The organism is Burkholderia sp. RF2-non_BP3 (assembly GCF_001522185.1).
GTDB classification, from domain to species: domain Bacteria; phylum Pseudomonadota; class Gammaproteobacteria; order Burkholderiales; family Burkholderiaceae; genus Burkholderia; species Burkholderia diffusa.
Genome location: NZ_LOSU01000043.1, coordinates 225915 through 282038, shown reverse-complemented (window position 1 = coordinate 282038; position 56124 = coordinate 225915). Strand labels below are relative to the sequence as shown.

54 protein-coding genes (2 of these 54 running past the window's edge) are annotated in these 56124 nt (G+C 67.7%); 30 read left to right on the top strand and 24 right to left on the bottom strand.

The window, feature by feature from the left end:
- On the bottom strand, positions 1 to 637 hold the 5' portion of the coding sequence (gene purN, locus WS45_RS23195) for a phosphoribosylglycinamide formyltransferase (protein ID WP_059701860.1). 26 nt of this gene lie to the left of the window's left edge; only the first 637 of its 663 coding nucleotides appear in the window; the start codon lies at positions 635 to 637; the stop codon falls past the left edge of the window.
- Between the two features lie 123 nt (positions 638 to 760).
- On the opposite strand from purN, the gene WS45_RS23190 reads away from it, so the two are divergent.
- The 5 genes from WS45_RS23190 (at position 761) to dut (ending at position 6977) form a co-directional block, all read left to right on the top strand.
- Entirely contained in the window at positions 761 to 1753 is a 993-nt protein-coding gene (locus WS45_RS23190) for a bifunctional riboflavin kinase/FAD synthetase (RefSeq protein WP_059527721.1), read from the top strand.
- A 102-nt stretch (positions 1754 to 1855) separates the two neighbouring features.
- Positions 1856 to 4693, top strand: coding sequence for an isoleucine--tRNA ligase (gene ileS / locus WS45_RS23185; RefSeq protein WP_059701858.1), 2838 nt, complete (start codon positions 1856 to 1858; stop codon positions 4691 to 4693).
- 2 nt (positions 4694 to 4695) lie between these two features.
- Positions 4696 to 5196, top strand: a complete 501-nt coding sequence (gene lspA, locus WS45_RS23180) for a signal peptidase II (protein ID WP_059527727.1) — start codon at positions 4696 to 4698, stop codon at positions 5194 to 5196.
- 67 nt (positions 5197 to 5263) lie between these two features.
- Positions 5264 to 6475, top strand: a complete 1212-nt coding sequence (coaBC, locus tag WS45_RS23175; protein ID WP_059527730.1) for a bifunctional phosphopantothenoylcysteine decarboxylase/phosphopantothenate--cysteine ligase CoaBC — start codon at positions 5264 to 5266, stop codon at positions 6473 to 6475.
- Positions 6476 to 6530: 55 nt separating this feature from the next.
- Positions 6531 to 6977 (top strand): dUTP diphosphatase, encoded by a 447-nt coding sequence (gene dut, locus WS45_RS23170; RefSeq protein WP_059468295.1) that lies wholly within the window; start codon positions 6531 to 6533, stop codon positions 6975 to 6977.
- 54 nt (positions 6978 to 7031) lie between these two features.
- Here the strand turns inward: dut and WS45_RS23165 are convergent, their stop codons facing one another.
- From WS45_RS23165 to clpS, 4 genes are all read right to left on the bottom strand, one after another.
- Positions 7032 to 7802: a COG4705 family protein gene (locus WS45_RS23165; RefSeq protein WP_059701856.1), complete on the bottom strand. Its 771-nt coding sequence runs from the start codon at positions 7800 to 7802 to the stop codon at positions 7032 to 7034.
- Between the two features lie 140 nt (positions 7803 to 7942).
- Positions 7943 to 9322 (bottom strand): amino acid permease, encoded by a 1380-nt coding sequence (locus tag WS45_RS23160; RefSeq protein ID WP_059701965.1) that lies wholly within the window; start codon positions 9320 to 9322, stop codon positions 7943 to 7945.
- A 103-nt stretch (positions 9323 to 9425) separates the two neighbouring features.
- Entirely contained in the window at positions 9426 to 11726 is a 2301-nt protein-coding gene (gene clpA / locus WS45_RS23155; RefSeq protein WP_059527738.1) for an ATP-dependent Clp protease ATP-binding subunit ClpA, read from the bottom strand.
- A complete protein-coding gene (gene clpS / locus WS45_RS23150) occupies positions 11723 to 12037 on the bottom strand; it encodes an ATP-dependent Clp protease adapter ClpS (protein ID WP_006398529.1) in 315 nt (104 codons plus the stop codon). The genes clpA and clpS overlap by 4 nt, the downstream gene beginning before the upstream one ends.
- 290 nt (positions 12038 to 12327) lie before the next feature.
- Between clpS and WS45_RS35190 the strand changes: the two genes are divergently transcribed.
- Together WS45_RS35190 and WS45_RS23145 are read left to right on the top strand one after the other, a co-directional pair.
- On the top strand, positions 12328 to 12528 hold the full coding sequence (locus tag WS45_RS35190; protein WP_156437253.1) for a hypothetical protein: 201 nt from the start codon (positions 12328 to 12330) through the stop codon (positions 12526 to 12528).
- Positions 12529 to 12585: 57 nt separating this feature from the next.
- The gene (locus WS45_RS23145) at positions 12586 to 12789 is read left to right on the top strand and encodes a cold-shock protein (RefSeq protein WP_004196460.1); all 204 of its coding nucleotides are present in this window, start codon (positions 12586 to 12588) and stop codon (positions 12787 to 12789) included.
- A 178-nt stretch (positions 12790 to 12967) separates the two neighbouring features.
- On the opposite strand, the gene WS45_RS23140 is transcribed toward WS45_RS23145, so the two are convergent.
- Entirely contained in the window at positions 12968 to 14575 is a 1608-nt protein-coding gene (locus WS45_RS23140; protein WP_059701963.1) for a multicopper oxidase family protein, read from the bottom strand.
- A gap of 203 nt (positions 14576 to 14778) precedes the next feature.
- Between WS45_RS23140 and WS45_RS35185 the strand changes: the two genes are divergently transcribed.
- Positions 14779 to 15135, top strand: coding sequence for a hypothetical protein (locus WS45_RS35185; RefSeq protein ID WP_156437252.1), 357 nt, complete (start codon positions 14779 to 14781; stop codon positions 15133 to 15135).
- A gap of 115 nt (positions 15136 to 15250) precedes the next feature.
- Positions 15251 to 15475 carry a hypothetical protein gene (locus WS45_RS23135; RefSeq protein ID WP_006490888.1) on the top strand — a complete coding sequence of 75 codons (225 nt, stop codon included), beginning with the start codon at positions 15251 to 15253 and terminating at the stop codon, positions 15473 to 15475.
- Between the two features lie 135 nt (positions 15476 to 15610).
- On the opposite strand, the gene WS45_RS23130 is transcribed toward WS45_RS23135, so the two are convergent.
- Positions 15611 to 17839 carry an NADP-dependent isocitrate dehydrogenase gene (locus WS45_RS23130; protein ID WP_059701854.1) on the bottom strand — a complete coding sequence of 743 codons (2229 nt, stop codon included), beginning with the start codon at positions 17837 to 17839 and terminating at the stop codon, positions 15611 to 15613.
- A gap of 281 nt (positions 17840 to 18120) precedes the next feature.
- Positions 18121 to 19377 (bottom strand): NADP-dependent isocitrate dehydrogenase, encoded by a 1257-nt coding sequence (gene icd, locus WS45_RS23125; RefSeq protein ID WP_044845581.1) that lies wholly within the window; start codon positions 19375 to 19377, stop codon positions 18121 to 18123.
- 273 nt (positions 19378 to 19650) lie between these two features.
- Here icd and WS45_RS23115 point away from each other — a divergent pair, with 273 nt between their 5' ends.
- From WS45_RS23115 to WS45_RS35890, 6 genes are all read left to right on the top strand, one after another.
- Positions 19651 to 20229: a pseudouridine synthase gene (locus tag WS45_RS23115; RefSeq protein WP_059527744.1), complete on the top strand. Its 579-nt coding sequence runs from the start codon at positions 19651 to 19653 to the stop codon at positions 20227 to 20229.
- A 281-nt stretch (positions 20230 to 20510) separates the two neighbouring features.
- Positions 20511 to 20729: a hypothetical protein gene (locus tag WS45_RS33920; protein WP_072444916.1), complete on the top strand. Its 219-nt coding sequence runs from the start codon at positions 20511 to 20513 to the stop codon at positions 20727 to 20729.
- 160 nt (positions 20730 to 20889) lie between these two features.
- The gene (locus WS45_RS23110; protein WP_059465624.1) at positions 20890 to 21390 is read left to right on the top strand and encodes a DUF192 domain-containing protein; all 501 of its coding nucleotides are present in this window, start codon (positions 20890 to 20892) and stop codon (positions 21388 to 21390) included.
- Positions 21391 to 21615: 225 nt separating this feature from the next.
- Complete coding sequence (gene fusA, locus WS45_RS23105; RefSeq protein ID WP_059692211.1) at positions 21616 to 23727, top strand: elongation factor G; 2112 nt, start codon at positions 21616 to 21618, stop codon at positions 23725 to 23727.
- A 185-nt stretch (positions 23728 to 23912) separates the two neighbouring features.
- Positions 23913 to 24923, top strand: coding sequence for a HoxN/HupN/NixA family nickel/cobalt transporter (locus WS45_RS23100; RefSeq protein ID WP_059701849.1), 1011 nt, complete (start codon positions 23913 to 23915; stop codon positions 24921 to 24923).
- A 446-nt stretch (positions 24924 to 25369) separates the two neighbouring features.
- A complete protein-coding gene (locus tag WS45_RS35890; protein ID WP_218921640.1) occupies positions 25370 to 26449 on the top strand; it encodes a hypothetical protein in 1080 nt (359 codons plus the stop codon).
- A gap of 26 nt (positions 26450 to 26475) precedes the next feature.
- Here WS45_RS35890 and WS45_RS23090 read toward each other — a convergent pair whose 3' ends face one another.
- Positions 26476 to 27321 (bottom strand): aldo/keto reductase, encoded by an 846-nt coding sequence (locus WS45_RS23090; protein ID WP_059701847.1) that lies wholly within the window; start codon positions 27319 to 27321, stop codon positions 26476 to 26478.
- A gap of 168 nt (positions 27322 to 27489) precedes the next feature.
- On the opposite strand from WS45_RS23090, the gene WS45_RS23085 reads away from it, so the two are divergent.
- Positions 27490 to 28236: a GntR family transcriptional regulator gene (locus WS45_RS23085; protein ID WP_059528318.1), complete on the top strand. Its 747-nt coding sequence runs from the start codon at positions 27490 to 27492 to the stop codon at positions 28234 to 28236.
- 21 nt (positions 28237 to 28257) lie between these two features.
- Here the strand turns inward: WS45_RS23085 and WS45_RS23080 are convergent, their stop codons facing one another.
- Positions 28258 to 29649: a CoA transferase gene (locus WS45_RS23080; protein ID WP_059701845.1), complete on the bottom strand. Its 1392-nt coding sequence runs from the start codon at positions 29647 to 29649 to the stop codon at positions 28258 to 28260.
- 139 nt (positions 29650 to 29788) lie between these two features.
- Between WS45_RS23080 and WS45_RS23075 the strand changes: the two genes are divergently transcribed.
- Positions 29789 to 31021 carry a citrate/2-methylcitrate synthase gene (locus WS45_RS23075; protein WP_059701843.1) on the top strand — a complete coding sequence of 411 codons (1233 nt, stop codon included), beginning with the start codon at positions 29789 to 29791 and terminating at the stop codon, positions 31019 to 31021.
- On the opposite strand, the gene WS45_RS23070 is transcribed toward WS45_RS23075, so the two are convergent.
- The gene (locus WS45_RS23070; protein ID WP_059701841.1) at positions 30994 to 31320 is read right to left on the bottom strand and encodes a DUF2917 domain-containing protein; all 327 of its coding nucleotides are present in this window, start codon (positions 31318 to 31320) and stop codon (positions 30994 to 30996) included. The genes WS45_RS23075 and WS45_RS23070 overlap by 28 nt on opposite strands.
- A gap of 201 nt (positions 31321 to 31521) precedes the next feature.
- On the opposite strand from WS45_RS23070, the gene mdtD reads away from it, so the two are divergent.
- Both mdtD and WS45_RS23060 read left to right on the top strand, forming a co-directional pair.
- A complete protein-coding gene (gene mdtD, locus WS45_RS23065; protein ID WP_059527770.1) occupies positions 31522 to 32961 on the top strand; it encodes a multidrug transporter subunit MdtD in 1440 nt (479 codons plus the stop codon).
- Between the two features lie 184 nt (positions 32962 to 33145).
- Positions 33146 to 34420, top strand: a complete 1275-nt coding sequence (locus WS45_RS23060) for an EAL domain-containing protein (RefSeq protein ID WP_059527773.1) — start codon at positions 33146 to 33148, stop codon at positions 34418 to 34420.
- Between the two features lie 15 nt (positions 34421 to 34435).
- Here WS45_RS23060 and WS45_RS23055 read toward each other — a convergent pair whose 3' ends face one another.
- A complete protein-coding gene (locus WS45_RS23055; RefSeq protein WP_059690566.1) occupies positions 34436 to 35050 on the bottom strand; it encodes a class I SAM-dependent methyltransferase in 615 nt (204 codons plus the stop codon).
- Between the two features lie 182 nt (positions 35051 to 35232).
- Positions 35233 to 35757 carry an Mpo1 family 2-hydroxy fatty acid dioxygenase gene (locus tag WS45_RS23050; RefSeq protein WP_059701839.1) on the bottom strand — a complete coding sequence of 175 codons (525 nt, stop codon included), beginning with the start codon at positions 35755 to 35757 and terminating at the stop codon, positions 35233 to 35235.
- 81 nt (positions 35758 to 35838) lie between these two features.
- On the opposite strand from WS45_RS23050, the gene WS45_RS23045 reads away from it, so the two are divergent.
- Together WS45_RS23045 and chrA are read left to right on the top strand one after the other, a co-directional pair.
- A complete protein-coding gene (locus tag WS45_RS23045) occupies positions 35839 to 36546 on the top strand; it encodes a Crp/Fnr family transcriptional regulator (protein ID WP_059701837.1) in 708 nt (235 codons plus the stop codon).
- Positions 36547 to 36646: 100 nt separating this feature from the next.
- Positions 36647 to 37858 (top strand): chromate efflux transporter, encoded by a 1212-nt coding sequence (chrA, locus tag WS45_RS23040; RefSeq protein WP_059701835.1) that lies wholly within the window; start codon positions 36647 to 36649, stop codon positions 37856 to 37858.
- A gap of 112 nt (positions 37859 to 37970) precedes the next feature.
- On the opposite strand, the gene sodB is transcribed toward chrA, so the two are convergent.
- Together sodB and xseA are read right to left on the bottom strand one after the other, a co-directional pair.
- Positions 37971 to 38549, bottom strand: coding sequence for a superoxide dismutase [Fe] (gene sodB, locus WS45_RS23035; protein WP_044848579.1), 579 nt, complete (start codon positions 38547 to 38549; stop codon positions 37971 to 37973).
- Positions 38550 to 38789: 240 nt separating this feature from the next.
- On the bottom strand, positions 38790 to 40172 hold the full coding sequence (gene xseA, locus WS45_RS23030; RefSeq protein WP_059690570.1) for an exodeoxyribonuclease VII large subunit: 1383 nt from the start codon (positions 40170 to 40172) through the stop codon (positions 38790 to 38792).
- Positions 40173 to 40622: 450 nt separating this feature from the next.
- Between xseA and lpxK the strand changes: the two genes are divergently transcribed.
- The 5 genes from lpxK (at position 40623) to WS45_RS23005 (ending at position 44588) form a co-directional block, all read left to right on the top strand.
- A complete protein-coding gene (gene lpxK, locus WS45_RS23025; protein ID WP_059701833.1) occupies positions 40623 to 41651 on the top strand; it encodes a tetraacyldisaccharide 4'-kinase in 1029 nt (342 codons plus the stop codon).
- The gene (locus WS45_RS23020; protein ID WP_006750935.1) at positions 41632 to 41835 is read left to right on the top strand and encodes a Trm112 family protein; all 204 of its coding nucleotides are present in this window, start codon (positions 41632 to 41634) and stop codon (positions 41833 to 41835) included. Before lpxK ends, WS45_RS23020 begins: the two co-directional genes overlap by 20 nt.
- A 118-nt stretch (positions 41836 to 41953) precedes the next feature.
- Positions 41954 to 42745, top strand: a complete 792-nt coding sequence (gene kdsB / locus WS45_RS23015) for a 3-deoxy-manno-octulosonate cytidylyltransferase (protein ID WP_059701830.1) — start codon at positions 41954 to 41956, stop codon at positions 42743 to 42745.
- 208 nt (positions 42746 to 42953) lie between these two features.
- Entirely contained in the window at positions 42954 to 43616 is a 663-nt protein-coding gene (gene adk / locus WS45_RS23010) for an adenylate kinase (RefSeq protein WP_059690572.1), read from the top strand.
- 213 nt (positions 43617 to 43829) lie between these two features.
- Positions 43830 to 44588, top strand: a complete 759-nt coding sequence (locus WS45_RS23005; RefSeq protein WP_059701828.1) for an SDR family NAD(P)-dependent oxidoreductase — start codon at positions 43830 to 43832, stop codon at positions 44586 to 44588.
- A 78-nt stretch (positions 44589 to 44666) separates the two neighbouring features.
- On the opposite strand, the gene WS45_RS23000 is transcribed toward WS45_RS23005, so the two are convergent.
- Together WS45_RS23000 and murJ are read right to left on the bottom strand one after the other, a co-directional pair.
- Positions 44667 to 45509, bottom strand: coding sequence for a SirB1 family protein (locus WS45_RS23000; protein ID WP_059528320.1), 843 nt, complete (start codon positions 45507 to 45509; stop codon positions 44667 to 44669).
- Between the two features lie 8 nt (positions 45510 to 45517).
- On the bottom strand, positions 45518 to 47068 hold the full coding sequence (gene murJ, locus WS45_RS22995; RefSeq protein WP_059527801.1) for a murein biosynthesis integral membrane protein MurJ: 1551 nt from the start codon (positions 47066 to 47068) through the stop codon (positions 45518 to 45520).
- A gap of 304 nt (positions 47069 to 47372) precedes the next feature.
- Here murJ and rpsT point away from each other — a divergent pair, with 304 nt between their 5' ends.
- Positions 47373 to 47645 (top strand): 30S ribosomal protein S20, encoded by a 273-nt coding sequence (rpsT, locus tag WS45_RS22990; RefSeq protein ID WP_006482211.1) that lies wholly within the window; start codon positions 47373 to 47375, stop codon positions 47643 to 47645.
- Between the two features lie 147 nt (positions 47646 to 47792).
- Here rpsT and WS45_RS22985 read toward each other — a convergent pair whose 3' ends face one another.
- A complete protein-coding gene (locus WS45_RS22985; RefSeq protein WP_006762342.1) occupies positions 47793 to 48113 on the bottom strand; it encodes a DUF3579 domain-containing protein in 321 nt (106 codons plus the stop codon).
- Positions 48114 to 48526: 413 nt separating this feature from the next.
- On the opposite strand from WS45_RS22985, the gene argF reads away from it, so the two are divergent.
- Positions 48527 to 49456, top strand: a complete 930-nt coding sequence (gene argF / locus WS45_RS22980; protein WP_059511839.1) for an ornithine carbamoyltransferase — start codon at positions 48527 to 48529, stop codon at positions 49454 to 49456.
- Positions 49457 to 49576: 120 nt separating this feature from the next.
- Here the strand turns inward: argF and murB are convergent, their stop codons facing one another.
- Entirely contained in the window at positions 49577 to 50626 is a 1050-nt protein-coding gene (gene murB, locus WS45_RS22975; RefSeq protein ID WP_059701826.1) for a UDP-N-acetylmuramate dehydrogenase, read from the bottom strand.
- A 136-nt stretch (positions 50627 to 50762) separates the two neighbouring features.
- On the opposite strand from murB, the gene WS45_RS22970 reads away from it, so the two are divergent.
- A complete protein-coding gene (locus WS45_RS22970; protein WP_006762345.1) occupies positions 50763 to 51248 on the top strand; it encodes a YajQ family cyclic di-GMP-binding protein in 486 nt (161 codons plus the stop codon).
- Between the two features lie 82 nt (positions 51249 to 51330).
- On the opposite strand, the gene plsY is transcribed toward WS45_RS22970, so the two are convergent.
- Positions 51331 to 51969, bottom strand: a complete 639-nt coding sequence (gene plsY / locus WS45_RS22965; RefSeq protein WP_059690575.1) for a glycerol-3-phosphate 1-O-acyltransferase PlsY — start codon at positions 51967 to 51969, stop codon at positions 51331 to 51333.
- A gap of 182 nt (positions 51970 to 52151) precedes the next feature.
- A complete protein-coding gene (gene ybaK / locus WS45_RS22960; protein ID WP_059527812.1) occupies positions 52152 to 52643 on the bottom strand; it encodes a Cys-tRNA(Pro) deacylase in 492 nt (163 codons plus the stop codon).
- 279 nt (positions 52644 to 52922) lie between these two features.
- On the opposite strand from ybaK, the gene WS45_RS22955 reads away from it, so the two are divergent.
- A complete protein-coding gene (locus tag WS45_RS22955; RefSeq protein ID WP_059701824.1) occupies positions 52923 to 54485 on the top strand; it encodes a class I adenylate-forming enzyme family protein in 1563 nt (520 codons plus the stop codon).
- Between the two features lie 46 nt (positions 54486 to 54531).
- Here WS45_RS22955 and xerD read toward each other — a convergent pair whose 3' ends face one another.
- The 3 genes from xerD to queG all read right to left on the bottom strand — a co-directional run.
- Complete coding sequence (gene xerD, locus WS45_RS22950; protein WP_059701822.1) at positions 54532 to 55500, bottom strand: site-specific tyrosine recombinase XerD; 969 nt, start codon at positions 55498 to 55500, stop codon at positions 54532 to 54534.
- Positions 55500 to 55967 (bottom strand): methylated-DNA--[protein]-cysteine S-methyltransferase, encoded by a 468-nt coding sequence (locus WS45_RS22945; RefSeq protein WP_059701962.1) that lies wholly within the window; start codon positions 55965 to 55967, stop codon positions 55500 to 55502. The genes xerD and WS45_RS22945 overlap by 1 nt, the downstream gene beginning before the upstream one ends.
- Before the next feature lie 63 nt (positions 55968 to 56030).
- Positions 56031 to 56124: the 3' end of a tRNA epoxyqueuosine(34) reductase QueG gene (gene queG, locus WS45_RS22940; protein ID WP_059690578.1), read on the bottom strand. Its footprint extends 1142 nt past the window's final position; 94 of the gene's 1236 nt are visible here — the last part of the coding sequence; its start codon lies off the right edge, out of view — the gene reads right to left on this strand; its stop codon occupies positions 56031 to 56033.

The window sequence follows — 56124 nt, the reverse complement described above, 5'->3', positions numbered from 1 at the left end:
GCGGTTGATCCGCGAAAATCCAGCGCGCCTCTTCCGGCGCCACCACTGCCCGGCCGTTCTCGAGGCGCAGGCGCCCCTCGACGAACCAGCGCACCGCACGCGGATACAGCACGTGCTCGACCGTCAGCACGCGCTGCGCGAGCGCGGCCGCGTCGTCGCCGGCGCGCACGGGCACCGCGCCCTGCGCGACGATCGCGCCGCTGTCGAGTTCGGGAATCACGAAATGCACGCTCGCGCCATGCAGCGCGACGCCGGCATCCAGCGCCTGCTGGTGCGTGTGGATGCCCTTGAAGCTCGGCAGCAGCGACGGGTGGATGTTCAGCAGCCGGCCCTCATATCGTCTGACGAAATCGGGCGTGAGGATGCGCATGAAGCCGGCGAGCACGACGAGATCGGGCGCGAAGCGGTCGATTTCGGCGGCGAGTGCCGCGTCGAAGCTGTCGCGGCTGTCGAACGACCGGTGGTCGACCACCGCGGTCGCCACCCCGTGCGACGCGGCAAAAGCCAGGCCGGCCGCCTCGGGCCGGTTGGCGATCACGGCGGCGACCTCGGCCGGCCAGCGCTCCTGCGCGCACGCGCGGACGATGGCCTCCATGTTGCTGCCGCGACCGGAAATCAGGATCACGAGTTTTTTCATCCGCGAATTTTACCATTCGCCCCCGCGTTTCCCCCCTTCTCGGCCGCCGGGCCGCCCGAACGTTTATAATCTTCTGCTTTGCGGCATCCCACCGCCCATTCCCCCGACGCTGCATCCGCTATCGTGAAAGTCTTCCGCGGCCTGCCCAACGCCGAGAGCCGCGCGCCGTGCGCGCTGACGATCGGCAACTTCGACGGTGTCCATCGCGGCCACCAGGCCCTGCTCGCGCGCGTGCGCGCGGCAGCGGACGCGCGCGGCCTGCCCGTGTGCGTGATGACCTTCGAGCCGCATCCGCGTGAATTCTTCAACCCGGCCGGCGCGCCGCCGCGCATCGCGATGCTGCGCGACAAGCTGGAGGCGCTGCGCGAACACGGGGTCGACCGCGTCGTCGTCGAGCACTTCAACCATACGTTCGCGAGCCAGTCGCCGCAGGCGTTCGTCGAACGCACGCTGGTCGGCGGGCTGCACACGCGCTGGATGATGGTCGGCGACGATTTCTGCTACGGCGCGAAGCGCGCGGGCACCTTCGACACGCTGAAGGCGGCCGGCGAGCAGTACGGCTTCGAGGTCGAGCAGATGGGCACGGTCGCCGGCAGCGACGGCACGCGCATCTCCAGCTCGGGCGTGCGCGCCGCGCTCGCCGCGGGCGATCTCGACGCGGCCGCGCAGGCGCTCGGCCACGGCTACGCGATCAGCGGCCACGTCGCCCACGGGCTGAAGCTCGGCCGCGACCTCGGCTTCCCGACCCTGAACCTGCCGATCGCACACAAGCGGCCGGCGCTCGCGGGCATCTTCGTCGTGCAGGTGCACGGCCTGGGCCCCGCCCCGCTGCCGGGCGTCGCGAGCCTCGGGCTGCGTCCGACCGTCGACGATTCCGGCCGCGTGCTGCTCGAAGTCCACCTGCTCGACTGGCACGGCGACGCGTACGGCAAGCTCATCCGCGTCGAATTCCTGAAGAAGCTGCGCGACGAGGCGAAGTTCGACGATCTCGAGGCGCTGTCGCGCGCGATCGCGCTGGACGTCGCGAACGCGCGCGCGTACTTCATCGAGCGCGACCGCGCGCCGGGCAGCCGCGCGACCGGCTTCGCGACATCGGCGACCGACCGAATTAGCTGATCCGGCCGGCGGCGCCCCGCGCCGCACCCTCGCGCCGCCGACACGCGCGCATCCCCGATTCACGACGCACGAGCGTCCCCCGATTTAGATAGCGATCCCATCATGAGCAACAAGAAAGCCGATTCGAAACCGCAGGCCAAGTATCCGGTCAACCTGCTCGACACGCCGTTCCCGATGCGCGGCGACCTGCCCAAGCGCGAACCGCAGTGGGTCAAGGAATGGGAAGAGCGCGGCATCTACGACAAGATCCGCGCGGCCAGCCAGGGCCGGCCGAAGTTCATCCTGCACGACGGCCCCCCGTATGCGAACGGCGACATCCACCTCGGTCACGCGGTCAACAAGATCCTGAAGGACATCGTCGTGAAGTCGCGCAACATGGCCGGCTTCGACGCGCCGTACGTGCCGGGCTGGGATTGCCACGGGATGCCGATCGAGATCCAGATCGAGAAGCAGTTCGGCAAGTCGCTGCCGGCGGCCGAGGTGATGAGCAAGGCGCGCGCGTACGCGACCGAGCAGATCGAGAAGCAGAAGGTCGGCTTCAAGCGCCTCGGCGTGCTCGGCGACTGGTCGAACCCGTACAAGACGATGAACTTCGTCAACGAGGCGGAAGAGATCCGCGCGCTCGGCAAGATCATCGAGAAGGGCTACGTGTATCGCGGGCTGAAGCCGGTGAACTGGTGCTTCGACTGCGGCTCGGCACTCGCCGAGGCGGAAGTCGAGTACAAGGACCGCACCGACCCGACGATCGACGTGATGTTCGCGTTCGCGGAACCGGAAAAGACCGCGCAGGCGTTCGGCCTGCCGGCGCTGCCGCGCGCCGAGGGCGGCATCGTGATCTGGACCACCACGCCGTGGACGATCCCCGCCAACCAGGCGCTGAACCTCCATCCGGAAATCGTCTACGCGCTGGTCGACACCGAGCGCGGGCTGCTGATCATCGCGGAAGAACGCGTCGAAGCCTGCATGGCCGACTTCAAGCTGACGGGCCGCGTCGTCGCGACCGCGCCCGGCGTGAAGCTCGCGAACCTGCGCTTCCACCACCCGCTCGCATCGGCCCACCCCGGCTACAAGCGCACCGCGCCCGTCTACCTCGGCGACTACGTGACGACCGACACGGGTACCGGCGTCGTGCACTCGTCGCCGGCCTACGGCATCGAGGACTTCCAGTCGTGCAAGGCGCACGGGATGACCGATTCGGACTTCATCAACCCGGTGATGGGCGACGGCCGCTACATCGAATCGCTGCCGCTGTTCGGCGGCCTGTCGATCTGGGACGCGAACCCGAAGATCGTCGACGCGCTGAACGCAGCCGGCTCGCTGCTGCGCAGCGAGAAATACACGCACAGCTACATGCACTGCTGGCGCCACAAGACGCCGATCATCTACCGCGCGACGTCGCAGTGGTTCGCCGGCATGGACGTCAAGCCGCGCGACGACGGCAAGACGCTGCGCGAAACCGCGCTCGAAGGCGTCGAGGCAACCGCGTTCTATCCGTCCTGGGGCAAGCAGCGCCTGTTCAGCATGATCGCGAACCGTCCCGACTGGACGCTGTCGCGCCAGCGCCAATGGGGCGTGCCGATGGCGTTCTTCGTGCACAAGGAAACCGGCGAGCTGCACCCGCGCACGCTCGAGCTGCTCGAGGAAGTCGCGAAACGCGTCGAGCAGTCGGGCATCGAGGCATGGCAGACGCTCGACCCGCGCGAGCTGATCGGCGACGACGCGAACCTGTACGAAAAGAACCGCGACACGCTCGACGTGTGGTTCGACTCGGGCACGACGCACTGGCACGTGCTGCGCGGCTCGCACAAGGATCAGCTGCAGTTCCCGGCCGACCTGTACCTCGAAGGCTCGGACCAGCACCGCGGCTGGTTCCACTCGTCGCTGCTGACCGCGTCGATGATCGACGGCCGCGCGCCGTACAAGGGCCTGCTCACGCACGGCTTCACGGTCGACGGCGAAGGCCGCAAGATGAGCAAGTCGCTCGGCAACGGCATCGACCCGCATGAAGTCGCGAACCGTCTCGGCGCGGAAATCATCCGCCTGTGGATCGCGTCGACCGACTATTCGGGCGAGCTCGCGATCTCCGAGGAAATCCTGAAGCGCGTGACGGAAGGCTATCGCCGCATCCGCAACACGCTGCGCTTCCTGCTCGCGAACCTGTCGGACTTCGACTTCGCGCAGCACGCGGTGCCGGTCGGCGAATGGCTCGAAATCGACCGCTACGCGGTCGCGTTCTCCGCGCAACTGCAGACGGAACTGCTCGGCCACTACGAGAAGTACGAGTTCCATCCGGTCGTCGCAAAGCTGCAGACGTACTGCTCGGAGGACCTCGGCGGCTTCTACCTCGACGTGCTGAAGGACCGCCTGTACACGAGCGCGCCCGATTCGCGCGCCCGTCGCTCCGCGCAGACCGCGCTGTACCACCTGACGCACGGGCTGCTGCGCGTGCTCGCGCCGTTCCTGTCGTTCACCGCGGAGGAAGCGTGGAAGGTGTTCCAGCCGGCCAGCGACACCGTGTTCACGGAAACCTACTACACGTATCCGGAAGTCGCCGGGGCGGCCGCGCTGATCGAGAAGTGGGCGCTGCTGCGCGACGTGCGCGGCAACGTGACGAAGGCGCTCGAGGAGGCACGCACCGCGAACCGCATCGGTTCGTCGCTGCAGGCGGAAGTGGCCGTGCATGCGAGCGGCGCGCGCTACGACGCCCTCGCGAGCCTCGGCGAAGACCTGAAGTTCGTGCTGATCACGTCGGCGGCAACGGTCGTGAAGGTCGACGACGAAGCGCAGGAAAGCGTCGACGTCGCGGCGTCGAAGTACCAGAAGTGCGAACGCTGCTGGCACTACCGCGAGGACGTCGGCGCGCACGCCGATCACCCGACGCTGTGCGGCCGCTGCTTCTCGAACCTGTTTGAAAACGGCGAAAACCGGAGCGCTGCTTGAATATGGCGAAGACTGTGTCGAAACCGGCCAGCGGCGCGCTCGCGCCCTGGCTCGGCATTTCGCTGATCGTGATTCTGTTCGACCAGCTGTCGAAGATCGCGATCCTGAAAACGTTCGCGTACGGCGCGCAGCATGCGCTGACGTCGTTCTTCAACCTCGTGCTGGTGTACAACCGCGGCGCCGCGTTCGGCTTCCTGTCGACCGCGAGCGGCTGGCAACGCTGGGCGTTCACCGCGCTCGGCATCGGCGCGACGCTCGTGATCTGCTTCCTGCTGCGCCGTCACGGCCAGCAGCGGCTGTTCAGCCTGTCGCTCGCGCTGATCCTCGGCGGCGCGCTCGGCAACGTGATCGACCGGCTGATCTACGGCCACGTGATCGACTTTCTCGATTTCCACCTCGGCGCCTGGCACTTCCCGGCGTTCAACCTCGCCGATTCCGCGATCACGATCGGTGCGGTGCTGCTGATCTACGACGAACTGCGTCGCGTGCGCGGCTCGCGCTGAGCGCGCATACTCGGTGTCGACGGCCGGCTTCGCGCCGGCCGTTCCGTTTGACCCTTGGAGGCCTGAGTTGGCACACGCAGAACTCGCAGGAAAACACCTTGTTCTCGGCCTGACGGGCGGCATCGCCTGCTACAAGATCGCCGAGCTCACCCGGCTGCTGACGAAGGCGGGCGCGACCGTGCAGGTCGCGATGACCGAAGCCGCCACGCAGTTCATCACGCCCGTGACGATGCAGGCGCTGTCCGGCCGGCCCGTCTACACGAGCCAGTGGGATGCGCGCATCGACAACAACATGGCGCACATCGACCTGTCGCGCGAAGCCGACGCGATCGTGATCGCGCCCGCGTCGACGGACTTCCTCGCGAAGCTCGCGCACGGATTCGCTGACGACCTGCTGTCGACGCTGTGCATCGCGCGCGACTGCCCGCTGCTCGTCGTGCCTGCAATGAACCGCCAGATGTGGCAGAACCCGGCCACGCAGCGCAACGCCGCGCAACTGCGCGCCGACGGCGTGACGGTGCTCGGCCCCGATTCGGGCGCGCAGGCGTGCGGCGAAGTCGGCGACGGACGCATGCTCGAACCCGAGGCGATCTACGAAGCGATCGTCGCGCACTTCGCGCCGAAGGTGCTCGCGCACCGTCGCGTGCTGATCACGGCCGGCCCGACATTCGAGCCGCTCGATCCGGTGCGCGGCCTCACGAACCGCTCGAGCGGCAAGATGGGCTTCGCGCTCGCGCGCGCCGCGCAGCAGGCCGGCGCCGACGTGCATCTCGTCGCGGGGCCGGTTGCGCTCGACACGCCGTGGGGCGTATACCGCCAGGACGTGCAGACGGCACAGCAGATGTACGACGCGGTGATGCAAGCCGTGTCCGACGCCGACATTTTCATCGCGGTGGCCGCGGTTGCCGACTGGCGCGTCGATCATCCGGCCGAGCACAAGATGAAGAAGACGGCCGACCGCAAGATGCCGGCGCTCGCGTTCGTCGAGAACCCGGACATCCTCGCGTCGGTCGCGGCGCTGCCCGATCCGCCGTATTGCGTCGGTTTCGCGGCCGAAAGCGGCGACCTCGACGTGCACGGCGACGAGAAGCGCAAGCGCAAGAACGTGCCGCTCCTGGTCGGCAATCTCGGCCCGTTGACGTTCGGCCGCGACGACAACGAAGTCGTGCTGTTCGAGGCGGCCGGCCTCACGCGCCTGCCGCGCGCCCCGAAGGACGAACTCGCGCACGTGCTCGTCGCGGAAATCGCGAAGCGCCTGCCGGACAACCGCCTGATCTGATCACCCGCGCGGCGGCCCGCGCCGCCGCGCCCTTCCCGACCGATTCGACGACCGCATGAAACTCGATCTGAAGATTCTCGACGCGCGCATGCGCGACTACCTGCCCGCCTACGCCACCACCGGCAGCGCGGGCCTCGACCTGCGCGCGTGTCTCGACGCGCCCGTCACGCTGCAGCCGGGCGAAACGACGCTCGTGCCGACCGGCCTCGCGATCCACCTCGCGGATCCCGGCTACGCGGCGCTGATCCTGCCGCGCTCGGGCCTCGGCCACAAGCACGGCATCGTGCTCGGCAACCTCGTCGGCCTGATCGATTCCGATTACCAGGGTCAGCTGATGATCTCGACGTGGAACCGCGGCCAGACCGAGTTCGTGCTGAACCCGTTCGAGCGGCTCGCGCAGCTCGTGATCGTGCCGGTCGTGCAGGCGCAATTCAACATCGTCGACGACTTCGCGCAAAGCGATCGCGGCGAAGGCGGCTTCGGCAGCACCGGCCGACACTGAACGACGCCATGCAAAAAAGGGGCCTCGCGGCCCCTTTCCTTTTTCCGCGACCGTTCACCGATCGGCCGTCTGCGCAATCCGCGCGGGCACGAGCTCGCGTCGCCGCGCCTGCACGATGATCGCGTAGATCACCATCGCGACGAGTACGCCGAGCAGCACCGCCGACGATCCGACGGTGCCGAGCGCGAGCCCGCCCTTGGCAACCGGTTTCGTCAGCAGGTCGCCGACCGTCGCCCCGAACGGACGCGTGAGCACGAACGCGGCCCAGAACAACAGCACGCCCGAAATGCGCGTGAAATAGTGGGCCAGAACGATCAGTGCGAGCAGCCCGCCGATCAGCAGCGCGCCGCCGCCGAAGCCGAGGCCCGAGCTGTCCGCGAGGAAATCGCCGAGCGCGGTGCCGAGCGTGTTCGAGAACAGGATCGCGATCCAGTACAGCAGTTCGACCTTGCGCGTGCGGATCAGGTCGACCGACAGCGATTCGCCGCTCAGCCGCCATACCGCGAAGATCGCCAGCAGGATCGCGACGAGAATCGACGAGCCGGCGGCATAGCCGAGGCCGAGCGTCCGGTCCATGAAATCGGACATCGTCGTGCCGGCGGTGCTCGTCGCGACGATCACCGCCCAGTAGATCGCCGGGCGATACTGCGTCGTTCTGAGCTGGGCGCCCAGCGTCACGAGAAAGAAACCGAACAGCAGGATCGAGCTCACCGCATAGCCGACGTTCAGCGTCATCGACAGCAGGTCGCCGCCGGTCTCGCCGAGCGTCGTCGCGCAGATCTTCATGATCCAGAACGCGAGCGTGATTTCAGGAAGTTTGTTCATTCGAACCCTTTTTACAGATGGCGACGGACTGGCGTGCGCCAGCCCGGATCGCGGACAGGTTCGAATGTAGTCGCCGCCGGCTTAACGGAACCTTAGCGGTGTGGCAGCGCCGCGCGGCCCGCGGCGCGCGCAGCCACGCGTCAACGCGCGTGCCGGTGCCGGTAGTGCAGTGCGTACGCGAGCGTCAGCAGCACGACGAACACGACGCCGACCACCATCGTCATCCGGAATTCGCGCGTGAAAGCGGTCGTCAGCAGGATCGCGCCGACGAGCCCTGCACCGAGCAGGCTGCCGAACGGGTGCCCCCACATCCGGAACGCGAGCGCCGGGCCACGATATTGCGCGCGAAAACGCAGGTGCGTGACGAAGATCATCAGCCATGTGAACAGTGCGCCGAACATCGCGATCGCCATCATCACGGTGAACGCGGTATCCGGCGACAGCGCGACCAGCACCGCCGCGACCGCGACGCCGCTGGTCGAGATCCACAGCGCCGCACGCGGCACGCCGTTGTTGCCGAGCCGCCCGAACACGGCCGGCGCGAGCCGCGCGCGCGACAGGCTGAACATCATCCGCGTCGTCACGTAGAGCTGGCTGTTCATCGCCGACAGCGCCGCGATCAGCAACACGAAGTTGATCACGCCGGCCGCATACGGCACGTGCGTCGCGGCCATCACCTTCACGAACGGGCTTTCGTCAGTGCCGGCCTGCGTCCAGGGCACGATCGCGAGCATCAGCGACAGCGTGAGCAGGTAGAACAGCACGAGCCGGAACACCGTCGAGCGGAACGCGCGCGTGACCGCATGCTGCGGATCGCGCGCCTCGCCGGCCGCGATCGCGACCGCCTCGATGCTCATGTAGCTGAAGATCGCGACGATCACCGCGACCCAGGTGCCCCACGGCCCTTTCGGCATGAAGCCGTCGTGCGCGGTGTAGTTCGCGAAGCCGATGCCCGAAGCCGCCGGCGCCGACCACACGAGGTACGCGCCGAGCGCGATGAACACGACGATCGCCGCGATCTTCAGCAACGAGAACGCATATTCGACCGCCCCGTACAGCGTGACGCTCGCGAGGTTCACCGCGATCAGCAGCGCGGAGAAGCCGATCACCCAGTACCAGCCGGGCACGCCGGGAAACCAGTACTTCATGAAGACGGCGATCGCGCTGATCTCGGTGCCGATCGCGAACACGACCGCGAACCAGTACGCATAGCGCACGAGAAAGCCCGCGAGCGGGCCGACGTAATGCTCGGCGTACGCACCGAACGAGCCGGCCGTCGGATGCGCGACCGTCATTTCCGCGAGCGCGCCCATCAGCAGCAGCGCGATCAGCGCGCCGATCGCGTACGAAACCAGCACGCTCGGGCCCGCGAGCCCGATCGCGAACCCGCTGCCGAGGAACAGCCCCGTGCCGATCGCGCCGCCGATCGCGATCATCGCCATCTGCCCCGACGTCAGCGCGTGGCGCAATCCTTGTTCGCGCGCGACGATGTTGTCGAACGACCGTTGTTGTTGTGTCACCGCGTTACCACTCCCCTGCACCACCATCGCGCCACCGGCGCCAGATAAAGCGAAACGGCGCGGAAAACTTCCCGCGCCGTTCGCATGAACAACGAATTATCGCTTACTCGACTTCGACCGTCTCTTCGTTCGGCTTGTGCGGCGGATTCGCCAGCTTGTCGAACGACAACTGCACCTTGTCGTTTTCGTCGACGTCGACCGTCACGTGACCGCCATTGACGAGCTTGCCGAACAGCAGTTCATCGGCGAGCGCGCGACGGATCGTGTCCTGGATCAGACGCTGCATCGGCCGCGCGCCCATCAGCGGGTCGAAGCCGTGCTTCGCGAGATGCTTGCGCAACGCGTCGGTGAAGAGCGCGTCGACCTTCTTCTCGTGCAGCTGCTCCTCGAGCTGGATCAGGAACTTGTCGACCACGCGCATAATGATTTCCTCATCGAGCGAGCGGAAGCTGATGATCGCATCCAGACGGTTGCGGAACTCCGGCGTGAACAGGCGCTTGATGTCGGTCATCTCGTCGCCCGTCTCGCGGCGCGTCGTGAAGCCGATCGTCGCCTTCTGCATCGACTCGGCGCCCGCATTCGTCGTCATGATGATGATGACGTTGCGGAAATCCGCCTTGCGGCCGTTGTTGTCCGTCAGCGTGCCGTGGTCCATCACCTGCAGCAGCACGTTGAAGATGTCCGGATGCGCCTTCTCGATTTCGTCGAGCAGCAGCACGCAGTGCGGCTTCTTCGTGACGGCTTCGGTCAGGAGGCCGCCCTGGTCGAACCCGACGTAGCCCGGCGGCGCGCCGATCAGGCGGCTCACCGCGTGACGCTCCATGTATTCCGACATGTCGAAGCGGATCAGCTCGATGCCGAGCGTGAACGCGAGCTGGCGCGCCACTTCGGTCTTGCCGACGCCCGTGGGGCCGGAGAACAGGAACGCGCCGATCGGCTTGTCCATCTTGCCGAGGCCCGCGCGCGCCATCTTGATCGACGCCGCGAGTGCGTCGATCGCCGGATCCTGGCCGAACACGACGCTCTTCAGGTCGCGATCGAGCGTCTGCAGCTTGCTGCGATCGTCCTGCGACACGCTCTGCGCCGGCACGCGCGCGATCTTCGAAATGATTTCCTCGATCTCGCTCTTGCCGATCGTCTTCTTCTGCTTCGACTTCGGCAGGATGCGCTGCGCGGCGCCCGCTTCGTCGATCACGTCGATCGCCTTGTCCGGCAGGTGACGGTCGGTAATGAAGCGTGCCGACAACTCGGCCGCGGCCGACAGCGCACCCGACGAATACTTGACGCCGTGATGCTCCTCGAAGCGCGACTTCAGCCCGCGCAGGATCGCGACCGTCTGCTCGACGGTCGGCTCCGTCACGTCGACCTTCTGGAAGCGCCGCGACAGCGCCGCGTCCTTTTCGAAGATGCCGCGATATTCGGTGAACGTGGTCGCGCCGATGCACTTGAGCGTGCCCGACGACAGCGCCGGCTTCAGCAGGTTCGATGCGTCGAGCGTGCCGCCCGAAGCGGCGCCCGCGCCGATCAGCGTGTGAATCTCGTCGATGAACAGGATTGCGTGCGGCCGTTCCTTCAGCTCCTTCAGCACCGTCTTCAGACGCTGCTCGAAGTCGCCGCGATACTTGGTGCCCGCGAGCAGCGCGCCCATGTCGAGCGAATACACCTGTGCGTTCGCGAGGATGTCCGGCACTTCGCCGCGCGTGATGCGATAGGCGAGCCCTTCCGCAATCGCGGTCTTGCCGACGCCGGCTTCGCCGACGAGCAGCGGATTGTTCTTGCGGCGGCGGCACAGCACCTGCACGACGCGCTCGACTTCCGGCTCGCGACCGATCAGCGGATCGATGCGGCCGTCCTTCGCCATCTGGTTCAGGTTCTGCGTGAACTGCGCGAGCGGGGTTTCCTTTTGCGCGTTCGCGTCTTCGCTTTCCGCGTTCGCGTCGGCCGACTTCGCGGCTTCGCCGCCGTTCGTCTTCGCGATGCCGTGCGAAATGAAGTTCACCACGTCCAGGCGCGTGACGCCCTGCTGCTGCAGGTAATAGACGGCGTGCGAGTCCTTCTCGCCGAAGATCGCGACCAGCACGTTCGCGCCGGTGACCTCCTTCTTGCCGTTCGACGTCGACTGGACGTGCATGATCGCGCGCTGGATCACGCGCTGGAAACCGAGCGTCGGCTGGGTATCGACATCGTCGGTGCCCGGGACGGTAGGTGTGTTGTCGTGGATGAAATTGCGCAGGTTCTGACGCAAGTCCTCGATGTTGGCCGCACACGCGCGCAACACCTCGGCTGCCGTCGGATTATCCAGCAGGGCCAGCAGCAGATGCTCGACCGTAATGAACTCATGGCGCGCCTGGCGTGCTTCCATGAACGCCATGTGCAGGCTGACTTCCAATTCCTGGGCAATCATGCTTCCTCCATCACGCACTGCAGCGGATGCCCGGCCTGCCGCGCATGGGTAACGACTTGCTCAACCTTGGTCGACGCGATGTCCCGCGTATAGACCCCACAAACCCCTCGCCCTTCACGATGGACCTTCAGCATGATCTGCGTGGCCGTCTCGCGATCCTTCTTGAAATACTCCTGTACGACCATCACGACGAACTCCATCGGCGTGAAGTCGTCGTTCAGCAGCACCACCTTGTACATCGAAGGCGGCTTGAGCTTCTGCTGCTTGCGTTCCAGGACGGTGCTGTCCTGCTTGTCCGGGATAATCGCCATACACCCATTCTAAACAACTCGGACAGGCCCGCAATCCTGCCATTACCCGACCGACCGGCCGGCGCCCTCCCTGGTTCCCGACGACTCGCGATCGTCTTCGTGCCATACGAAAGCCGGCTGCGGTGCCGGCTTTCACGCGTGGCGCGGAACACGAACCGTCAGGGGGAAACCGCACCGGACCGTCGCGTCCGCATCCAGTATCCCACAAGCCGGGACGACTCGATCGCGTGTCACTCGAGCCTGGTATATGAGCCGATTATGCGACTTTTCAAGTCCGCGCGCTCGGCGGCATGCTGCAAAGCAAAGCCGGAAAAACCCTGAAAATGGGTTCTTTACAACGGCCCTCTAACCGTCTAAAAATTCCGCTTGACACTCAAATAAAGAGCGCCAACAATCAAGCTGGCACTTTTTTCAACTCGTCGGTTGGCGAAATGAAAGAGGCCGAAGGTGAGCTTGTGAGGGGGGAACGGCTGTATTTTCCGGTCGTTTAGCTTTTCGAGCGTGCTCGTGGTAAGTAGCAGCGACTGTGTGACAGGGGAAGTAGGAAAATGGCAACTGGTATCGTTAAGTGGTTCAACGACGCGAAGGGCTTCGGTTTCATCACTCCCGACGAGGGCGGTGAAGATCTGTTTGCGCACTTCTCGGCCATCAACATGCAGGGCTTCAAGACCCTGAAGGAAGGCCAGAAGGTTAGCTTCGAGGTCGTTCAAGGGCCGAAGGGCAAGCAAGCGTCGAACATCCAGGCCGCGTAAAGGCACCGGATATCAGACGAAGAAACCCGGCATTGCGCCGGGTTTCTTTTTTTCAGGCCGGCCACGCGTTAATTCGATTGGCCGGCCTTTTCGTTCAATCCCGATAATTGAACATGTATTGTCTTGTCGCACGCGCAGATCGAATGCCGTCATACGCGTGAAACATATTCAATACTCGTTACACGACCTTCAGCGTGCCCATCATGCCGAGATCCTCGTGTTCGAGAATATGGCAGTGAAACATGCGCTCGCCGGGCATGTCCTGCCTGACGAGCATCGTCACGGTCTCGCCGCTGCGCACGTTCACGGTGTCGCGCCACGCGCGGAACGGTTCGCTCGAGCGCGTGCCGTCCGATGCGCGCTCGATCACCTGGAATTGCGTGCCGTGCAAATGGAACGGATGATCCATGTCCGTGGCATTGCGAATCGCCCAGCGCTCGACGTCGCCGCGGCGGCTCGTCAGCGTCGCACGGTGCGGCGCGTAGGTCGCGCCGTTGATCGTGAAGCGCATCCCGGCCGGGCGGCCATGCGCCGGGCTGTTCATCATCGCGTCCATGTCCATCTCCTCGCCGAACGCGACCTCCTTGTGCGCAACCGGTTCGCCGAGGGCAGGCACCGCGCGCAGCGTGGCCGGCAGCGCACGGGCGGCGGCCGGTGCGAACGTGACGTCGGCGAGCGGCAGCGCCGGATCGGGCGGCAGACTGCCGTGGCCGCCGTCGTGCGACATCGCCATCTTGCGGCGGTCGTATTCGGCCGCCTGCAGCACCGCGCGTGACGCGCGATCGCCCGCGCGCACCAGCAGTTCCGCGCGCTCGCCCGGCGCGAGCACCAGCGACGTCACGCGGCGCGGCGCATCGAACAGCCCGCCGTCGGTGCCGACCTGCTCGAACGCTCGGCCGTCGTCGAACGCAACGCGCAGGTAGCGCGCGCTGCACGCGTTCCACACGCGCCAGCGCTCGTCGCCCGCGACGTCGATCCGCGGCCGGCGCGCACCGTTGACCAGCACGAACTGGCCTTCGCGGCCGTTCATCCAGTCCATCATGTCGTTCGGCGGAATCGTGCCGTCGCGCGCGAGCTTCAGGTCGGACACGAACAGGTTGCGCTCGGGCCAGCCGGCGAGCGGATCGTCGGCGGCACGCACGACCAACGGGCCCGCCAGCCCGCGGAACACCTGCTCGGCGGTCATCATGTGCGGATGCGGGTGATACCAGTAGGTGCCGGCGCTCCCCTTCGGCAGCGTGAAGCGATACACGCGCGACGCGCCCGGCGCGACGGGATCGGACGGGTTGCCGTCCTGGTCGGGCGGCACCGGCAGGCCGTGCCAGTGGATCGTCGACGGCTGCGGCAGCTTGTTCACGAAGCGGATTTCGACCGTGTCGCCCTCGCGCACGTCGATCAGCGGCCCGACCACCGGCCCTTGCGTGCCCGCGCCGAACTGCCAGAACGTCGTCGGACGCGCACCGCGCAGCATCGGACGCACGACCGGCTGGGCGACCAGCGTCGCGCGGAACGTGCCGGGCTCGCGGCTTTCGTTCGCGAGCGTGCGCAGCGACGCGAGCGGCGCGCCGGACGGCAGCGCATCGGCCGCCGCGAGCGCGGCCGGCGCCGGTTTCGCGTGCTGCGCGTGGTCCGCCATCCCTGACATGCCCGACATCCCCGGCATGTCGTCCATCTGATCCATGCCGGCCATGCCCGTATGACCGGCATGCTGCGCCCAGGCGGTGCGCGCAAACAGCGATGCCGCCGCGACGCCGATGGCGTGCGACAGGAAGGTTCTCCGTATCATCAATCGTTCCTCGTTATTCGTGCTGCGTCGCGCGGCCGTCGCGACGCTCGCGTCGGCCGGCACGGAGAAGCGCTCGTGCGCGACGCGAATCCTGATGCCCGCGTCATCATAACCGCAGCCCCCGACCGAGGCGCGGCGACGGCGAGCGAGCGTCGATACGACGCAGCGCGGGGCCGGTCCGACGAACGGACCGGAGACCGGGATTGTCGAGCGTTTTCGATCGTCGCCGGGTGCTGCGGCGCCTCACCGCAATCGGCGCCGCCCGCTTTCGCCACGCCCCGTCGAGACGATTCGCCCCTGCTGCTCATCCCGCGATCGGCGTGCCGGGCACCACCCATGTGCGAACCCGCCAATTTTTCACGATGCGGAACAAGTCCCTGCGTTATAAAAATTCGTGGTGCACGGCACAAATTCGTTGTTTCGCGATGCCAAAAAACGTTCCGCAATACAAAACGCGCGAAATAAACCACTGTTTTTACGGAAGAATTTTTGTTTCGAGAAAGCGCTCTACGCGCGCCATCGGGCGCGGCCCCGGACGTAGACTTTGTTCCATGCACTGACGCTTCGCCACGACGGTCGATACGGAATCCGGCGCAAGCAGCCAGTCGGGCCACGGCCGGACGAACCGGCGGGCGGCACAACAGAATCGCTTGTGATCAGAAAGGGAGAACGGAAATGAAGGGATTTCGCTTTGGTTCAGCGCTCGGGTCGTTCTACATCCTGCCGGGTAACGGCGGCTGGGAAGCGACGTTCGGCAACGCCCTGCTCGGCGCGTTCTCGTGCCCGGAAGTGGCGGCCGACCACATCTCCCGCGGCGACTGCGAGCAACTGTCCGAACTGGATACGGCCACGCTCGAAGTGCCGCACGAAATCGCCGAGTGGGAAATCGTGCACGTCTGAATGGCACGCCTGCAACGAAAAACGCCCCGGGTGACCGGGGCGTTTTCATGTTCGGCGGAACGGCGAGCCGCCAGGCCCGCCGCATCGGCTGGTGCCGCCGCCGCTGCCGTGGCGCGCGCGGGAGCGCGGCCCGCGTCAGGCGACTGCGTCGACGATGCCGTTCAGCGTTGCGCTCGGACGCATCGCCCGGCTCGTCAGCTCGACGTTCGGACGGTAGTAGCCGCCGATCGCCTGCACGCTGCCCTGCGCCGCCGACAGTTCTTCCAGGATGCGCGCCTCGTTGTCGGACAGCGCCTTCGCGACGCCTTCGAACTGCGCCTTCAGCGCGGCGTCCTCGGTCTGCTCGGCCAGCGCCTGCGCCCAGTAGAGGCACAGATAGAAGTGGCTGCCGCGGTTGTCGAGGCCGCCGACCTTGCGCGCCGGCGATTTGTTCTCGTCCAGGAACTTGCCGGTCGCCTGGTCGAGCGTCTTCGCGAGCACGAGCGCCTTCGGGTTCTGATACGCGTTGCCGAGATGTTCGAGCGACGCGGCCAGCGCGAGGAATTCGCCGAGCGAATCCCAGCGCAGGAAGCCTTCCTCGACGAACTGCTGCACGTGCTTCGGCGCCGAGCCGCCCGCGCCCGTTTCGAACATCCCGCCGCCGGCCATCAGCGGCACGATCGACAGCATCTTCGCGCTGGTGCCGAGTTCCATGATCGGGAACAGGTCGGTCAAGTAGTCGCGCAGCACGTTGCCCGTGACCGAGATCGTGTCCTTGCCCGCGCGGATGCGCTCGAGCGAGAAGCGCGTGGCGTCTTCCGGCGTCATGATGCGGATGTCGAGGCCGTTCGTGTCGTGATCCTTCAGGTAGCGTTCGACCTTCGCGATGATCTGCGCGTCGTGCGCACGTGCCGGATCGAGCCAGAACACGGCCGGCGCGCCGGTCGCGCGGGCGCGGTTCACCGCGAGCTTGACCCAGTCCTGCACCGGCGCGTCCTTCGTCTGGCACATGCGCCAGATGTCGCCCGACTCGACCGCGTGCTCGAGCAGCACGTTGCCGGCGTCGTCCGTGACGCGCACGACGCCGTCGGCCGGGATCTGGAACGTCTTGTCGTGCGAACCGTATTCCTCGGCTGCCTGCGCCATCAGGCCGACGTTCGGCACGCTGCCCATCGTGACCGGGTCGAATGCGCCGTGCTGCTTGCAGTCCTCGATCACGGCCTGGTAGACACCCGCGTAGCAGCGATCCGGAATCACGGCCTTCGCATCGTACAGTTCGCCGTCCGGGCCCCACATGCAGCCCGACTCGCGGATCATCGCCGGCATCGACGCGTCGACGATCACGTCGCTCGGCACGTGCAGGTTCGTGATGCCCTTGTCCGAGTTGACCATCGCGAGGCGCGGACGCGCTGCGTATTCGGCCTTGACGTCGGCTTCGATCGCTTCGCGCGTGTCGGCCGGCAGGTCCTTCAGGCGCGCGTACAGGTCGCCGATGCCGTTGTTCGGGTTGAAGCCGGCCTGCGCCAGCACGTCCGCGTGCTTCGCGAGCGCGTCGCGGTAGAACACCGACACGAAGTGACCGAACAGGATCGGGTCCGAGACCTTCATCATGGTCGCCTTCAGGTGCACCGAGAACAGCACGTCCTGCGCCTTCGCGTCGGCGATCTGCGCTTCGATGAAGCTGCGCAGCGCCTTGCGGCTCATCACCGATGCATCGATGACTTCACCGGCCTTCACGGCCGTCTTTTCCTTCAGCACCTTCTTGACGCCGTCGGCCGTCGTGAGTTCGATCTTCACGCTGCCGGCATCGGCGATCAGCGCCGACTTCTCGCTGCCGTAGAAGTCGCCTTCGCTCATGTGCGCGACGTGCGCCTTCGACGTCGCCTTCCATGCGCCCATCTTGTGCGGGTGCTTGCGTGCGTAGTTCTTGACCGACAGCGGCGCGCGACGGTCGGAGTTGCCTTCGCGCAGCACCGGGTTCACCGCGCTGCCCTTGATCTTGTCGTAGCGGGCCTTGACGGCCTTCTCTTCGTCGGTCGACGGCTCTTCCGGGTACGCCGGCAGCTTGTAGCCCTGCGCCTGCAATTCGGCGATCGCGGCCTTGAGCTGCGGCACCGATGCGCTGATGTTCGGCAGCTTGATGATGTTCGCTTCCGGCTTCAGCGTGAGCTGGCCCAGTTCGGCCAGATCGTCGGAACCCTTCTGCTCCGGCGGCAGGACGTCGGCGAATGCCGCGATGATGCGGCCGGCGAGCGAGATGTCGCGCGTTTCGACGGCGACGCCCGACGAGCGCGTGAAGGCCTTGACGATCGGCAGCAGCGAATAGGTCGCGAGCGCCGGCGCTTCGTCGGTGAGGGTGTAGATGATCTTGGGCGAAGTGGACATGGTCGATGCGTTGCTACGTGAAAATTTGGGACTGAGGAGCGCCGACGGTAATCGGCGGGGAGCGACCGGGTCGATCGCGAAAGGGGCGTGCCGGCTAGCCGGACGGTGGTGTTGCGAGGGCCGTCATGTTCTACCTTGCAGGGGCGTGCGAGCCGCATCGCGGCGCCGCGGCCCGCATGCCGGACCGCCCTGCCAACAAACCTGCCGTTCATGAAATGCCCCGGCGCCGGCAGTAGGCGCCGGGGCTGCCGGCGGTCCGCCGGCCTGCCCCGGAAGGGGACTTACATGTTCTCGATCAGCACTTCGCCGAAGCCGGAGCACGACACCTGCGTCGCGCCTTCCATCAGGCGCGCGAAGTCGTACGTGACGCGCTTCTGCAGGATCGACTTCTCCATCGCGGCGATGATCGTGTCGGCCGCTTCCGTCCAGCCGAGGTGGCGCAGCATCATTTCCGCCGACAGGATCTCGGAACCGGGGTTCACGTAATCCTTGCCCGCGTACTTCGGCGCCGTGCCGTGGGTCGCCTCGAACATCGCGACCGAATCCGACAGGTTCGCGCCCGGCGCGATCCCGATGCCGCCGACCTGAGCGGCCAGCGCGTCGGAGATGTAGTCGCCGTTCAGGTTCAGCGTCGCGATCACGTCGTATTCGGCCGGGCGCAGCAGGATCTGCTGCAGGAACGCGTCGGCGATCGAATCCTTGATGACGATCTCGTTGCCCGTCTTCGGGTTCTTCACGCGCATCCACGGGCCGCCGTCGATCAGCTCGCCGCCGAATTCCTTCTGCGCGAGCGCGTAGCCGGCGTCACGGAACAGGCCTTCCGTGAACTTCATGATGTTGCCCTTGTGCACCAGCGTGACCGACTTGCGATCGTTGTCGATCGCATACTGGATCGCCTTGCGCACGAGACGCTCGGTGCCTTCCGTCGACACGGGCTTGACGCCGATCCCCGAGGTTTCCGGGAAGCGGATCTTCTTCACGCCCATTTCTTCCTGCAGGAACTTGATGACCTTCTTCGCCTGCTCGGAGCCCGCGGCCCATTCGATGCCTGCGTAGATGTCTTCCGAGTTCTCGCGGAAGATCACCATGTCGATCTTTTGCGGCTCGCGCACCGGCGACGGCACGCCCTTGAAATACTGGACCGGGCGCAGGCACACGTAGAGGTCGAGCTCCTGGCGCAGCGCGACGTTCAGCGAACGGATGCCGCCGCCGACCGGGGTCGTGAGCGGCCCCTTGATCGACACCACGTATTCCTTCAGCACCTGCAGCGTTTCGTCCGGCAGCCACACGTCCGGACCGTACACCTTCGTCGCCTTCTCGCCCGCGAAGATCTCCATCCAGTGGATCTTGCGCTTGCCCTTGTAGGCATGCGCGACCGCCGCGTCGACGACCTTGATCATCACCGGCGTGATGTCGAAGCCCGTACCGTCGCCTTCGATATAGGGAATGATCGGCTGATCGGAAACGTTGAGCGAGAAGTCCTTGTTGACGGTGATCTTGTCACCGCCCTCCGGAACCTTGATGTGCTGATACGGCATGATCGACTCCAGTGACGTGGCTGAGCAGGTGATGCTGGTCGAAACTGCGCGCGCGGCGAGGTGGCCCTGCCACCTTCGTGACGGCAACAGCGAGCGCTATTCTAGCGCCCCAACCGGGGCCGGCGGCACGAAGCGCGACGCTGCGTATCAAGTCTTCCCTTATGTCTTATATAAGACAGAGGACTTGCCGTTCCGTATTATGCATTAAGATTCCGCCATTTGCCATAGACCGCCCGTCCCGCTTCCCGCGGCACGTCGGGCGGGCGCCTCGACATGACCCTGATCGCCCTCAACAAGCCGTTCGGCACGATTTGCCAGTTTTCCGCGCACGAGACGCGGCCGTCGCTCGGCGACTGGGTAAAAGCACCCGGCGTCTACCCGGCCGGCCGGCTCGACGCGGACAGCGAGGGCCTGCTGCTGCTCACCGACGACGGCGCGCTGCAGGCGCGCATCGCCGAGCCGCGCCACAAGCTCGTCAAGCGCTACTGGGCGCAGGTCGACGGCGCGCCGGGCCCGGCCGACCTGAAGGCGCTCGCGCGCGGCGTCGATCTCGGCGACTACGTGACGCGCCCGTGCCGCGCCGAATTCATCGAACCGCCCGACACGCTGTGGCCGCGCAATCCGCCGATCCGCTATCGCGCCGCGATCCCGACCACGTGGATCGAACTCGCGATCACCGAAGGCAAGAATCGGCAGGTGCGGCGCATGACCGCCGCGATCGGTTTCCCGACGTTGCGTCTTGTGCGCGTCGGCATCGGCGCGCTCGACATATTCGCGCTCGGCATTGCACCGGGCGAAACAATCGCGCTGCCGCCGCGCGCCCCGTGGGACGGTTTCGCACGCGCTGAATGACGCATTCCGGCCGCGCGAATTTTTCGTCATCTTTTTCGTCAACCGCCTGCGAAGATCGCGCGTTAAACCACGCAGATGCCAACCTTAGCTATCCGGCATTGGCAGCCGAATCCGTGTTTGCGTCACGAAAGCGACGTTTTCATCGAATACGATTCGGCGCCCGCAGCGCAATGAGAAATTTCTCGAAGCGTCTGTCAACCGAAAGGTGGATGGCACCGTTAGACGACATGACTCCTATTGCCGGGTCATTTGGTTAATTAACTAAAGCTGAGGAACACAACATGAACAAACTGATCGCTGCTCTGGTCGCTGGCCTCTTCGCAACGGCTGCATTCGCACAAGCTTCGGCTCCGGCCGCTCCGGCTGCTGCTGCTCCGGCAGAAGCTGCTTCGGCACCGGCTAAGAAGGCAACGCACAAGAAGCACCACGCTGCCAAGAAGCACCACGCAGCCAAGAAGGCAGCTAGCGAAGCCGAAGCACCGGCAGCTGCTTCGAACTAAGTAAGCAAGCTGTAATAACGCAGTCAAGAACACGCAGTCTTGCCGTTCTTACGGCGTTGAAAGGCAGATCACCGCGAGGCGATCTGCCTTTTTCTTTTTTATGCCCGCCGGCGCGCTTCGCGTACCATGCGGGTCTCGTTTTCCCGATAGGAGCCCTGCTGTGCGATTCTCCCTGCGCTCGTCGCTCGGCCGCCTTGCGCGCGCCGCCGTGTTTCCCGCCGCGCTCGCCGTCCTCGCGCTCGGCATGCAGACCGCCCACGCGCAGATGCCGCCCGGCGCCAAGCAGCCGAGCGAGTTCCCGCGCGCGAAGCTGCGCGCCGGCATGTACGTGATCGACGCGGCCGTCGCCGCAAACGACGCCGACCGCGAACAGGGGCTGATGTACCGGTCGCAGCTCGCGCCGAACGAAGGCATGCTGTTCGTGTTCAACGAGAACGCCGTGCACTGCTTCTGGATGAAGAACACGCTGATCCCGCTGTCGATCGCGTTCATCCGCGCGGACGGCACGATCACCGACATCGACGAGATGAAGGCCGAGACGACCGACAACCACTGCCCGCGCAACAACGGCGTCTATGCGCTCGAAATGAGCAAGGGCTGGTTCGCGGCGAAGGGCATCAAGCCGGGCATGAAGCTCGAAGGCCTGCCCAAGGCCCAGTAACGGCCATTGCCGCGGCGCCGCCGCACGTCGACCGAAGCCGGCCGCCCATTCTTGTGTTGGGCGCCGGTTTTTTTTCGCCGGCCGACGGCGACGCGCGCCTTGATTCGGCCAATGGTGCCCGCATCTGCAAAAGCCACGGACAAGCGCTATGCTTTAAATCTCGCTAGTTCCAGCCCGGGCCGGTGCAGCCGGCCCGCTTACGATCCGAACCACCAGGAGGTTCACGTGCCCCGCAAAACCCCCATCGAGCGCTATCGCAATATCGGGATCAGTGCTCACATCGATGCCGGCAAGACCACGACGACCGAGCGCATCCTGTTTTACACCGGCGTGAGCCACAAGATCGGTGAAGTGCACGACGGCGCGGCCACGATGGACTGGATGGAGCAGGAGCAGGAACGCGGCATCACGATCACGTCGGCCGCGACCACGGCCTTCTGGAAGGGCATGGCCGGCAACTATCCGGAACACCGGATCAACATCATCGACACCCCCGGGCACGTCGACTTCACGATCGAGGTCGAGCGCTCGATGCGCGTGCTCGACGGTGCGTGCATGGTCTACGACTCGGTCGGCGGCGTGCAGCCGCAATCCGAGACCGTCTGGCGCCAGGCGAACAAGTACAAGGTGCCGCGCATTGCGTTCGTCAACAAGATGGACCGCGTCGGCGCGGACTTCTTCCGCGTGCAGCGCCAGATCGGCGAGCGCCTGAAGGGCGTCGCCGTGCCGATCCAGATTCCGATCGGCGCGGAAGATCATTTCCAGGGCGTCGTCGATCTCGTGAAGATGAAGGCGATCGTCTGGGACGACGAAAGCCAGGGCGTGAAATTCACGTACGAGGACATCCCGGCGAATCTCGTCGAGCTCGCGCACGAATGGCGCGAGAAGATGGTCGAAGCCGCCGCGGAAGCCAGCGAGGAACTGCTCGAGAAGTACCTGCACGACCATGAATCGCTGACCGAGGACGAGATCAAGGCCGCGCTGCGCCAGCGCACGATCGCCAACGAGATCGTGCCGATGCTGTGCGGCAGCGCGTTCAAGAACAAGGGCGTGCAGGCGATGCTCGACGCGGTGATCGACTATCTGCCGTCGCCGGTCGACGTGCCCGCGATCCTCGGCCACGACTTCCACGATCCGGAGAAGCCGGCGGAACGTCATCCGAGCGACGACGAGCCGTTCTCGTCGCTCGCGTTCAAGATCATGACCGACCCGTTCGTCGGCCAGCTGATCTTCTTCCGCGTGTATTCGGGCGTCGTCGAATCGGGCGACACGGTCCTGAACGCGACGAAGGACAAGAAGGAGCGGCTCGGCCGGATCCTGCAGATGCACGCGAACGAGCGCAAGGAAATCAAGGAAGTGCGCGCGGGCGACATCGCGGCGGCGGTCGGCCTGAAGGAAGCGACGACGGGCGACACGCTGTGCGATCCGGCCAAGCCGATCATCCTCGAGAAGATGGAATTCCCGGAGCCGGTGATCTCGCAGGCGGTCGAGCCGAAGACGAAGGCCGACCAGGAAAAGATGGGCCTCGCGCTGAACCGTCTCGCGCAGGAAGATCCGTCGTTCCGCGTGCAGACCGACGAGGAATCCGGCCAGACGATCATCTCGGGGATGGGCGAGCTGCACCTCGAAATCCTGGTCGACCGGATGAAGCGCGAGTTCGGCGTCGAGGCGACGGTCGGCAAGCCGCAGGTCGCGTATCGCGAAACGGTGCGCACGACGGCGGCCGATGTCGAAGGCAAGTTCGTCAAGCAGTCGGGCGGGCGCGGCCAGTACGGGCATGCGGTGATCACGCTGGAGCCGAACCCCGGCAAGGGCTACGAGTTCCTCGACGAGATCAAGGGCGGCGTGATTCCGCGCGAATTCATCCCGGCCGTCGACAAGGGCATCATCGAAACGCTGAAGAGCGGCGTGCTCGCGGGCTACCCGGTCGTCGACGTGAAGGTGCACCTGACGTTCGGCTCGTACCACGACGTCGACTCGAACGAAAACGCGTTCCGGATGGCCGGCTCGATGGCATTCAAGGAAGCGATGCGCCGCGCGAAGCCGGTGCTGCTCGAGCCGATGATGGCGGTCGAGGTCGAGACGCCCGAGGACTTCATGGGCAACGTGATGGGCGACCTGTCGAGCCGGCGCGGCATCGTGCAGGGGATGGAGGACATCGCGGGCGGCGGCGGCAAGCTGGTGCGCGCCGAGGTGCCGCTTGCCGAGATGTTCGGCTATTCGACGTCGCTGCGCTCGGCGACGCAAGGTCGTGCGACGTACACGATGGAGTTCAAGCAGTACGCGGAAACGCCGGCGAACGTGTCGGAAGGCGTGATCAACGCGAAAGTGAAGTAAGCGCGGGGTGCGCGCCCTGCTGCGCGCAGACCTCAGGCCCGTCCGGTTCCGGACGGGCCTTTTTTTCGTCCGTCCGACGCGGCACGGCTGGGTGGCCGACGCCCCGACGCCGTTTTTGATCGGCACGCCAGGCCATTTTTGCGCATGCCACAATGCATCGCGATTCGTCCGATGGAACCACCCCGATGCCGCCCACCCCTGCCCTGCGCCGTCTGCTGATGCTGTGTGCCGGCCTCATCGCCGCAAATGTCGCCGTCTGGCTGTGGGCGCTCGCGGTGCTGCACGACCATCCGCTGCTGCTGGGCACCGCCGCGATCGCGTACGGGCTCGGGCTGCGTCATGCGGTCGACGCCGATCACATCGCCGCGATCGACGTCGCGACGCGCAAGCTGATGCAGGACGGCCAGCGTCCGGTGACGGTCGGCCTGTTCTTCTCGCTCGGCCACTCGACGATCGTGTTCGTCGCGACGCTCGGTATCGCGCTGAGCGCGTTCGCGCTGCGCGACCGCTTCGACGCATTCCGCGAGATCGGCGGCACGATCGGCACGGCGGTGTCCGCGACCTTCCTGCTCGTGCTCGCGTGCATGAACCTGGCGATCCTGCGCGACGTGTGGCGGCGCTATCGCGGCGCACCGGACGCGGCTCACGGCGCCGCGCACACGCATCGCGCGAGCGGCCTCGTATCGCGGCTGCTGCGCCCGCTGTTCCGGTTCGTGTCGAGAAGCTGGCACATGTATCCGGTCGGCGTGCTGTTCGGCCTCGGTTTCGATACTGCAACAGAAATCGCGTTGCTCGCGATCGCGGCCACGCAGGCGAGCCATGCGCTGCCGATCCATTCGGTCATGTTGTTTCCCGCGCTGTTCGCGGCCGGCATGACGCTGATCGACTCGACCGACAATGTGCTGATGATCCATGCGTACGGCTGGGCGATGGACGATCCGCGGCGCAAGCTGCTCTATAACGCGAGCATCACGCTGCTGTCGGCGGCCGTCGCACTGGCGGTCGGCGGGATCGAGGCCGCCGGCCTGCTCGCCGACAAGCTGTCGCTGACGGGCCCCGTACGCGATGTGCTCGACGCGCTTGGCGCGCGCTTCGGCGCGATCGGTTACGGCATCGTCGCGCTGTTTCTCGTCGCCTGGATCGCGTCGATCCTCTGCCACCGCTGGCCGCGCGCTGCCGACACGACGGCGCGATAGAACTAGTCAGACGTTTCATTTCGGAAACAAAAAGCTCACGACGGCGTATCACGCGCTGTCACGCGATACGTGCGCGCCTTGCGCCACGGACACGGCCGGCCGTTGGCACGAATCTCGCAGTTAGAGATTCGCACGGCGGGCCCGCGGGCCGATTCGTGTTCCCGGCTGGCCTCCGACGCCAGTCCGACACGCATCGGCCGCCGATACGACAATGCATCGTTGCTGGTCCCCTGCATCACACGTTGATGGTCGCGCGTGACGAGGCATCGCGCGCATCGGGGAGATCAATAATGAGCATAACGAATCAACGGTCCCGCACGGCGGGACGGTGCTATCGCACGACCCTGCTGGCCGCAGCCGCGTTTGCGTGCTGCTGTTCTTACGCGATTGCTCAGGACTCGATGCCCGACGTCGCGTCCGACCCGACCGCCAGCGCAGACCCCGTCATGATGCTCGCCGAGGACTCGGCGTCCTGCGCCGCCGGTCCGGCTGCTTGCGCGGTACACATATATGCCGGCCGCGGCGCTGTGGGCAGCGGTGCCGGAAGTACCTCTGGCGGTAGCAGTCCGGGGAACAGCGGGAATGGCGGAAGCGGCGCCGTCGGGCCTGCGGGCGTCGGTGGATCGATCGGGGCGACATCCGGTGGTACGAGCGGAACAGGTCGTAGCGGCGGTGCATCGGGCAACGGGGGTAAAGGCGGCGGGACCTCGGGTAACGGCACTTCGGGTGGCGGTTCCTCGGGTGGTGGCTCCTCGGGCGGCGGCTCCTCGGGCGGCGGCTCCTCGGGCGGCGGCTCCTCGGGCGGCGGCTCCTCGGGTGGTGGCTCCTCGGGTGGTGGCTCCTCGGGCGGCGGCTCCTCGGGTGGCGGCTCCTCGGGCGGCGGCTCCTCGGGCGGCGGCTCCTCGGGTGGCGGCTCCTCGGGCGGCGGCTCCTCGGGTGGCGGCTCCTCGGGCGGCGGCTCCTCGGGCGGCGGCTCCTCGGGCGGCGGCTCCTCGGGCGGCGGCTCCTCGGGTGGGCATGGGGGCGGTAGTAACGGCGGCGGCAGCGGCGGTAGCGGCGGCGGCGGTGGTGGTCACGGTAATGGTGGCGGCAGCGGCGGCGGCAACGGCGGTCACGGTAATGGTGGCGGCAGCGGCAACGGCGGCGGCAGCGGTGGCGGTACCGGCGGTGGCAACGGCGGTCACGGCAATGGTGGCGGTACCGGCGGTGGCAGCGGCGGTGGCAACGGTGGCGGCGGCAGCGGCGGTACCGGCGGTGGCAACGGTGGCGGCGGCAACGGTAATGGTGGCGGCAGCGGCAACGGCGGCGGCGGTACCGGCGGTGGCAACGGCGGTCACGGCAATGGTGGCGGCAGCGGCACCGGCGGCGGCAGCGGCAACGGTGGCAACGGTGGCCACGGCAACGGCGGCGGCAACGGTAATGGCAACGGGAGCGGCGGCGCCGGCAACGGCGGTGCCAACGGTGTCGGGAACGGCAATGGCGGCGCCGGCGGCAACGGCGGCTCGGCCGGTGGCCATGGCCACTGATCGACGCATCGCCTGACCCGGTACGGTCAGAGCATTTCGAGCGCGCGCTTGCTGCGCGGCGGACGGAAATAGCCGTCGACTTGCGCGCGCTCGTCATCGCTCAACACGAGATCGAGCGCCGCGCGATTGTCGCGGACATGTTCGATCCGCGATGCCTTCGGGATCGCGAATACACCCGGCCGCGCGAGCACCCAGGCAAGCGCGACGCGCATCACCGACACACCGCGTTGCCGCGCGATCTCGTCGAGCGGCGAACGCTTCGGCAGCCGCCCGTGATCGACCGGGCTGTATGCCATCGCCGGCATCCGATGCTTGGCAAGCCATGGCAGCAGATCGAATTCCGGGCCGCGCCGCGCGACGTTGTAGAGGATCTGGTTGGTCGCGCACGCGCCGCCGCCCGCCTCGTCGACGAGTTCCGCCATGTCGGCCGTATCGAAGTTGCTGACACCCCAATGGCGGATCTTGCCCGCGCGCCGCAGCGCCTCGAATCCCTCGACCGTCTCCTCGAGCGGCACCGAACCACGCCAGTGCAGCAGGTACAGGTCGAGACGGTCGGTACGCAAACGCTTGAGGCTCGCTTCGCACGCGGCGACGACGCCCCGCCGGCTCGCATGATGCGGATACACCTTGCTGACAAGGAACACGCCGTCGCGCAATCCGGTCAGCGCCTCCCCGACGAGCACCTCGGTCGCGCCGTCGCCGTACATCTCCGCGGTATCGACCAGCGTCATCCCGAGCGCGATACCTTCGCGCAATGCGGCGATCTCGTCCGCGCGACGCGCGGGCCGCTCGCCCATTTCCCATGTGCCCAGGCCGAGCTTCGGAATGGTCTCGCCGTCCGGCAGGACGACCGTGGCGATCGTGTCTGTCATGCGCTCCTCGCTGCGGATTGGTGGCCGCGCACCCGCGGCCGTAGCATCGAATACGACGCATCAGTGTAGTCAATCGGTGCGGCGTCCACCTGCTGCACGGCAAAAACCGGATATAACGGCGCCGCATGATGACTTAGAATGGCCGGCAATCTGATCGATACCCATTCCATGAAGGCACCCACGGACGACCGCTGGCAGGACCTGCGCCCCGACCCCGAGAACGATACGCCGCTCTACCTGCAGCTCGCCCGCAAGCTCGGCGACGCGATCCACGACAATCGCTGGGCGGCCGGCGAGGCGCTGCCGTCCGAACGCGTGCTGTCCGAAGCGCTCGGCGTGTCGCGCATCACCGCGCGCAAGGCGATCGCGCTGCTCGTCGAGCAGGGCTTGATCCGCCGCACGCAAGGCGCCGGCAACTTCATCCAGCCGCGCTACGAGGATCCGCTGTCGCGGCTGTCGAGCTTCAGCGAGATGCTCGAGCGCCGTGGCTTCAAGCCGAGCTCGCAATGGCTCGAACGCGAGATTCAGCCGGCGAACCGCGACGAAGTCATCCAGCTCGGCCTGTCGCCGGCCGCATCGGTTACACGGCTGAAACGCCTGCGCCTCGCCGACGGCATCGTGATGGCCGTCGAGAACTCGACGTTTCCCGCCACGCTGATTCCCGATCCGCAAGCGATCGGCGGGTCGCTGTACAGCTATCTCGAAGCACGCGGCACGCCGATCGTGCGCGCGCTGCAGCATTTCCGCGCGGTCAACGCGACCGACGAGATCGCGCAGCAGATGGGCATCGCGCCGCACGACGCGCTGCTGCTGATCACGCGAATCGGCTATACGGCCGACCAGCGCGCGATCGAGCTCACCGATACCTACTGCCGCAACGACTACTACGACTTCGTCGTCGAGCTGCGCAAGTAATGCGCGCGGCGCCGCCGGCGCTCATCGCCAGCGCGCTTCGTCCGTGCCGAGCGGCACGGGCGGCCGCGTGAATCGCGGCGGTGTCGCCGACAGGCATTCGGCCGGACGCACGGCATCGATCACGCCGAACGGCGAAGCGGTCCGGTCGATCCGGTCGCGCACGTCGTCGAACGTGAAATCCGGTGCATGCAGGCCGTCCGGCACCGTGCCGAACGATTGCAGCCAGCGCCCCGTCTGCGCGAGCGACAGCCGCACGTGCCAGCTCCCGCCTTCCGTCGCACGGCGCGCGAGCGCGATCATCGCGCCGAACGCCGCGAGATAGCCCGTCGCATGATCGAGCGCCTGGCACGGCAAATGGCGCGGGCCGTCCGCGTGCGCGGCATGCTGCTCGTGCCAGGCGATACCGCTCGCCGACTGCACGAGGCTGTCGAAGCCGCGCCGCATCGACCACGGCCCCGCATGCCCGTACGCGGATACCGACACGCACACGATGCCGGGCCGCAATTCCGCCAGCGCCTGCGGAGAGAACCCGCGCGCCGCGAGCGCGCCGGGGCGATAAGCCTGCAGGAATACATCGGCATCGCGTGCGAGTTCGCGCAGCGTGGCAACGCCGGCCGCCTCGCGCAGGTCGATCCACGTCGAACGCTTGCCGCGCCCGTTGTCGATCACGAGCGATGCGATGTTCGGCAGGTGCGGACCGTTGACGAGCAGCGTCTGCGCACCGTGCGATGCCAGCGTGCGGCCCGCGACCGGCCCCGCGATGATGCGCGTGAGATCGAGCACGCGCACGCCCGCGAGCGGCTGGTCGGGCTCGCCGCGGCCGATCGCCTCGACGGGCGCGTCGCCGATCCGCTCGATCTCGAACAACGGCAGCGACGCGAGCGCGCGTGCCTGGTCGTGCGCCACCCATTCGTCAGGGGTTCTGATCAATGCCGCGCACAGGCCGGCCTCGGCCAGCGCGGTATCGAGCGCCGCGCCGTCCCATGTGCGGATCGCGGCCGCAACGTCGTCACGCTGCGGGCCGCAGCCGAGCACGTCGAGAATCCCGTGCAGGTGATGCGGAAAGTTCGCATGCAGCTGGATCCAGCGTCCGTCGCGCGTGTCGTAGAAGCCCGTCACCGGATGGCGCGGCTCGGGCGGCAGGCCGTCGTCCACGCGCAGGTAGCGTTCGCTCCGGAATGCGACGAGCGCGTCGCGCATCGATACGTCGACGCGCTGCGCGATGCCCGTGCGCAGCCGGTGGCATTCCGCCGCCGCGAGCCCGGCTGCCGCGATCGTCGCCGCGGCGAGCGTGCCGACGTGGAACGTCGACGGCAGCGTCGGGTCCTGCCCCATCACGGCCGCGCGGGCCAGCGCGCCGGGCTCGCCGTGCGCGAGTTGCCACAAGCGGGTCAATGCGAGTTCGGGTGTCATGGTGGAAGCGAACCGTTGAGGAGACGGATTCGAGTCTAGAATTCGCGACGGGCGCGATCAATCTTGATTGCGCGAATCAATGCATAACGAATAGTTGTAGCCGGGCCGCGCTTCATGCGCCCCGACAGGAGCGATCGGCATGACGTCCCTCAGCGCACCGGAAGCCGCCGGCATCCTCGGTGTCAGCGTGAGCACCCTTTACGCGTATGTGAGCCGCGGCCTGCTGCACTCGCTGCCCGACGGCGCGAGCAAGCGCCGCCGCTACGACGCGGACGAGGTGCGCCTGCTCGCACGCCGCCGCGCCGATGCGAAACGCGCGGGCGGCGTCGCCGAACGCTCGCTCGACTGGGGCGTGCCCGTGCTCGAATCGCGGATCACGCAGATCGCCGACGGCCGCCTGCACTATCGCGGCGCCGATGCGATCGCACTCGCGAACGACGCGACGCTCGAGGAAGCGGCCGCACTGCTGTGGGATTGTCCGCCCGCGCGGCTTGGCGCGGCATCGCTCGCGTCGACCGGATTCGACACCGCGCAGTGGGACGACTGGGCTCGCCGCTGGGCACATCTCGCGCCGCTCGAGCGCACGCTGGTGCTGCTCCCCGCCGCGGCCGCGTCGCTGCCGCGCCTGTGGGCGCAGGGGCGCGACGCGCAGTTCGACGCGGCCACGCTGCTGCTGCGCGTGACGACGGCCGCGCTGGCCGGCATCGCGCCGGGCGACGCCCCCGTGCATCGGCAGCTCGCCGCGGCGTGGCGGCTGCGGCGACGCGACGAAGCCTACCTGCTGCGCCGCGCGCTCGTGCTGTGCGCCGATCATGAACTGAACCCGTCGACCTTTGCGGTGCGCTGCATCGCGTCGACCGGCACTCACCTGTTCGGTGCGATCGCGGGCGGGCTCGCGGCGCTGTCGGGCCCGCGCCACGGCGGCGAGACGTTCCGCGCGGGCGCGCTGCTCGACGAAGCGGCGCGCGCCGCCGACCTCGACCGCTACCTCGCGCTGCGCGTCGCGCACGACGAACGGGCGGACGGTGCGCGCACCGCGCTGTCCGGTTTCGCGCACCCGCTCTATCCCGACGGTGACCCGCGCGCCCGCGCGTTGCTCGATGCGCTGCACGCGATGCTGCCCGACCGGACGCCGCTGCGCATGGCCCGTGCGCTCGCCGCGCGTGTCGAGGCCGCGACCGGCCTGCGACCGTCGATCGATTTCGCGCTCGCGGTGCTGGAACGCACGCTCGCGCTGCCGGACGGCGCCGCGTTCACGCTGTTCGCGGCCGGCCGCACCGCGGGCTGGATCGCGCACGCGCTCGAACAATATGCGGACGGCAAGCTGATCCGGCCCCGCGCGCGCTACATCGGCAGCGACGCGGCTGCCTGACCACGGCCGCCGCGCCACGCGGCGGCGAACCGTCGCCACGCGATCGGCGCGGCCTGCGGGGCCGGCGCCGCCTGAGGGCCGAACGCGAACACCGCGCCGCCCGCCGCCGCGCTGATCCATACGCGCATGCCGGGCAGCAGCGCCAGCGTCTCGCCGGCGCGCAGCCAGTGATCGTCGGGCCGGCCCTCGATCGTCACCCACAGATCGCCGTCCGCGACCTGCAGCGCGGTGCGATCGACGATCCGCCACCGCCCGGCCGGCTCGTTGCCGTCCATCTCGTAGAGTCGCAGTTCTCGCATGGCCGCCTCCGGGTCGCGTGGGTTCGATGACACCAGTATTTCGGACAGCGGCAACACACGGACAGATACGCCTGCGGACACTTTCGGCTGAACTGTACCGGCCGGTTCACGGACGGGCGTCCGGCGCACCCGTTGCCGATCCTGCGTGGGACGGCGGCTTTGCCTACAATGGCGGCTGTCCCGCGCCCTCGGTCCGTCCCCATGTTCCAACGCCCGCCCGCCGCCGCTCCCGGCGAAAAGAACCTCACCGTGATGCTCTGGCTCGTTGCGACGGGCTTCTTCATGCAGACGCTCGATGCGACGATCGTCAACACGGCGCTGCCGTCGATGGCCGCGAGCCTCGGCGAATCGCCGTTGCGGATGCAGTCGGTCGTGATCGCATACTCGCTGACGATGGCGGTGATGATTCCCGTCTCGGGCTGGCTCGCCGACACGTTCGGCACGCGGCGCGTGTTCTTCAGCGCGATCCTGGTGTTCTCGCTCGGTTCGTTGCTGTGCGCGAACGCGCATACGCTGTCGCAGCTCGTCGTGTTCCGCGTCGTGCAGGGGGTGGGCGGCGCGATGCTGTTGCCGGTCGGGCGGCTCGCCGTGCTGCGCACGTTCCCGGCCGAACGCTACCTGGCCGCGCTGTCGTTCGTCGCGGTACCCGGGCTGATCGGTCCGCTGATCGGGCCGACGCTCGGCGGCTGGCTCGTGAAGATCGCGTCGTGGCACTGGATCTTCCTGATCAACGTGCCGGTCGGCGTCGCCGGCTGCGTCGCGACGTTCTACTCGATGCCCGACGCGCGCAACCCGGCCGTCGGCCGCTTCGACCTGAAGGGCTATCTGCTGCTGACGATCGGGATGGTCGCGATCTCGCTGTCGCTCGACGGGCTCGCCGATCTCGGCATGCAGCACGCGGCCGTGCTCGTGCTGCTGATCCTGAGCCTCGCGTGCTTCGTCGCGTACGGGCTGTACGCGGTGCGCGCGCCGCAGCCGATCTTCTCGCTCGAACTGTTCAAGATCCACACGTTCAGCGTGGGCCTGCTCGGCAACCTGTTCGCGCGGATCGGCAGCGGCGCGATGCCGTACCTGATCCCGCTGCTGCTGCAGGTGAGCCTCGGCTATTCGGCATTCGAGGCCGGGCTGATGATGCTGCCGGTCGCGGCGGCCGGGATGTTCTCGAAGCGGATCATCACGCGGCTGATCACGCAGCACGGCTACCGCAAGGTACTGCTCGTGAACACGATCATGGTCGGCGTGATGATGGCGAGCTTCGCGCTGATGCGCGACACGGTGCCCGTGTGGGTGAAGGTCGTCCATCTCGCGCTGTTCGGCGGTTTCAACTCGATGCAGTTCACCGCGATGAACACGCTGACGCTGAAGGATCTCGGCACCGGCGGCGCGAGCAGCGGCAACAGCCTGTTCTCGCTCGTGCAGATGCTGTCGATGAGCCTCGGCGTCACGGTCGCGGGCGCGCTGCTCGCCACCTTCACCGGAATGCTGCGCACCGTGACGCCGAGCAACACGCTGCCGGCGTTCCACGCGACCTTCATCTGCGTCGGGATCATCACGGCCGCGTCCGCGTGGATCTTCGCGCAGCTCGCGCCCGAGATCCGCGCCCGCGCGCAGCACAAGACCGATCCGTCCGAGCGCGCGTGACGCACGACGCGCGTCGTGCCGGGAAACCCCACGACGGCGCGCCGCGCACCATGTCGGTGCAGCATGGCTGCGCCGCGCGGCGCCCGGCGACCGCGACGGGGCGTTCGCACGGGGCCCGATGCCGTGCATGCTTCTTGCTCGCCTATTCTGTAGGTAAACTGGCAGTCTTCCTTCGGCCGACATCATGAGCATGATCGACATCGATCCACCCGGCTTTCAGCCGCCCCGCCCCGTCGCCGGCGACGACGGCAAGCGGCGCACCGTGCTGTACGGTGCGTACACCGTGTTCAGCGTGTTCCAGCCCGTTTTCTCGGTGTCGCACCGCCGCGCGATCGGCTACCACGCGTCGCTGCGCGCGCACGACGAGGACAGCCGCCAGGTCGCGTCGCACGAGGTGTTCACGCAGGCGGCGCGGCGCGGCGACCTGCTCGAGCTCGGCCGGCTCGCCGAATCGCTGCATCTCGGCAACTTCCACGCGTTCGACAGTCACGACGAATGGCTCTTCCTGAGCCTGCATCCGGCCGCGCTGATGGACACCGTCTACGGCGACGCGCTGCTCGCGAACCTGAAGGCGCTCGGCCTGCCGCCGCATCGCGTGGTGCTCGAAGTGCCCGAGCAGGCAGGCGGCGAGACGCCGCGCTATGCGGCGATCGTCGACGGCCTGCGCAAGGCCGGCTTCCTGATCGCGCTCGGCGGCTTCGGCGCGAAACATTCGAACATCGACCGCGTGTGGCACCTGCATCCCGACATCGTCACGCTCGACCGCGGGATCCTCGCCCAGGCGAGCGAACACTCGCATCTCGAGCGTGTGCTGCCGGGGCTCGTGTCGCTGCTGCACGAATCCGGCCAGCTCGTGCTGATGGGCGGGCTCTCGACCGAGCGCGACGCGCTGATCGCGCTCGAATGCGATGTCGATTTCGTGCAAGGGCAGTACTTCGCGGGGCCGAGCGTCGACCCCGTGCAGCCGCAGGCCGCCGCGGGCTGCATGGATACGCTGTCGGCCGCGTTGCGGCTGCGCGTCGCGCAACGCGAGCGCACGCAGGCCGAACGCCTCGCGCCGTATGTCGCCGCGCTGGAGGAAGCGAGCCGGAAGCTCGTCGCGGGCGAATCGCTGATCGACGCGGCCGGCGCCGTGCTCGGATTGCCGGAAACCGCGCGCTGCTTCCTGCTCGACGCATCGGGCCGCCAGATCGGCGACAACGTGCTCGCGCGCGGCAGCGTATCGCAGCGGGCGAAACGCTTCCGGCCGCTGCTGCATTCGGAAGGCGCGAGCTGGGAGCGCCGCCCCTACTTCATCCACGCGATGCGCGCGCCGGGCCGCGTGCATCTGACGCCGCCGTACCTGTCGATCAACGAAGCGCACCTGTGCGTGACCGCATCGATCGCCGCGCCGGCCGCGACCGGCATGCAGGTGCTGTGCGTCGACATCAACTGGGAAGCGGCGCTCAACCGCGAATGAGTTCGCGCGCCGCGCTCATGCGGCGCCATCGATGGCGTCGTCCCGGCGCGCGATCAGCCGATGCACGCGCTTGCCGGACGATGCGCTGACCACCTCGTGCTCGTCGATCACGTGCATGCCGGGGCCCAGCGCCGCGTGCATGCGCGCCGAATCGAGCGGTGTATACAAGCGGCCGCGCTCGTCGCGCAACGCGCCGTTGCCGGCCACCCGCCAACTCAGGTACAACGTGCCGCCGGGCATCAGCAGCGCGGCCAGCCGCGCGGCCGCCGCGGCGGCATCGGCCTGCTCGAGATGCATGACGACCGTCTCGCACAACACGTTTCGAAACGCGCCGGACGGCACGCCCGCGAGCGCCGGCAGTGCGGCCAGTTCGAACGTCAGCGACGGGTGACGCAAGCGTGCCTCGGCGAGCAGCGCCGCGCTCGCATCGTAGCCGCGCACGTCGAATCCCTGCGACGCGAGCCACGCAGTGTCGCGCCCCGCGCCGCAGCCGACGTCGGCGGTCGGCCCCGGCGAGAAATACTGCTCGAGCAGCGCATACATGTCGTCGGGGGCGGCCTGGTCGAGCCAGTCCTGCGCGTATTGCGCGGCATGGGCTTCGTAGGCATCGAGAGTCGGGCGATCCACCATGGCGATTGCTCCGCGTACGCGTCCTGTCGTGCGACGCATCCCGCATCTTAGCCGTTGCGCATCGCGCGTGGTGTGGCGCGGGGTCCTATGCGGCGAGCACGAGCCGCGCGGCGGCCCTGGCGGCTTTGCCGGCCGGATCGGTCGAGCATGCGCCGAACCCGCAGACCGGCGCGGCCGGCGTGTCAGACATGCGAGTGCACGCCGCCGTGAACCGGGCCCGCGCGCCGCTCGACTTCGCGGCGCACGTCGCCGCGCAGGCCCGCGAAGAACGCGACTTCGGCGACGACGAACAGCGGCCCGACCATCAGGCCGACCAGGTCGTCGACGAACGCGGGCTTGCGCCCCTCGAACCAGTGCCCGACGAACTGCACGATCCAGCCGACCACGAACGCGCCGATGCCGATCCCGAGCCATTGCGCGGTCGGCAGCACCGCGAGCGTCTGCGCGGCCCACAGGCCGAGCGCGAACAGCGCGGTCATCACCAAGCCGAAGCGCAGGTCGAGACGCAGGTAGAACACCGCGAACGCCACCGCAAGCAGCAGCGCCGGCGACAGCGCGACGCCCGCCAGCACGCCGACCGCCGGCCGTGACAGCAGCACCTCGACCGCGAACACGATCATCGGAATGCCGACCAGATGCGTCGCGATGTTGCGCGCGTCGCGATGGTAGGCCGCATACTGGGAAAGGTGATCCTCGAGCGTCTTCATGGTGTCTCCTGAACGATCATTGGGCGCTATGATGCGCGTCACGCCCGACAACCTCTGTCAGCTACCCGACATCGCGTGTCCATGCCCTCGCCGCTCGCCCCGTACCTGCCGCAACTCGAAGCGCACCCGTGGTTCGCCGCGCTGCCGCCCGCGTTGCGCGAGGCGTTGCTCGCCCGCGCCGCGTTGCGGCACCTGCCGGCCGGCCAAGCGCTGTTCCGCCGCGGCGACCCGCCGTGCGGGCTGTATGCGGTGCTGGCCGGTTCCCTCACCATAGGCGCGGTCGATCCGCAGGGCAAGGAAGCGCTGCTGACGGTCGCCGAACCCGTCACATGGTTCGGCGAGATCGCGCTGTTCGACGGCCAGCCGCGCACGCACGACGCGATCGCGCTCGACGACACGCTGCTGCTGCACGTCCCGCAGGCCGCGCTGCTCGCGTTGCTCGACGCGACGCCGCAATACTGGCGGCAGCTCGCGCTGTTGATGGCGCAAAAGCTCCGGCTGAGCTTCCTGACCGTCGAATCGATGAGCGTGATGCCGGCCGCGCAGCGGCTTGCCGCGCGGCTGATGATGATCGCCGACGGCTACGGCGGAATCAGCGCCGGCCGCACGCGCATCCGGCTGTCGCAGGAAAAGCTCGCGGCGATGCTGTCGCTCACGCGGCAAACCACCAACCAGCTGCTGAAGGCGCTGCAGGCCGACGGCATCGTGCGGCTGCATGTCGGCGAAATCGAACTCGTCGACGTCGACGCGCTGCGCCGCGCGAGCGGCCTGTCCGACGGTACGCACTGACCGCACCCCGACGCCGCCGCGCAATCGCCGCCACGCCGCATTCCCGCCGTCATCGCATTGCGCTATCGTGGCGGCTCGTTCGCCCTCCCCGCATCCGCTCTTGAACACGTCCACCGTCACCACTCCGTCCCGCCATGCGTGGCCCGTATTCGTCGCGTTCCTGCGGCTCGGCCTCACGTCGTTCGGCGGCCCCGTCGCGCATCTCGGCTACTTCCGCGACGCGTTCGTCACGCGGCGCGGCTGGCTGACCGAGCGCGCCTATGCGGATCTCGTCGGCCTGTGCCAGTTCCTGCCGGGGCCGGCGAGCAGCCAGGTCGGGATGGCGATCGGCCTGTCGCGCGCGGGCTATGCGGGGATGTTCGCCGCATGGCTCGGCTTCACGCTGCCGTCCGCGCTGCTGATGATGCTGTTCGCGCTCGGCGTCCACGCGACGGGCATGCCGGTCGCGGCAGGCGCGTTGCACGGGTTGCGCATCGTGTCGGTCGCGGTGATCGCGCAGGCGGTGTGGGGCATGGCGCGCACGCTGTGTCCGGATGCGCGCCGCGTCACGCTGATGGCGATCGCGGCCTGCATCGCGCTGCTCGTCCCGGCCGCGTGGCTGCAGGTGGTCGTGATCGTCGCGGCAGGCGCCGCCGGTCTCATGCTGTTGCCGCAGCCCGAGCGCGGCGCCCACGATCCGTTGCCGCTGCACGTGTCGCACCGCGCGGGCGTGCTGTGGCTCGTGCTGTTCGCCGCGCTGATCGTCGCGCTGCCGGTGGCGGCGAGCGCGCTGCGCTCGCACACGCTCGCCGTCGTCGACGCATTCTTCCGCACCGGCGCGCTGGTGTTCGGCGGCGGCCACGTGGTGCTGCCGCTGCTGCAAGCGGCCGTCGTCGCGCCGGGCTGGATCGGGGATTCGGCATTTCTCGCCGGCTATGGTGTCGCGCAGGCCGTGCCGGGGCCGCTCTTCACGTTCTCGGCCTTCCTCGGTGCATCGCTGCACGACGCGCCGAACGGCTGGCTCGGCGGGACGATCGCGCTGGTGTCGATCTTCGCGCCGTCGTTCCTGCTCGTCGCGGGCACGGCGCCGTTCTGGGAACGCCTGCGCCGCAGCACGCACATGCAGGCCGCGCTCGCGGGCGTGAACGCGGCGGTCGTCGGGCTGCTGCTCGCCGCGCTCTATCACCCGGTGTGGAGCGACACGATCGTGTCGCCGCGCGACTTCGCGGCCGCGCTCGTCGCGTTCGTCGCGCTCGTGTTCTGGCGCGTGCCGCCGTGGGCCGTCGTGATCGCGAGCGCGGCGCTCGGCTGGTTGTCGGGGATGATCGTTTGATCGGGCGAATGACGCGCGTCGACTCACGCCCGCCGAAAGCAAAAAAGCCCTCGTGACGAGGGCTTTTTTTGGGGTGTGCCGCGCGCCGCGGAGGCGCGCAGGATGCCCGGACTTACGCGAAGTTCTTCGCTGCGAAGTCCCAGTTCACGATGTTCCAGAACGCTTCGACGAACTTCGGACGTGCGTTGCGGTAGTCGATGTAGTACGCGTGTTCCCACACGTCGATCGTCAGCAGCGGCTTGTCGGCCGTCGTCAGCGGCGTGGCGGCGTTGCTCGTCGACACGATGTCGAGCGAACCGTCGGCCTTCTTCACGAGCCATGCCCAGCCCGAACCGAACGTGCCGACCGCGGCCTTCGTGAACGCTTCCTTGAATGCGTCGTACGAACCCCACTTCGCGTTGATCGCGTCGCCCAGCGCGCCCGACGGTGCGCCGCCGCCGTTCGGCGACAGGCTGTTCCAGAAGAACGTGTGGTTCCAGATTTGCGCGGCGTTGTTGAAGATGCCGCCCGACGACTTCTTCACGATCTCTTCCAGCGACAGGTTTTCGAATTCCGTGCCCGGGATCAGATTGTTCAGGTTCGTCACATATGCCTGGTGATGCTTGCCGTAGTGGTACTCGATCGTCTCTTTCGAGATGGTCGGCGCGAGTGCGTCTTCAGCGTACGGGAGCGGCGGGAGCGTATGAGCCATGGCGATTCCTTCGTTGAGTATGTAGGGAGGCTGTGTTGAATGCTGCCGAGCGTCCGATTGTAGGCGAGTCCGAATATCCCCGCAAACTCACGGGCATTTATCCGCGGTATGCAGAAAATCGCCGCTGGCGCTTCATCCGGCAGGACGAGACGACGATGCGCAGCATCCGTTCCCGCGTCCGGCGACCGGTATATCCGGACCGCCGGGCGCGCGACCTTCGTTTCGCTTACGCCGCCGTCGTCACATCGTGTCGGTCAGCCGCGGCTGCACGTCGGCGAGCGACACGTCGGCCGAGCCTTCGGCAAGATGCACGGTGAGTCGGCGCTGAGGCTTCAGCGCGCTCGGCGCGCGCACCGCGCGACCGGTCTGCGTGTCGATCAGCGCCGCATAGCCGCGCTCGAGCGTGCGCTGCGGGCTCAGCACCTCGAGCCGCGCCGCGCAGGCCGACACGCGCGCGGTATCGCGCTCGTGACGGCGCTGCAGCGCCACCGCGAGACGTTGCGACAGCCCGGCGAGCGCCTGACGCGCCTGCGCCGGATCGGGCCGCGCGCGCTGCCAGCGCAATTGCGCGAGCGCGAAACGCGCACGCGCGTCGCGCACCGGCCGCGACGCCGCCGACGCGAGCCGCACCGCCAGTTGTTCGACGTGCGTGCGTTGCCGCTGCAGCCGTTCGGCCGGGCTGACCAGCCGGCGCGCGAGCCAGTCGAGCTGCTGCGCACGCTGCTCGAGCCCGCGTTCCAGGCTGCGCGCAAGCGCGCGCTGACGGTCGGCAACCTCGCGCAACAGCAACGCGCGCTGCGGACTCGCGAGCTCGGCCGCGCCGGTCGGCGTCGGCGCGCGCAGGTCGGCCGCGAAGTCCGCGATCGTGAAATCGGTTTCGTGGCCGACGCCGCTGACGACCGGCAGTTCGCTCGCCGCGATCGCTCGTGCGAGCGCTTCGTCGTTGAACGACCACAGATCCTCGATCGACCCGCCGCCGCGACAGACGAGCAGCACGTCGACCTCGCGCCGCGCATTCGCGGTCTGCACGGCCGCGACGAGCTTTTCGGCGGAACCGGCACCCTGCACGGGCGCCGGATAGACGATCACCGGAATGTGCGGCGCGCGGCGCGCGAGCGTGGTCAGCACGTCGCGCAGCGCGGCGGCCTGCAGCGACGTGACGATGCCGATCGCGCGCGGGTGCGCCGGCAGCGGCCGCTTGCGCTCGGCTGCGAACAGCCCTTCCGCCTCGAGCTGCGCCTTCAGCCGCAGGAACGCCTCGTACAAGCGCCCTTGGCCCGTGCGCCGCACGGCCTCGACGTTGAGCTGCACTTCGCCGCGCGGCTCGTACATCGTGACGACCGCGCGCACCTCGATCCGGTCACCTTCGCGCGGCGTGAATTCCGCGTACTGCGCGCGACCGCGGAACATCACGCAGCGCATCTGCGCCTGCTGGTCCTTGATCGAGAAATACCAGTGGCCGCTCGCGGCACGCGTGAAATTCGACACTTCGCCCGAGATCCACAGCAGCGGAAACGAGCGCTCGAGCATCGTCGAAATCGCGCGATTGAGCGCCGAAACGGGAATCACTTCGTCGCCGCCGCGCGTGGCGCCGGGAGCGGAAAAAGGGGAGTCGGAAAGCATGGGCGGTCGGATGAATGCTGGCGGCGACACGATAGTCCGACACGCGCGCGGCGTCCAGCGCCGGCCGCGCGCACTGCAACACGCGGAAGGTGTCCACACTCTGGCAATCGTCCGCCAAAAACGCTTGAAAACCGCGAAAAAAACCAGACAATTCCGCGTAACGCGTTGATTTTTATATATTTTTAAACCTTACAGTTTTGTTCGACGCCGATTCGAAGTCCATCCGGCGGGCGTTTGACGCGGATGGGCGGGGAGTTTTTCACAGAGTTATCCACAACCCGCTCCGATCTGCCCCCATCGGATGCGTCGCCCGGCCGCGCTTGCCGCGCCCGCGTGCGGCGCGCTAGAGTGCCGCCTTCCGAAGACCTTGCGGCACGCGCCGCCCAACGGAGAATCCGTCTTGATGAATCCGTCCCACGCCGCGGTGCACGACGCGCCGCATCCGGTCCGATGAGCGCGCCCGGCGGCCCGCTCGCGCGGCTCGAAGCACGGCTCACGCGCGAATGGCAGCGACGCGGCGCCCTCGCCTGGGCGCTCACGCCGTTCGCGTGCGTGTTCGGCCTGTGCGCGGCGCTGCGCCGTACGGCCTACGCGCAGGGCTGGAAGCAACCGGTCGACGTCGGCGTGCCCGTCGTCGTGGTCGGCAACGTGACCGTCGGCGGCACCGGCAAGACGCCGACCGTGATCGCGCTCGTCGACGCGTTGCGCGCGGCCGGGTTCACGCCGGGCATCGTGTCGCGCGGCTACGGCGCGAACGTGAAGGCCCCCACCGCGGTCACGCCCGCATCGCGCGCGAACGCGGCCGGCGACGAGCCGCTGCTGATCGCGCGCCGCACCGGCGCGCCGGTGTGGGTGTGCCCCGACCGCGTCGCGGCCGCGCAGGCGCTGCGCGCCGCGCACCCGGACGTCGACGTGATCGTCAGCGACGACGGCCTCCAGCACTATCGTCTCGCCCGCACGGTCGAGCTCGTCGTGTTCGACCACCGGCTCGGCGGCAACGGCTTCCTGCTGCCGGCCGGGCCGCTGCGCGAGCCGCTGTCGCGCCACCGCGACGCGACGCTGGTCAACGATCCGTACAGCGGCGCGCTGCCGCCGTGGCCCGACACCTATGCGCTCACGCTCACGCCGGGCGCCGCGTGGCACCTCGACCAGCCGGCGCTGCGCCGCCCGCTGTCGCAGTTCGCGAACGAGCGCGTGCTCGCCGCGGCCGGCATCGGCGCGCCGGAACGCTTCTTCGCGACGCTGCGCGCGGCCGGCCTCGCACCGGCGACGCGCGCGCTGCCCGACCACTACGCGTTCGCCAACAATCCGTTCGTCGACGACGCGGTCGATGCGATCCTGATCACCGAGAAGGATGCAGTAAAATTGGGCGCTTCCTGGCGCGACGCTCGGCTGTGGGTCGTCCCCGTCGAAGCCGCGCTTGATCCTCGCCTCATTGCCCTCGTTGTGGAGAAACTCCGTGGACGCTCGCCTGCTTGAAATCCTTGTGTGCCCTATCTGCAAAGGCCCGCTCCACTATGACCGCGCCGCGCAGGAGCTGATCTGCAACGCGGACAAGCTCGCCTACCCGATCCGCGACGGCATCCCCGTGATGCTCGTCGACGAAGCACGCCAGACCGTCGAAGGCACGCCGGTCGACCCCGCCGGCCCGGCCGGCAGCTGACGCCGCAGCGCTGCACCGGCGCCCGGCCGCGGTTCGCCGCGGCCGCGTGCCGGCCCCTGCCCCGGGCGGCCCGCCTTCGACGCGCCGCCCGCCCCGCTCTTCTCACCGCCCAGCCCCGATGACTCATCCGCAGCCCTTCATCGCCGTCATTCCTGCCCGGCTCGCGTCGACGCGTCTGCCGAACAAGCCGCTCGCCGATCTCGGCGGCAAGCCGATGGTCGTCCGCGTCGCCGAGCGTGCGCGCGAAGCGGGCGCGCAGCAGGTGCTCGTCGCGTCCGACGCGCAGAGCGTGCTCGACGTGGCCCGCGAGCACGGTTTCGAAGCGGTGCTGACGCGCGCCGACCATCCGTCGGGCACCGACCGGCTCGCCGAAGTCGCCGCGACGTTCGGGTGGAGCGACGACACCGTCGTCGTCAACGTGCAGGGCGACGAACCGCTGATCGACCCGGCGCTCGTGCGCGACGTAGCGTCGCACCTCGCCGCGCATCCGGATTGCGCGATCGCGACCGCGGCGCACCCGATCCACGCCGCCGCCGACGTGTTCAACCCGAACATCGTGAAGGTCGCGCTCGACGCGCGCAACGTCGCGATGTACTTCTCACGCGCGCCGATTCCGTGGAGCCGCGATGCGTACCAGCCGCACTGGCCCGACGTCGCGGCCATGCCGGCACCGGCCTTTCCGGTCCATCGTCACATCGGCCTCTACGCGTATCGCGCGCGTTTTCTGCGCACCTATCCGTCGCTCGCACAGGCGCCGATCGAGCAGGCCGAGCAGCTCGAACAGCTGCGCGCGATGTGGCACGGGGAGCGCATCGCGGTGCTGATCACCGAACATGCGCCCGAAGCCGGCATCGACACGCCGGCCGATCTCGCACGCGTGCAGGCCCTTTTTCGGCCGGGTTCAAAATAACCCGTGGCATAATCAGGCGATTGTGCGAGCCGTCCGCGACCCGCGCGTCCTCGCTTGACCCCGCCACGGCCCGCCCCGGCAGCCGCGCGTCGCTTTTCGCCGACGCGCCGCATCAGACCGGTCCGCCGCGCGCAAGGCAAGCCCCGCGCACGCTGTCGCCGACGCTTTTACGTCTCGCCATACGAATCTACATACTGGAGATATCACCATGCGTTTGATCCTGTTGGGCGCGCCCGGCGCGGGAAAGGGCACCCAGGCAAACTTCATCAAGGAAAAGTTCGGCATCCCGCAAATCTCGACGGGTGACATGCTGCGCGCGGCCGTCAAGGCCGGCACGCCGCTCGGCATCGAGGCGAAGCGCTTCATGGACGAAGGCAAGCTCGTGACGGACGACCTGATCATCGGTCTCGTGAAGGAGCGCCTGAAGGAAGCCGATTGTGCGAACGGCTATCTGTTCGATGGCTTCCCGCGCACGATCGCGCAGGCTGACGCGATGAAGGACGCCGGCGTCGCGATCGATTACGTGCTCGAAATCGACGTCCCGTTCTCGGAAATCGTCGAGCGCATGAGCGGCCGCCGCACGCACCCGGCGTCGGGCCGCACGTACCACGTCAAGTTCAACCCGCCGAAGGTCGAGGGCGTGGACGACGTGACGGGCGAACCGCTGATCCAGCGCGACGACGACAAGGAAGAAACCGTCAAGAAGCGTCTGGAAGTGTACGAAGCGCAGACCAAGCCGCTCATCAAGTACTACGGCGACTGGGCGCAGCGCGGCGAGGAAAACGGCCTGAAGGCCCCGCAGTATCGCAAGATCTCGGGCCTCGGCAGCGTCGATGAAATCCGCGAGCGTGCGTTCGACGCACTGAAGTAAGCACAGCGTCGTGCACCGCAAGCCGCCCTTCCGGGCGGCTTTTTTTTCGTCTGCTGCAGCCGTTTCGTCTGACCTGGGTTCGCACGACCGTGCCGCACTGGTCGGCGCGCGACGGCGCCCCGTACAATCGATCGAACGCGTGCGCCGTGTGGACCGGCGCACCGGCCCTTCCTCCGATCGACCGGCATCGGACCCAAAACCAAGGAGACAGTGATGGAGATTCGCGGCAACGTCTTTCTGATCACGGGCGGCGCATCGGGCCTCGGCGCCGGAACGGCCCGCATGCTCGCGCAGGCCGGTGGCAAGGTCGTGCTCGCCGACCTGAACGAGGCGGCCGGCACGGCGCTCGCGACCGAGCTGGGCGGCCTGTTCGTGCGCTGCGACGTGTCGAGCGAGGCCGATGCGCAGGCGGCCGTCGACGCCGCGACGCGCGCGGGCACGCTGCGCGGCCTCGTGAACTGCGCGGGCATCGCGCCCGCCGCGAAAACTGTCGGCAAGGACGGCGCGCATCCGCTCGACGTATTCGCGAAGACGATCAACGTGAACCTGGTCGGCACCTTCAACATGATCCGGCTCGCGGCCGCTGCGATGGCGGCGACCGCGCCGAACGACGGCGGCGAGCGCGGCGTGATCGTCAGCACCGCGTCGGTCGCGGCCTACGACGGACAGATCGGCCAGGCCGCGTACGCGGCGTCAAAGGCCGGCGTCGCGGGCATGACGTTGCCGATCGCACGCGACCTGTCGCGCAGCGGCATCCGCGTGATGACGATCGCGCCCGGGCTGTTCGAGACGCCGATGCTGCTCGGCATGCCGAAGGACGTGCAGGACGCGCTCGGCGCGATGGTGCCGTTCCCGCCGCGGCTCGGCAAACCGGACGAATACGCGATGCTGGTGCGCCAGATCGTCGAAAACCCGATGCTCAACGGCGAAGTGATCCGCCTCGACGGCGCGATCCGGATGCAGCCGAAGTAAGGGCCTCGCAATTGCAAATGAAAAACGCCCGCGATGCGGGCGTTTTCACGTTCGGCGTTTCGGCGCTACCGCGGCGGCTCAGTCCTCGTCGTCGCGCTGCATCCGCTGCCGCAATTCGGTCACCTGCGATTCGACGACGGTCGCGTCGTCCGCATCGGGCCGCTCGCCGAGATACTGCTCGAGATCCTCGAGCGCCGGGCGCAGATAGTCGAGCCGCGCATAGGCGAAGCCGCGGTCGCGCACCTCGTCGAGCTGTTCCGGCAGCAGGATCACGAGCCGCTGCTGCACGGCAAGCAGCCGCTGCCAGCGCTCCGTCTGCAGGTAGATCGTCTTCAGGTTGCGCAGCATCCGCGCGATGATCTCGCGGCTCGTGGCCGGCTGCAGCAGCGCGCGCAACGCGCTGTCGACCGCGCCCGCCGCACGCGCGACGTACGGCTCGAGCATCTCGACCATCTCGGCTTCGGACAGCGAATGGCCGTTGGTCGGATCGATGATCAGGTCGCCGTCCGGCAGCGTCACGCGCAGCAGGAAGTGGCCGGGGAACGACACGCCGCGCGCCGGCACGCCGATCTGCTCGGCGAGCTCCAGGTACAGCACCGACAGCGAGATCGGAATCCCGCGTCGCCGCTTAAGCACCGCGTTCAGGTGGCTGTTATCGGGGTCGTAGTAATCGTTGTGATTGCACGCGAAGCCGAGTTCTCGGAAGAAGAACTCGTTCAGCGCGGCGACGCGGTCCTTCAGGTCCGCATCGTCGGCGAGCCGGCGGCGCAGCCGCGCGGCCAGCATGTCGATTTCGGCCAGCGTGCCCTGCAGGTCGAGGTCGGGATACGCGTCCTGTGCGAGCGACAGCGCGGTTTCCGTGACGGGCAGACTGTCGTCGTCCGCCACGAGCGTGCTGAAGTAGTCGAGGACGCGGGTCATTGCGGTCGTCACTTGGCGCGCCTTCTGAAGTAAGCGTATTTGAAGCCCATCACCCACAACATACCGAAATATAGTGCAGCGAACAGCACCAGGCACGCCGCCATCAGCGCGATGCGATCGAGCGGCTGCGCGCGCATGCCGGTCCAGTCGAAGCTGATCGCGCACCAGTGCATCAGGCCCGCGAGCACGAGCGCCGCGCCGATCAGCTGCATGAAGAAGCGCAGCCAGCCCGGCGACGGCTGGTAGATGCCGCGCTTGCGCAGCCCGAGGAACAACAGCAGCGAGTTCAGGCATGCGCCGACGCCGATGCTCAGCGTGAGGCCCGCATGGCCGATCAGCGGCACGAACACGTAGTTCGAGATCTGCGTGACGATCAGCACGCCGATCGCGATCTTCACGGGCGTCTTGATGTCCTGCTTCGCGTAGAAGCCCGGCGCGAGGATCTTGATCAGGATGATGCCGACGAGGCCGATCCCGTAGGTCGCGAGTGCGCGTGCGACCATCGTGACCGTATGCGCGTCGAACTTGCCGTAGTTGAACAGCGTCGCGGTGAGCGGCGTCGCGAAGAAGAACAGCGCGAGCGCGCTCGGCGCCGCGAGCAGGAACGTGACGCGCAGCCCCCAGTCGAGCAGTGCCGAATACTCGTGCGAATCGGCGTCGACGTGCGCCTTCGACAGGCTCGGCAGCAGGATCGTGCCGAGCGCGACACCGAGCAGCGCGGTCGGGAATTCCATCAGGCGGTCGGCGTAGTTGATCCACGACACGGCGCCCTGCCCGAGCCGCGACGCGATGTTGGTGTTGATGATCAGCGACAGTTGCGCGACCGACACCGCGAACGTCGCGGGCACCATCTTCGCGAGCACGCGCTTCACGCCGGGATGACGCAGCGCGCGCACCGGGTTGAGGCCGATCAGCGGCACCATGTCGATCTTCTTCAGCCCCGGCAGCTGCACGATGAACTGCAGCACGCCGCCGACGATGACGGCCCATGCGAGCGCGTAGACCGGCACCTTCAGGTGCGGCGCGACGAACACCGCCGCGGCGATGAACGCGACGTTGAGCAGCACCGGCGCGAACGCCGGCAGCGAGAAGCTCTTGTAGGTATTCAGCACGCCGGACGCGAGCGTCGTCAGCGAGATGAACACGATGTACGGGAACATGATCCGCGTCATCGTGACCGCGAGCGGGAACGCCTGCCCGTCGGTATGCAGGCCGGACGCGACCGCGAACACGACCCACGACGCGCCGGCGATCCCGAGGACCGACAGCACGGCGAGCGCCCAGGCGAGCACGGTCGACATCGCGTCGACCAGCGCCTTGGTCGCATCGTGCCCCTGCTGGTTCTTGAACTCGGCCAGGATCGGCACGAACGCCTGCGAGAACGCGCCTTCGGCGGACAGGCGGCGCAGCAGGTTCGGAATGCGGAAAGCGACGTAGAACGCGTCGGTGTATTGACTGGCGCCGAACGCACGGGCGATCAGCGTCTCGCGGGCCAGTCCGGTCACGCGCGACAGCAGCGTGAAGCCGCTGACCGTCAGCAGGGCTCGGAATAGATTCATGGGGCGCTTATTATACGGACGTTGCGTGTCCCGGCACGGACGGATGCCGAAAAGGGCCCACGTCGCCGGCGCCCCCGTCCGGCCGACGTCACGTTGACCTTGCCACGCGCTTGATTTTGTTGCTATAATCGCCGGTTTCTGAGCCTGTTACATGCACGGCGCCTGTCGTTTTCATGTCTCGGCCTCGGTTAAAATCACCGTTTTTTATGCGCCCCTGGGCAATCGTTCTCAGGGGACGGATCGAAAAGCAGCGCTTGGCCGTCAGGCTCCAAGCTCTGGAAACAGGACAGGATAAGGAACCGTCATGGCTAACTCCGCACAAGCACGCAAGCGCGCCCGCCAAGCCGCGAAGGCAAATTCGCACAACTCGGCGCTGCGCTCGAAATTCCGTACCGCGATCAAGTCGGTTCGCAAGGCTGTTGAAGCCGGCGACCAGGCAAAGGCTGCCGAGCTGTTCAAGGCTGCCGTGAAGACGATCGACACGATCGCCGACAAGAAGATCGTTCACAAGAACAAGGCCGCTCGCAGCAAGAGCCGCCTCGCCGCAGCCGTCAAGGGTCTGCAGGCAGCAGCGTAAATCCGGTGCGCCCGCTCTCGCGGGCGTTCCTGTTTCCTGCGATCGCAAAAAAGCCCGCCTAGGCGGGCTTTTTGTCGTGCGTCGCCTGCGCATCGCGCCGGGCGACCATCAGACGCGGGCGCGGGATGCTCCCCTCGCCCGCCGAACTCACTTCTTCTCGTTGTAGTCCGGCAATTCGCACGCCTCGGTGACGACGAGGTTGTTGTCCTTCGCGAAGTTCAGCACGAAATCGAACGCCATTGGCTCGATGTCGCGCAGCCGGGAATCGAGGATCACGCATTTCAGGTCGCCGAGCATCGTCGGGCGCACGTACAGCGAATATTTCAGGCGCGCGTTCGGCCCGCTCGCACCCGGCCCGAAACAGGCCATCACGCCGGCCAGACGCTCCGACCAGTCGCTCGGGCGAAACTTTTTCCCGTCTTTCGTGATGCCCTGGATGAAGAATTCGGTCGGAGGGGTTTCAGCCATGTGGTTACCCAAGTGACGGCCCGGCGATGTCCAGGCGACGGCGCCTGGATACGCGAACACAAAGCTGGAGTGGACGGCGACACATGCGCTCCGATATCCCGAAAACAGGACGTCGCTGCGTGCCGCCGGCGCGCCGCACCGGATTTGTGCAGCGCATGGCTTGTGTCCGGCAGAGCGCGAAGAGCCTTGCCTGCCGGGCTGGAGAAAACTTTTGGATTATACCGCAGCGCGACATCGCGCGTCGTCTCGCGGCCCCTCTTCCGGCATCCTCGCGTGCGCGCGACGATCCCGCCCCGGTTTTCGGCGCGGCTCGTCAAAGCACAGAAAATCCTTTATGCTGCTTTGAGTTATCCACACCCGACGGCGGCGCCGTCCGGCCCCGCTGCCGGTCCAGACCCGCCGTATTTCGTTTCATGACCGCCAAAACCATTCGTCACTACCTGCAGTTCAAGGATTTCTCGCTGGAAGACTACGAGTACGTGCTCGAACGCACGGGTATCCTGAAGCGCAAGTTCAAGAACTACGAGACCTATCACCCGCTGCACGACCGCACGCTCGCGATGATCTTCGAGAAGAGCTCGACGCGCACGCGCCTGTCGTTCGAAGCCGGCATCTTCCAGCTCGGCGGCCACGCGGTGTTCATGAGCACGCGCGACACGCAGCTCGGCCGCGGCGAGCCGGTCGAGGATTCCGCGCAGGTCATCTCGCGGATGGTCGACATCATCATGATCCGCACGTTCGAGCAGGACGTGATCACGCGCTTCGCGGAAAACTCCCGCGTGCCGGTGATCAACGGCCTGACCAACGAATACCACCCGTGCCAGGTGCTCGCCGACATCTTCACGTACTACGAGCACCGAGGCCCGATCGCCGGCAAGACGGTCGCTTGGGTCGGCGATGCCAACAACATGCTGTACACGTGGATCGAAGCCGCGCAGATCCTCGGCTTCAAGCTGCGCCTGTCGACGCCGCCGGGCTACGCGCTCGACATGAAGCTCGTGTCGCCGGACAGCGCGCCGTTCTACGAGGTGTTCGACGATCCGAACGAAGCGTGCAAGGGCGCCGATCTCGTGACGACCGACGTATGGACGAGCATGGGCTTCGAAGCCGAGAACGAAGCGCGCAAGCAGGCATTTGCCGACTGGTGCGTCGACGAGGAAATGATGGGCCACGCGAACGCGGACGCGCTCTTCATGCACTGCCTGCCCGCGCATCGCGGCGAGGAAGTGACGGCCGGCGTGATCGACGGCCCGCAGAGCGTCGTGTGGGACGAGGCGGAAAACCGCCTGCACGTGCAAAAGGCGCTGATGGAGTTCCTGCTGCTCGGCCGCCTCAAGCACTGATCGCAGCACCCGCGGCCCGCCGGCATCGGCCGGCATGCGAAAAAAAGCGCCGATCGTCGATCGGCGCTTTTTGTTTGTACGCGGCGAGAGCGAATGAAATGCGCGGTACGAAGCGCCGCGTTACAGGCACACCGGCTCGGGTTCGAGCTCGACGCCGAACCGCTCGCGCACGTCGTCCTGGATCGCGCGCGCCAGCGCCAGGATCTCGGCGCCCGTCGCGCCGCCGCGATTCACCAGCACGAGCGCCTGCCGGTCGTGCACGGCCGCCGCGCCGAGCGCGCGCCCCTTCCAGCCGCAGCGGTCGATCAGCCAGCCGGCCGCGAGCTTCACCTGCCCGTCCGGCTGCGGATACGACACGACTTCGGGCACGCGCGCGCGCAGCGCGTAGAACTGCGCGGCGTCGATCACCGGATTCTTGAAGAAACTGCCCGCGTTGCCGAGCACGAGCGGATCGGGCAGCTTCGCGCGGCGGATCGCGACGACCGCGTCGAACACGTCGCGCGGCGTCGCCGCGTCCGGCGCGATGCCGCGCGCGTCGAGCTCGCGCGTGACATCGGCGTAGCCGAGCCGCGGCGTCCAGCGCTTGGGCAGCCGGAACGTCACCGCCACGATTGCGAAGCGGCCGCGCCCTTCCCGCTTGAAGAAGCTGTCGCGATAGCCGAACGCGCAGCGCGCGGCGTCGAAGTGCTCGCTGCGCCCCGTCGCGAGCTCGACGGCGACCAGCGAATCGAAATACGTCTTCATCTCGAGGCCGTACGCGCCGATGTTCTGGATCGGCGCGGCGCCGACGGTGCCCGGAATCAGCGCAAGGTTCTCGAGGCCAGGCATCCCGTGCTCGAGCGTCCACGCAACGAACGCGTGCCAGATCTCGCCGCCGCCGGCCTCGACGTACCATGCGTCGTCGTCCTCGCGCACGACGCGGCGGCCGGCGATCTCGTCGAGCAGCACGACGCCGTCGAAATCGCGCGTGAACACGACGTTGCTGCCGCCGCCGAGCACGAGCTGCGGCAGCGACGCGACGCGCGGGTCGCGGTGCAGCGCCTCGAACTGCGCCGCCTGCGTGATGCGCGCGGCAAAGCGCGCCTTCGCGGCGATGCCGAACGTATTGTGCGCGGCAAGCGGATGGTCGGGGAGCAGCGACAGGGCGGAATCGTCAGGAGGCATCGGCATTCGCGGTCACGTCCGCCGGGCGGGCTCACGGCCGGCCTTGGGCAAACGGAGGGGCATCGGTAAAATGGCAAACAGTCCGCAATTATAGCGAGTGCCCGCGCGCGAGCCGGGCACCCGCATCTCAAGGGAGAATGCCATGCCATCGTTCGACGTCGTTTCCGAAGCGAACATGATTGAAGTGAAGAACGCCATCGAGCAGTCGAACAAGGAAATTTCGACGCGCTTCGACTTCAAGGGCTCCGACGCGCGCGTCGAGCAGAAGGAGCGCGAGCTGACGCTGTTCGCCGACGACGATTTCAAGCTCGGCCAGGTCAAGGACGTGCTGATCAACAAGCTCGCGAAGCGCAACGTCGACGTGCGCTTCCTCGACTACGGCAAGGTCGAGAAGATCGGCGGCGACAAGGTCAAGCAGATCGTCACCGTGAAGAAGGGCGTGACGGGCGACCTCGCGAAGAAGATCGTCAGGCTCGTGAAAGACAGCAAGATCAAGGTGCAGGCGAGCATCCAGGGCGACGCGGTGCGCGTGGCCGGCACGAAGCGCGACGACCTGCAAAGCGTGATCGCGATGCTGCGCAAGGACGTGACCGACACCCCGCTCGACTTCAACAACTTCCGCGACTGATCGACGCCGTCGACCGGCCATGCCGCGCCGCCGGGCCCCGCGCGCAGGGCGCCCCGGCGGGCGGCGGCAGTCATCCCCTTCCTCAGACCTTCCCGCCGTCCTGCGCACCACCGTCGGACGCAGCTTTCTTCTTGTCGCCGATCCGGCTTTCCTGCCCCGCCAGCAGCTTCGAGATGTTGCCGCGGTGGCGCCACACGAGCAGCACGCTCATCGCGAGCACGGCCCACGCGACCGGGTTGTGGCCGGTGCCGAACAGGAACACGTCGAACACCGGTGCGAACACGGCCGCCACCAGCGCCGCGAGCGACGAATAGCGGAAGAAGAACGCGACGATCAACCAGGTCAGCGCGGTCGCCAGGCCGAGCACCGGATGCACGGCGAGCAGCACGCCGGCCGCGGTCGCGACGCCCTTGCCGCCCTGGAAGCGGAAGAACACCGGATACAGGTGGCCGATGAACACGGCGATCGCGACCCACGCGACGGCGACGTCGGACAGCCCGAAGTGCCGCGCGAGCCAGACGGCGAGCCAGCCCTTGAACGCATCGCCGACGAGCGTCAGGATCGCGGCCTTCTTGTTGCCGCTGCGCAGCACATTGGTCGCGCCGGGATTCTTCGACCCGTACGAACGGGGATCGGCCAGGCCCATCGCGGCGCTGACGACGACGGCGAACGACACCGAACCGATCAGGTAGGCAACAAGTGCGGCGAGCAGGATCTGCATGCGGAGAACTCTTCTTTCAACGTATCGGTGAAGGGGCGGCCGGGCACGGCATGCCGGCCGGTTGCGGCGGGCGCCGTCGCGGCGAACCGCCGGCGGGCCGTGGCGGCCGGCCGTGCGGGCCGACCGGCCGAAACGGCGCTCATTCTACCGAACGAGCACGGCCTGCCACGAAGGTGAAACCCTCAGTCGACGCTCGCGCACTGGACGGGCGTCGCGCCGAGCAGTGTCGTGAGCACCGTCGGCGCGAGGCTGACGAGATAGCCGCGGCGGCCGCCGTTCAGGTAGATCGTCGGCAATTCGAGGATGGTCGACTCGACGTACACGGGCATCGTCTTGCGCGTACCGAACGGCGACGTGCCGCCGACCAGATAGCCGGAATGGCGGTTCGCGACGTCGGGCTTGCACGGCTCGACGCGCTTCGCGCCGATCTGCCGCGCGAGGTTCTTGGTCGACACCGTGCGGTCGCCGTGCATCAGCACGATCAGCGGCTTCGCGTGCTCGTCCTCCATCACGAGCGTCTTCACGACGCTGTGTTCGTCGACGCCGAGCTGGCGCGCCGACTCGCCGGTGCCGCCGTGCTCGACGTAATCGTACGGATGCTCGCCGAAGGCGACGCCGTGGCGGCGCAGCAGCTGGGTCGCGGGTGTCTCGGACACGTGTCTGGATTTGCTCATGGCGGCATTTTAATGGCGAACGACCGGCGGGCGGGCGTCGACACACGACCGCACCGTCCGGTGCTCGGGGCGGCATGCCGCGCACCGGCGGTATACTCGTGGCCCTTTTGCACCGGTGTCCCGGGCGAGCACCCGTCGCCGCGGCGCGCCCGTCCATCATCATTGCGCACATCGCGAAGTGCTATTGCCCGATTGGCCGATTGTGGCGCGCCCGCCGTCATGGCACGATCGTTCGCAAAACTTGCCGCGCCGCCGCCCGGCCCTTCTTCTGGAGACGCCATGTCCTCGCCTGTCCGTTCATCCGCGCCGCTCGACGTCCCGGCGCTGCTCGCCGCCTTGCCCGAGCGCATCGCCGACGTGCCCGCCCGCTGGGCCGCGCAAGCGCCCGCGCATCCGGCGCTGATCGAGGACGCGCGCCGCCTGTCGTACGGCGAGCTGTCGCGCGCGGTCGATGCGGCTGCCGAGCGGCTCGCGCGCCTCGGCGTGCACGGCGGCGATCGCGTGATGATCGTCGCGGAAAACAGCATCGCGCAGATCGTGCTGTTGTTCGCGGCGGCGCGCGTCGACGCATGGGCGCTCGTGTCGAACGCGCGGCTGTCGGCCGGCGAACTCGATGCGATCGCCGCGCATGCGCGGCCGAAGCTGATCGCGTTCGCGACGGAGGCATCGCCCGATGCGCGCGCACACGCGGCGCGCCACGACGCGACGCCGGCCGACGCGCTGCCGGTCGACATCGGCGCGTGGTCGTACCGCGTCGACCCGAGCGCGCCCGACGAACCGGTGGCGGCCGATGGCGCCGCGCAATGCGCTGCGCTGATCTACACGACCGGCACGACGGGTTCGCCGAAAGGCGTGATGCTGTCGCACCGCAACCTGCTGTTCATCGCGGCGACGTCGAGCGCGCTGCGCCGCGTGTCGCCGGACGACATCGTCTACACGGTGCTGCCCGTGTCGCACGTGTACGGGCTCGCGTCGGTCTGCCTCGGCAGCCTGTACGCGGGCGCGACGCTGCGGCTCGCGCCGCGCTTCTCGCCGGAAGCCGTGCGCGTCGCGCTTGCCGACGAAGGCGTGACGATCTTCCAGGGCGTGCCCGCGATGCACGCGAAGCTGCTCGAGCACCTGCACACGCACGCGCACGCGTGGCGCGCGCCGCGGCTGCGTTTCGCGTATTCGGGCGGCTCGCCGCTCGACGCCGACCTGAAGGCGCGCGTCGAGCGCGTGTACGGCGTGCCGCTGCACAACGGCTACGGAATGACCGAGAGCAGCCCGACGATCACGCAGACGCCGCTCGACGCGCCGCGTGCCGACTGCTCGGTCGGCATGCCGATCCCGGGCGTCGAGATGCGGATCGTCGCGCCGGACGGCGCCGACGTGCCGCAGGGCGAAGTGGGTGAAATCCGCGTGCGCGGTCCGAACGTGATGCTCGGCTACTACCGCAACGCGGAGGCCACGCGCGCGGCCGTGTCGCCCGACGGCTGGCTGAGCACCGGCGATCTCGCGCGCCAGGAAGCCGACGGCTCGGTGACGATCGCGGGCCGCAGCAAGGAGCTGATCATCCGCTCGGGCTTCAACGTGTATCCGGTCGAAGTCGAACAGGTGCTGAACGCGCACCCGGACGTCGTGCAGGCGGCCGTCGTCGGACGCGCGGTCGAGGGCAATGAGGAAGTGCTCGCATTCGTCGAACTGGTGCCGGGCGCGACCGCGACCGAGGCCGCGCTGCAGACGTGGTGCGCGGAACGGCTCGCGCCTTACAAGCGCCCCGCGCGCATCCGCGTGCTCGATGCGCTGCCCGCCGCATCGACGGGCAAGGTGCTGAAGCACAAGTTGCGCGAACTCGCGTGACGCGCGGGCGCGGGCCCCATCCCGCGTGTGGCCGACGCGCGCCGCGCTAGCCGCGCGGGTGGTGCTGCGCGTGCAGCGTCTTCAGCCGCTCGCGCGCGACGTGCGTGTAGATCTGCGTGGTCGAGATGTCGCTGTGGCCGAGCAGCAACTGCACGACACGCAGGTCGGCGCCGTGGTTCAGCAGATGCGTCGCGAATGCGTGCCGCAGCGTATGCGGCGACAGGTGCGCGCGCACGTCGGCCTGCTGCGCGTGGCGCTTGATGATGTTCCAGAACTGCTGGCGCGTCATCCCGTCGCCGCGTCCGGTCACGAACAGCGCGTCGGCCGCGCGCGCGCCGAGCAGCGCGGGCCGCGCGTCGCGCAGGTAGCGCTCGATCCAGCCGTGCGCGACTTCGCCGAACGGCACGAGCCGTTCCTTCGAGCCCTTGCCCATCACCCGCACGACGCCCTCGTTGAGCCCGACCTCGACGGTCTTCAGCGTGACGAGTTCGCTCACGCGCAGCCCGCTCGCGTACATCAGCTCCAGCATCGTGCGATCGCGCAGGCCGAGCGGCGTTCCGATGTCGGGCGCGCCGAGCAGCGCTTCGACCTGCGCCTCGGACAGCGTCGACGGAAACCGCGCGGCCTGTTTCGCCGACGTGATCCGCAGCGTCGGGTCCGCGCTCGCGCGATGCTCGCGTACGGCCCAGCCGTAATAGCGACGGAACACCGACAACCGCCGGTTCGACGACGTCGCCTTGCCGTCGCTGCGCGCGGCGATGTAGCCGGTCACCATCGCTTCGTCGACCGAGTCGAGCGACGCGTCGTGCGTCGCGGCCAGCCAGTGCGAAAACAGCATCAGATCGCGTCGGTACGCATCGAGCGTGTTGCGCGCGAGCCCGTGTTCGAGCCACAGCGCGTCGCAGAACACGTCGATCGACGCGCGGCTCGCGAGCAGCGCGGGCGAAGCCGCGGCCTCGTCGCCATTGGCGTCGGGCGCGGAGTCGGAATCGGGGGAAAGCAAGGGTTCACTCATCAGTACGGCACGCCTTCGTGCGCCAGCAGCCAGCGCTTCACTTTCTGGTAATAGCCATTGTCGTCGTGGTTCGCGAAGCCGCCGAGGCCGCCTGCCGCCACGACGCGATGGCACGGAATCACGAGCGGGAAATAGTTCGCGCCGCACGCCTGGCCGACCGCGCGCGGCGCGCTGCCGATCCGCTTCGCGACCTGCCCGTAGGTCAGCACCGTGCCCGGCGGAATGTCGCTGATCACGTTCCACACGCGATGCTGGAAAGCACTGCCGACGTCGGCGAGCGGCAGGTCGAAACGCGCCGACGCGCGCTCGAAATAACGTTCGATCTGCTCGACCGCGCGCTGCGCGAGCGGCGAGTCCGGATCGACCGATTTGACCGACTCGGGCAGATAGACGATCTCGCGCACCACCGCGGCATCGGTGCGAATGCCGACCTTGCCGAACGGTGCGTCGATGACTGCGTTGAACATGAGCTTCTCCTCACCGGTGAAACGCGCGGCGCCCCCGCGCGCCGACGACACTTTACGCCGCCTTCATGCGGCACGCAGCGCCCATTCGACATGCTCGCGCACGACCGGCGACGGATCGTCGGCCCGTGCACGCAACGCGGCGACGATCGCGTCGCGC

Bases quoted from the DNA above. Each gene is read 5' to 3' on its own strand.
- ileS (WP_059701858.1), top strand. From the start codon at position 1,856: ATGAGCAACAAGAAAGCCGATTCGAAACCGCAGGCCAAGTATCCGGTC.
- lspA (WP_059527727.1), top strand. From the start codon at position 4,696: ATGGCGAAGACTGTGTCGAAACCGGCCAGCGGCGCGCTCGCGCCCTGG.
- dut (WP_059468295.1), top strand. From the start codon at position 6,531: ATGAAACTCGATCTGAAGATTCTCGACGCGCGCATGCGCGACTACCTG.
- WS45_RS23165 (WP_059701856.1), bottom strand. From the start codon at position 7,802: ATGAACAAACTTCCTGAAATCACGCTCGCGTTCTGGATCATGAAGATC.
- clpA (WP_059527738.1), bottom strand. From the start codon at position 11,726: ATGATTGCCCAGGAATTGGAAGTCAGCCTGCACATGGCGTTCATGGAA.
- clpS (WP_006398529.1), bottom strand. From the start codon at position 12,037: ATGGCGATTATCCCGGACAAGCAGGACAGCACCGTCCTGGAACGCAAG.
- WS45_RS35190 (WP_156437253.1), top strand. From the start codon at position 12,328: ATGCTGCAAAGCAAAGCCGGAAAAACCCTGAAAATGGGTTCTTTACAA.
- WS45_RS23145 (WP_004196460.1), top strand. From the start codon at position 12,586: ATGGCAACTGGTATCGTTAAGTGGTTCAACGACGCGAAGGGCTTCGGT.
- WS45_RS23140 (WP_059701963.1), bottom strand. From the start codon at position 14,575: ATGATACGGAGAACCTTCCTGTCGCACGCCATCGGCGTCGCGGCGGCA.
- WS45_RS23135 (WP_006490888.1), top strand. From the start codon at position 15,251: ATGAAGGGATTTCGCTTTGGTTCAGCGCTCGGGTCGTTCTACATCCTG.
- WS45_RS23130 (WP_059701854.1), bottom strand. From the start codon at position 17,839: ATGTCCACTTCGCCCAAGATCATCTACACCCTCACCGACGAAGCGCCG.
- icd (WP_044845581.1), bottom strand. From the start codon at position 19,377: ATGCCGTATCAGCACATCAAGGTTCCGGAGGGCGGTGACAAGATCACC.
- WS45_RS23115 (WP_059527744.1), top strand. From the start codon at position 19,651: ATGACCCTGATCGCCCTCAACAAGCCGTTCGGCACGATTTGCCAGTTT.
- WS45_RS33920 (WP_072444916.1), top strand. From the start codon at position 20,511: ATGAACAAACTGATCGCTGCTCTGGTCGCTGGCCTCTTCGCAACGGCT.
- WS45_RS23100 (WP_059701849.1), top strand. From the start codon at position 23,913: ATGCCGCCCACCCCTGCCCTGCGCCGTCTGCTGATGCTGTGTGCCGGC.
- WS45_RS35890 (WP_218921640.1), top strand. From the start codon at position 25,370: ATGATGCTCGCCGAGGACTCGGCGTCCTGCGCCGCCGGTCCGGCTGCT.
- WS45_RS23090 (WP_059701847.1), bottom strand. From the start codon at position 27,321: ATGACAGACACGATCGCCACGGTCGTCCTGCCGGACGGCGAGACCATT.
- WS45_RS23085 (WP_059528318.1), top strand. From the start codon at position 27,490: ATGAAGGCACCCACGGACGACCGCTGGCAGGACCTGCGCCCCGACCCC.
- WS45_RS23080 (WP_059701845.1), bottom strand. From the start codon at position 29,649: ATGACACCCGAACTCGCATTGACCCGCTTGTGGCAACTCGCGCACGGC.
- WS45_RS23075 (WP_059701843.1), top strand. From the start codon at position 29,789: ATGACGTCCCTCAGCGCACCGGAAGCCGCCGGCATCCTCGGTGTCAGC.
- WS45_RS23070 (WP_059701841.1), bottom strand. From the start codon at position 31,320: ATGCGAGAACTGCGACTCTACGAGATGGACGGCAACGAGCCGGCCGGG.
- mdtD (WP_059527770.1), top strand. From the start codon at position 31,522: ATGTTCCAACGCCCGCCCGCCGCCGCTCCCGGCGAAAAGAACCTCACC.
- WS45_RS23060 (WP_059527773.1), top strand. From the start codon at position 33,146: ATGAGCATGATCGACATCGATCCACCCGGCTTTCAGCCGCCCCGCCCC.
- WS45_RS23055 (WP_059690566.1), bottom strand. From the start codon at position 35,050: ATGGTGGATCGCCCGACTCTCGATGCCTACGAAGCCCATGCCGCGCAA.
- WS45_RS23050 (WP_059701839.1), bottom strand. From the start codon at position 35,757: ATGAAGACGCTCGAGGATCACCTTTCCCAGTATGCGGCCTACCATCGC.
- WS45_RS23045 (WP_059701837.1), top strand. From the start codon at position 35,839: ATGCCCTCGCCGCTCGCCCCGTACCTGCCGCAACTCGAAGCGCACCCG.
- sodB (WP_044848579.1), bottom strand. From the start codon at position 38,549: ATGGCTCATACGCTCCCGCCGCTCCCGTACGCTGAAGACGCACTCGCG.
- xseA (WP_059690570.1), bottom strand. From the start codon at position 40,172: ATGCTTTCCGACTCCCCTTTTTCCGCTCCCGGCGCCACGCGCGGCGGC.
- lpxK (WP_059701833.1), top strand. From the start codon at position 40,623: ATGAGCGCGCCCGGCGGCCCGCTCGCGCGGCTCGAAGCACGGCTCACG.
- kdsB (WP_059701830.1), top strand. From the start codon at position 41,954: ATGACTCATCCGCAGCCCTTCATCGCCGTCATTCCTGCCCGGCTCGCG.
- adk (WP_059690572.1), top strand. From the start codon at position 42,954: ATGCGTTTGATCCTGTTGGGCGCGCCCGGCGCGGGAAAGGGCACCCAG.
- WS45_RS23005 (WP_059701828.1), top strand. From the start codon at position 43,830: ATGGAGATTCGCGGCAACGTCTTTCTGATCACGGGCGGCGCATCGGGC.
- WS45_RS23000 (WP_059528320.1), bottom strand. From the start codon at position 45,509: ATGACCCGCGTCCTCGACTACTTCAGCACGCTCGTGGCGGACGACGAC.
- murJ (WP_059527801.1), bottom strand. From the start codon at position 47,068: ATGAATCTATTCCGAGCCCTGCTGACGGTCAGCGGCTTCACGCTGCTG.
- rpsT (WP_006482211.1), top strand. From the start codon at position 47,373: ATGGCTAACTCCGCACAAGCACGCAAGCGCGCCCGCCAAGCCGCGAAG.
- WS45_RS22985 (WP_006762342.1), bottom strand. From the start codon at position 48,113: ATGGCTGAAACCCCTCCGACCGAATTCTTCATCCAGGGCATCACGAAA.
- argF (WP_059511839.1), top strand. From the start codon at position 48,527: ATGACCGCCAAAACCATTCGTCACTACCTGCAGTTCAAGGATTTCTCG.
- murB (WP_059701826.1), bottom strand. From the start codon at position 50,626: ATGCCGATGCCTCCTGACGATTCCGCCCTGTCGCTGCTCCCCGACCAT.
- WS45_RS22970 (WP_006762345.1), top strand. From the start codon at position 50,763: ATGCCATCGTTCGACGTCGTTTCCGAAGCGAACATGATTGAAGTGAAG.
- plsY (WP_059690575.1), bottom strand. From the start codon at position 51,969: ATGCAGATCCTGCTCGCCGCACTTGTTGCCTACCTGATCGGTTCGGTG.
- ybaK (WP_059527812.1), bottom strand. From the start codon at position 52,643: ATGAGCAAATCCAGACACGTGTCCGAGACACCCGCGACCCAGCTGCTG.
- WS45_RS22955 (WP_059701824.1), top strand. From the start codon at position 52,923: ATGTCCTCGCCTGTCCGTTCATCCGCGCCGCTCGACGTCCCGGCGCTG.
- xerD (WP_059701822.1), bottom strand. From the start codon at position 55,500: ATGAGTGAACCCTTGCTTTCCCCCGATTCCGACTCCGCGCCCGACGCC.
- WS45_RS22945 (WP_059701962.1), bottom strand. From the start codon at position 55,967: ATGTTCAACGCAGTCATCGACGCACCGTTCGGCAAGGTCGGCATTCGC.